The 45,146-nt window shown below is 46.1% G+C and carries 37 protein-coding genes, 3 pseudogenes and 1 CRISPR repeat array; of the genes and pseudogenes, 19 read left to right on the top strand and 21 right to left on the bottom strand.

Annotation, left to right across the window (positions count from 1 at the left end; genetic code table 11):
* Together ACE1CM_RS30150 and ACE1CM_RS30145 are read right to left on the bottom strand one after the other, a co-directional pair.
* A pseudogene (locus ACE1CM_RS30150) lies at positions 1-198 on the bottom strand (Uma2 family endonuclease); the annotation flags it as partial.
* Positions 199-338: 140 nt separating this feature from the next.
* Positions 339-2,546, bottom strand: a complete 2,208-nt coding sequence (locus ACE1CM_RS30145) for an NACHT domain-containing protein (RefSeq protein ID WP_374882538.1) — start codon at positions 2,544-2,546, stop codon at positions 339-341.
* A gap of 627 nt (positions 2,547-3,173) precedes the next feature.
* Between ACE1CM_RS30145 and ACE1CM_RS30140 the strand changes: the two genes are divergently transcribed.
* Positions 3,174-3,425 (top strand): hypothetical protein, encoded by a 252-nt coding sequence (locus ACE1CM_RS30140; protein WP_374882537.1) that lies wholly within the window; start codon positions 3,174-3,176, stop codon positions 3,423-3,425.
* Positions 3,426-3,731: 306 nt separating this feature from the next.
* Here the strand turns inward: ACE1CM_RS30140 and ACE1CM_RS30135 are convergent, their stop codons facing one another.
* Positions 3,732-4,742: a glycosyltransferase family 2 protein gene (locus ACE1CM_RS30135; RefSeq protein WP_374882536.1), complete on the bottom strand. Its 1,011-nt coding sequence runs from the start codon at positions 4,740-4,742 to the stop codon at positions 3,732-3,734.
* Positions 4,743-4,911: 169 nt separating this feature from the next.
* Here ACE1CM_RS30135 and ACE1CM_RS30130 point away from each other — a divergent pair, with 169 nt between their 5' ends.
* A complete protein-coding gene (locus ACE1CM_RS30130; protein ID WP_374882535.1) occupies positions 4,912-5,943 on the top strand; it encodes a glycosyltransferase in 1,032 nt (343 codons plus the stop codon).
* Between the two features lie 492 nt (positions 5,944-6,435).
* On the top strand, positions 6,436-7,050 hold the full coding sequence (locus ACE1CM_RS30125; RefSeq protein ID WP_226586087.1) for a TMEM165/GDT1 family protein: 615 nt from the start codon (positions 6,436-6,438) through the stop codon (positions 7,048-7,050).
* Positions 7,051-7,336: 286 nt separating this feature from the next.
* On the opposite strand, the gene ACE1CM_RS30120 is transcribed toward ACE1CM_RS30125, so the two are convergent.
* From ACE1CM_RS30120 to ACE1CM_RS30110, 3 genes are all read right to left on the bottom strand, one after another.
* The gene (locus ACE1CM_RS30120) at positions 7,337-10,201 is read right to left on the bottom strand and encodes a Calx-beta domain-containing protein (protein WP_374882534.1); all 2,865 of its coding nucleotides are present in this window, start codon (positions 10,199-10,201) and stop codon (positions 7,337-7,339) included.
* A 972-nt stretch (positions 10,202-11,173) separates the two neighbouring features.
* A complete protein-coding gene (locus ACE1CM_RS30115) occupies positions 11,174-12,112 on the bottom strand; it encodes a tetratricopeptide repeat protein (protein ID WP_374882533.1) in 939 nt (312 codons plus the stop codon).
* A 210-nt stretch (positions 12,113-12,322) separates the two neighbouring features.
* A complete protein-coding gene (locus ACE1CM_RS30110) occupies positions 12,323-13,228 on the bottom strand; it encodes a tetratricopeptide repeat protein (RefSeq protein ID WP_374882532.1) in 906 nt (301 codons plus the stop codon).
* Between the two features lie 362 nt (positions 13,229-13,590).
* Here ACE1CM_RS30110 and ACE1CM_RS30105 point away from each other — a divergent pair, with 362 nt between their 5' ends.
* The 3 genes and pseudogenes from ACE1CM_RS30105 to ACE1CM_RS30095 all read left to right on the top strand — a co-directional run.
* On the top strand, positions 13,591-14,667 hold the full coding sequence (locus tag ACE1CM_RS30105; protein WP_374882531.1) for a hypothetical protein: 1,077 nt from the start codon (positions 13,591-13,593) through the stop codon (positions 14,665-14,667).
* Positions 14,668-14,766: 99 nt separating this feature from the next.
* Positions 14,767-15,165: a hypothetical protein gene (locus tag ACE1CM_RS30100; protein ID WP_374882530.1), complete on the top strand. Its 399-nt coding sequence runs from the start codon at positions 14,767-14,769 to the stop codon at positions 15,163-15,165.
* 105 nt (positions 15,166-15,270) lie between these two features.
* Positions 15,271-15,468, top strand: a pseudogene (locus ACE1CM_RS30095) (transposase); the annotation flags it as partial.
* A 444-nt stretch (positions 15,469-15,912) separates the two neighbouring features.
* On the opposite strand, the pseudogene ACE1CM_RS30090 reads toward ACE1CM_RS30095, so the two are convergent.
* Positions 15,913-16,017 (bottom strand): annotated as a pseudogene (locus ACE1CM_RS30090) (transposase); the annotation flags it as partial.
* Between the two features lie 193 nt (positions 16,018-16,210).
* On the opposite strand from ACE1CM_RS30090, the gene ACE1CM_RS30085 reads away from it, so the two are divergent.
* Entirely contained in the window at positions 16,211-19,333 is a 3,123-nt protein-coding gene (locus ACE1CM_RS30085; protein ID WP_374882528.1) for an EF-hand domain-containing protein, read from the top strand.
* 1,148 nt (positions 19,334-20,481) lie between these two features.
* Here the strand turns inward: ACE1CM_RS30085 and ACE1CM_RS30080 are convergent.
* On the bottom strand, positions 20,482-21,681 hold the full coding sequence (locus tag ACE1CM_RS30080; protein WP_374882526.1) for a homocysteine biosynthesis protein: 1,200 nt from the start codon (positions 21,679-21,681) through the stop codon (positions 20,482-20,484).
* 135 nt (positions 21,682-21,816) lie between these two features.
* Entirely contained in the window at positions 21,817-23,007 is a 1,191-nt protein-coding gene (locus ACE1CM_RS30075; RefSeq protein ID WP_374882525.1) for an AI-2E family transporter, read from the bottom strand.
* A 346-nt stretch (positions 23,008-23,353) separates the two neighbouring features.
* Between ACE1CM_RS30075 and ACE1CM_RS30070 the strand changes: the two genes are divergently transcribed.
* Positions 23,354-24,268, top strand: a complete 915-nt coding sequence (locus ACE1CM_RS30070) for an ion transporter (protein WP_374882524.1) — start codon at positions 23,354-23,356, stop codon at positions 24,266-24,268.
* 239 nt (positions 24,269-24,507) lie between these two features.
* Here ACE1CM_RS30070 and ACE1CM_RS30065 read toward each other — a convergent pair whose 3' ends face one another.
* From ACE1CM_RS30065 to cysS, 7 genes are all read right to left on the bottom strand, one after another.
* Positions 24,508-26,412: a hypothetical protein gene (locus ACE1CM_RS30065; protein WP_374882523.1), complete on the bottom strand. Its 1,905-nt coding sequence runs from the start codon at positions 26,410-26,412 to the stop codon at positions 24,508-24,510.
* A gap of 348 nt (positions 26,413-26,760) precedes the next feature.
* On the bottom strand, positions 26,761-26,955 hold the full coding sequence (locus tag ACE1CM_RS30060; protein ID WP_374882522.1) for a hypothetical protein: 195 nt from the start codon (positions 26,953-26,955) through the stop codon (positions 26,761-26,763).
* Positions 26,956-26,979: 24 nt separating this feature from the next.
* Positions 26,980-27,411 (bottom strand): bestrophin family ion channel, encoded by a 432-nt coding sequence (locus ACE1CM_RS30055; protein WP_374882521.1) that lies wholly within the window; start codon positions 27,409-27,411, stop codon positions 26,980-26,982.
* A gap of 26 nt (positions 27,412-27,437) precedes the next feature.
* Complete coding sequence (locus ACE1CM_RS30050; RefSeq protein ID WP_374882520.1) at positions 27,438-27,677, bottom strand: hypothetical protein; 240 nt, start codon at positions 27,675-27,677, stop codon at positions 27,438-27,440.
* Positions 27,632-27,880, bottom strand: a complete 249-nt coding sequence (locus ACE1CM_RS30045; RefSeq protein ID WP_374882519.1) for a bestrophin family ion channel — start codon at positions 27,878-27,880, stop codon at positions 27,632-27,634. Before ACE1CM_RS30045 ends, ACE1CM_RS30050 begins: the two co-directional genes overlap by 46 nt.
* A gap of 494 nt (positions 27,881-28,374) precedes the next feature.
* A complete protein-coding gene (locus tag ACE1CM_RS30040) occupies positions 28,375-28,701 on the bottom strand; it encodes a hypothetical protein (RefSeq protein WP_374882518.1) in 327 nt (108 codons plus the stop codon).
* Between the two features lie 941 nt (positions 28,702-29,642).
* Entirely contained in the window at positions 29,643-31,145 is a 1,503-nt protein-coding gene (cysS, locus tag ACE1CM_RS30035) for a cysteine--tRNA ligase (RefSeq protein WP_374882517.1), read from the bottom strand.
* 175 nt (positions 31,146-31,320) lie between these two features.
* Here cysS and ACE1CM_RS30030 point away from each other — a divergent pair, with 175 nt between their 5' ends.
* From ACE1CM_RS30030 to ACE1CM_RS30005, 6 genes are all read left to right on the top strand, one after another.
* Entirely contained in the window at positions 31,321-32,475 is a 1,155-nt protein-coding gene (locus tag ACE1CM_RS30030; protein WP_374882516.1) for a CobW family GTP-binding protein, read from the top strand.
* Between the two features lie 196 nt (positions 32,476-32,671).
* Positions 32,672-33,127, top strand: coding sequence for a D-aminoacyl-tRNA deacylase (gene dtd, locus ACE1CM_RS30025; protein WP_374882515.1), 456 nt, complete (start codon positions 32,672-32,674; stop codon positions 33,125-33,127).
* Between the two features lie 278 nt (positions 33,128-33,405).
* Entirely contained in the window at positions 33,406-34,077 is a 672-nt protein-coding gene (locus ACE1CM_RS30020; RefSeq protein WP_374882514.1) for an A/G-specific adenine glycosylase, read from the top strand.
* Positions 34,078-34,110: 33 nt separating this feature from the next.
* Entirely contained in the window at positions 34,111-34,449 is a 339-nt protein-coding gene (gene psb28 / locus ACE1CM_RS30015; RefSeq protein ID WP_374882513.1) for a photosystem II reaction center protein Psb28, read from the top strand.
* 165 nt (positions 34,450-34,614) lie between these two features.
* Positions 34,615-35,127 carry a molybdenum cofactor biosynthesis protein B gene (locus tag ACE1CM_RS30010; protein WP_374882512.1) on the top strand — a complete coding sequence of 171 codons (513 nt, stop codon included), beginning with the start codon at positions 34,615-34,617 and terminating at the stop codon, positions 35,125-35,127.
* Positions 35,128-35,317: 190 nt separating this feature from the next.
* Positions 35,318-35,971 carry a YdcF family protein gene (locus ACE1CM_RS30005; RefSeq protein ID WP_374882511.1) on the top strand — a complete coding sequence of 218 codons (654 nt, stop codon included), beginning with the start codon at positions 35,318-35,320 and terminating at the stop codon, positions 35,969-35,971.
* 259 nt (positions 35,972-36,230) lie between these two features.
* A CRISPR array of direct repeats spans positions 36,231-36,773; the repeat unit is 37 nt; unit sequence GTTGCAACATACTTAAATCCCTATTAGGGATTGAAAC.
* 509 nt (positions 36,774-37,282) lie between these two features.
* On the opposite strand, the gene ACE1CM_RS30000 is transcribed toward ACE1CM_RS30005, so the two are convergent.
* The gene (locus ACE1CM_RS30000) at positions 37,283-37,432 is read right to left on the bottom strand and encodes a hypothetical protein (protein WP_374882510.1); all 150 of its coding nucleotides are present in this window, start codon (positions 37,430-37,432) and stop codon (positions 37,283-37,285) included.
* 514 nt (positions 37,433-37,946) lie between these two features.
* Entirely contained in the window at positions 37,947-38,612 is a 666-nt protein-coding gene (locus ACE1CM_RS29995) for a GNAT family N-acetyltransferase (RefSeq protein ID WP_374882509.1), read from the bottom strand.
* Between the two features lie 308 nt (positions 38,613-38,920).
* Here ACE1CM_RS29995 and ACE1CM_RS29990 point away from each other — a divergent pair, with 308 nt between their 5' ends.
* Positions 38,921-39,490: a Uma2 family endonuclease gene (locus ACE1CM_RS29990; RefSeq protein WP_374882508.1), complete on the top strand. Its 570-nt coding sequence runs from the start codon at positions 38,921-38,923 to the stop codon at positions 39,488-39,490.
* A 262-nt stretch (positions 39,491-39,752) separates the two neighbouring features.
* Here the strand turns inward: ACE1CM_RS29990 and ACE1CM_RS29985 are convergent, their stop codons facing one another.
* From ACE1CM_RS29985 to ACE1CM_RS29975, 3 genes are all read right to left on the bottom strand, one after another.
* Complete coding sequence (locus tag ACE1CM_RS29985; RefSeq protein WP_374882507.1) at positions 39,753-40,598, bottom strand: calcium-binding protein; 846 nt, start codon at positions 40,596-40,598, stop codon at positions 39,753-39,755.
* A 102-nt stretch (positions 40,599-40,700) separates the two neighbouring features.
* Entirely contained in the window at positions 40,701-40,874 is a 174-nt protein-coding gene (locus ACE1CM_RS29980; RefSeq protein WP_374882539.1) for a PD-(D/E)XK nuclease family protein, read from the bottom strand.
* A gap of 204 nt (positions 40,875-41,078) precedes the next feature.
* Positions 41,079-41,663, bottom strand: coding sequence for a PAP/fibrillin family protein (locus ACE1CM_RS29975; protein WP_374882506.1), 585 nt, complete (start codon positions 41,661-41,663; stop codon positions 41,079-41,081).
* 627 nt (positions 41,664-42,290) lie between these two features.
* Here ACE1CM_RS29975 and ACE1CM_RS29970 point away from each other — a divergent pair.
* The 4 genes from ACE1CM_RS29970 to ACE1CM_RS29955 form a co-directional block, all read left to right on the top strand.
* On the top strand, positions 42,291-42,539 hold the full coding sequence (locus ACE1CM_RS29970) for a DUF3134 domain-containing protein (protein WP_374882505.1): 249 nt from the start codon (positions 42,291-42,293) through the stop codon (positions 42,537-42,539).
* Positions 42,540-42,614: 75 nt separating this feature from the next.
* Positions 42,615-43,727 (top strand): phospho-N-acetylmuramoyl-pentapeptide-transferase, encoded by a 1,113-nt coding sequence (gene mraY, locus ACE1CM_RS29965; protein ID WP_374882504.1) that lies wholly within the window; start codon positions 42,615-42,617, stop codon positions 43,725-43,727.
* Between the two features lie 488 nt (positions 43,728-44,215).
* Complete coding sequence (locus tag ACE1CM_RS29960) at positions 44,216-44,800, top strand: hypothetical protein (RefSeq protein WP_374882503.1); 585 nt, start codon at positions 44,216-44,218, stop codon at positions 44,798-44,800.
* A gap of 66 nt (positions 44,801-44,866) precedes the next feature.
* On the top strand, positions 44,867-45,146 hold a 280-nt coding region (locus ACE1CM_RS29955), incomplete at its 3' end, for a transposase (RefSeq protein WP_374882502.1).

Here is a 45,146-nt window from a genome sequence, read left to right as displayed (position 1 = left end):
TTTGTTATTTCCTTCAACGGGATACCAGAGCAAATCACCTGCGACAAAGACATTATCCACGTTGGCAAACAAGATTTCTAGATTCTCTTTAATCGTGACAATCCAGCGAAATTGTTTTGTATTGTCTGACATTGGTTGTCCATCGCTGTCGGGGTAGATGATTTCTTTTGCTGTTTGGACGGGGAGTTGTTGTACCATTGCCGTTTGTGGCTTTGAGGGGATGATTTTAATCGTAGCTGTTGGGGATGGGACGAGATGCGATCGATGGTAGGGGCACGGCATCAACAAAATGGTTGGATTAGCAACAGGATCTAGGATGCCTTGCCCCAAAAGCGCCTTCAACCCCGCCACGGCAACAGCAAAGTATCCTCAATCGACTGTCGCACTTCCCGGCTGACATAACAATCGCTGTTGAGGCAGTCAACCAGCAACTTATTTGCGCCCTGGTATTGCTTTTGCAGTTTTTTCTGAGAGTCGCTGAACTGCCAGTCGTGACCGATGTTGCGGTGTTGAATCATTACGGATCTCAGTTCCTCAGTCCAGACTTGACCATTTGCCTGCCACCACCGCTGGCAATTTTCCCAGTCTCTTGTATCCGGTAGCTGGTGTTTGAGCTGTTTCAGCTGTCGCTGCAATTCAGGGTCGAGGGCGAGGTGGAGGGCGCGGTCGAGGGCGCGGTCGAGGACGGGGTCAAGGGCGCGGTCGAGGGCGCGGATGAGGGCGCGGTCGAGGGCGCGGACGAGGGCACGGTCGAGGGCGCGGTCGAGGGCGCGGTCGAGGGTGCGGTCGAGGGTGAAGTAAAAAGCTCGAACAGCAGCGGGTTTATCCGCTGCTTCTACAGAACGAGACTTTTCCTCAACCCAGACAAGGAACTGCTGCAATTTTTCATCACCTGCCAAGAGACTATCAATCTGGTGTTTCATTAACTGCAACAGATAGTCTGCACTGGGCAACATCCCCACCGTTAGCAAAAAAACTTCTCGCCAGCGCTTTTCAGTGATGTGACCGACTAAACTTTGCAGTGCTTGTTCCAAAGCTTGGGGGTTTGGACTTTCGACAATTTTTCTAGCCGTGAAATACTCGTGAAAACTTAGGTGCGAGAAAGAATAGATACATCTTGCCCGTTCTACCAACAATCCATGCTGCGCTTCAATTGATTTCAGCACCGCTTCGCTGTCCAACTGCAATGCCTCTGTGTCAGTGTTGGCATCGGGCAAGTTGCGGATGTAATCGGTGATATATCGTTCGACTTCTTTTTGTTTGAAAAAGTAATCGCCCCGTTCAAAGGTATCCAGGGCAATTTGGCTGAGTAAGTCTTCCTTTCTTTTCAGAGATAGCTTTTTATATACCTGGTCCCGCTCAATATTTCGCTTCGCGTCCCACTTTTTGAGCAGCACATCCAACCCTTCTTTATAAAGCTCGGAGCGATTCGACGGAAAGCTGCCGGATTCTTCAAACACCAAGCACAACAAGGTCAACAAAAGCGGGTTCGTTGCCAGTTCTCGGATTGGCTTGTCTTTTTTTAGTTTCTGGATAAATCGCTCTGCTTTAACCCGATCGTCTTTCCCTGAAAACCACCGATTAGCAAAGTAGGCAATTTGTTGAGCGTCAAAGTCAGCAATTTCAACTTCAGTAAACTGCTCAAAAGTATATTCCCGTGCGGCAATGCGACAAGTGATTACAAATTGGTTCCCGTCAAACTGCTTGGCAAAGTGATGGATTTGCTGCAAAACTCGACTACTATCAGATTCCCGCACTTCATCTAAACCATCGAGAAGAATCAGCAAGTTACCTTGTTTGAGTAACTGCTCTACAGAAGTATCATTTGATGCAAAGCCATAGCTACTAAATAGCTGAATCAAATAGTCCAATAAATCAGGCTGTTTCGGCATTTCCGCAAAGTCCTTGAGCGTAATAAATAGAGGAATTCGCTCTGCCTGAAACATCCCGCCAATACACTCGATTGCCAGATGCTTGAGAAACGTTGTCTTGCCAGCTCCCGGTTTACCCAAAATCATCAGTTTGGGATATTTCTTAACAGCATCTGGCCCTGGCACTCGTTTTTCAGTAATTCCGCTTAGTCCAAAGCGGTCAAAGTTATCAAAATCACACTCTTGCAGTAATTCAGGAATCTCTTTGCGCCTGCGTCCGGTAATTTTTTCCAGGATATTGACGTGGGTGTAGATGTGATTTAACCCGATAGGCGCAGTCATATCTAGCACCCGCATCGTGCCGCACTGCTTCTGAATCTTGTCGCGGATGGTTTCTCGTACTGTCTGCACCAAATCATCGATACTAGAAGGTTGTGGTTGCCCTACTGGTTCCAATTCTGCAATATCGCCCCACTCCAACCCCAATTCCGTGCAAATGGCTAGGAATAAACGCTTTTCAACAGCTTTTCCGCCAAAGAATTGACCGACAACTTGCCGGGTACAGCGAACGCACCCTGCCAGGTAGTCCTGTGTCCAACCTTTGCGTTCAAACGCTGCTTTAGCCTGTTCTCGTCCCGTTTGCGATACCCGAAGTGACCTTTCTGACCTTGCCATTACCTACTGCCGCTTGTACCTAATTTCCATCTTGCATTAGTAGCCTTGACCCGCCAGGGATTAAAATCGCCCTCTAATAGCGAACGTCGGTTAAAACGGACGGAAAACATTGTGAGAACTTACGCAAAGAAACTAAGGTGATATGAAAAATCGTCGGTGTGGGAACCAGAGATTGACCCATCACCTTAGTTTCTTTTCTCGTCTATGAAAAATCGTCGGTTTGGGAACCAGAGATTGACCCATCACCTTAGTTTCTGTTCTCGTCTATGAAAAATCGTCGGTGTGGGAACCAGAGATTGACCCATCACCTTAGTTTCTGTTCTCGTCGTGGGTCAGTCGCGATCGCAATCAGTCGGTTTTAACCGACTTCAGCTAAAAGCCCTTGGATTTTAATCCCTGGCGGGTGATGTTGGCGCGCAATGCTGGCGCGCGATACTGGCGCGCGATGCTGGCGGGTGCGAGAGGCAAACATAACTCTTACATAACCCCAACACCTTATTCTGACCACGTTGCGGGAATTATTAAAGATGCTGGAACAGTAGGGGCACGGCACCTTTAAGTTATCTCTATCTGCCAAAATATTTTGCTTGCCGTGCCCCTACATCCCTTAACCAAAAGAAAACCAGTATGCACAAAGTTAACCTGTCTCCCGCCTTCCTGCTAGTCTTCTCCACCGTCCTGTTCCTGACCATGCTTTCTGGCGGTACATCGGTTTGGCTGTCATCTCAACCCATCCTATCCGAGTATCAGGTGCGAATCTTGGAAAACAGCATCGCCAGCTGGCAAACAGGAATTGGCGGCATTGTTGGACTTTTGGGAACCCTGGCGGCTGAACTTTTGCAGGCGGAGGAAGACAAGGACGCTGAGAAACCGAAGTAGGGAACATCTTTAAGTTATCTATTTCTGCCACAATATTTTGAATGCCGTGCCCCGAAAGCCCCGCCATTGTGTAGGGGCACGGCAGCTTTAAGTTATCTCTCTCTGCCACAATATTTCGCCTGCCGTGCCCCTACATCAAACGCACCTGCGCTTTCTTGTTCTTGTGAGGTGGGCATCTTGCCCGCCCTCGTAAATTTATAGAACAGCAGGGGAAAACCCTGTGTCTAAAGACCAGGGTAACCGCTTTGATGTCGCATTTTTCGCTCCAGGGATTGCTAGCAATCTTGGAATTAGAGCGCTCGCGTGCTAACCCTTGAGGAAATTAGAGGTTAATCCATTTCCTCGAAATACACTATTACGCAGAAAATCTTGTAATAAATACGGCGGATCGTTATCCGGTTTACCTTGCACAACCCGACGCAAAAGCCATAAAAGATATCCCAAAATCCAGGCTGTATCGGCAAGAAATGCGCTCAACCAACCATAGTTTTTCAGAAAATACCTGCGCCTGGAATCAAACCAATATTGCGGCAAACGCTTAGGTGCAATATTCGGAGCGTGTACCCCCGAACTTTGTCCAACAAAATGGATAATGCGACTTTGAGGCACATACCAGCAACTCCAACCCGCTGTTAAAGCTCGCCAACAAAAATCTGTTTCCTCATAATACATAAAATATTCTTCATCCAACAAACCCACCTGCTCAAACACTTCCCGACGGACAATTATGCTAGCTCCAGATACCCAATCAGTCTGCGTTGATGCTTCGGGAACAGGTGGCGCAACCACCCATTTTTCTAATAGCTTCGAGACGATACCCAAACGCAAGCCACCGTCCAATTCACTTAACACTGTATGAAAGCGAAAAGCCGACCTTTGCGGCGTACCATCTGGGTTTTCCAAGCGACTACCCGCAATTCCCACCCTGGGATGAGAGTCCATAAATTCTACCAGCGCACCGATAGCCCCAGGATGAACAATTGTGTCTGGGTTGAGTAACAAAATATAACGGGGGGGATTAGTTGACCCCAGTGCCTTGCGGACGGGTGCATTATTGCCGAAAGCAAATCCACCATTGCGTTCCAACGGCATCAGCGATACCCACTCATGCCAACCTTCGGTTTTAATCGCCCTGTCAATCTGCTCGACCGATCCGTCCCCAGAAGCATTATCAGAAACTACAACGCGGATACCTGGTCGCCATTGCACCTCATCTACTAGAGAGCGCAAACAGTCGATAGTTAGATTGGGCGTTCGGTAGTTCAGAACCACAATTAGTAGCGTTAAAGATGTATTTGGCTCAATTTCGTGGGACATGATATAATTATCCTCCTGTAGAGTAGTATATTCCTCGGTTTGGTCGATCGTTAGTTAGCGATATGCCAAAGGCACGCACTCGCGTTCGCGATCGCCTCAACCCCTCCCCTTATTTTCTGAATCTTCTATCATAAGGACAATCAAACTGAGGCAAATTTAGATGATCAGCTTGTCCAACAAAATCGGAGTCGTCGTTATCGGACGAAACGAAGGCTCGCGCTTAGTCCGCAGCCTCAACTCGGTTGTAGGTGAATCGCGACCAGTCGTATACGTAGACTCCGGTTCCACTGATTCTAGCTGCGCTTTTGCACGCTCGATTGGTGTAGAAGTTGTTGAGCTAGACATGTCGATCCCTTTCACTGCTGCTAGAGCGCGCAATGCTGGCTTTGAGCGCCTGCGCCAGTTGCATCCGACAGTAGAGTACGTTCAGTTTATCGATGGAGACTGCGAGGTGATTGAGGGGTGGCTGATAGCTGGTGCCGAAACACTCGAGGCTAAACCCGACGTAGTCGCTGTGTGCGGGTGGACATGCGAGCGTCACCCAGAACGCAATATCTACACTCGGATCTGTAACATTGAGTGGCATATGGGGCCAGTCGGAGAGATATCCAACTTTGGCGGTAACGTGATGATTCGCGCCGACGCACTGGCAGCAGTCGGCGGCTTTAACCCCAGCGTCATCGCCGCCGAGGATGACGAATTGGGCGTACGCTTGCGTCAAGCTGGGGGTAAACTGCTACGCCTTGACCGAGACAGCGTTCTGCACGAGGTTGACATGGACCGACTGTGGCAGTGGTGGCAACGAGCCAAACGCTGCGGCTATGCATTTGCCCAGGTTTCCCAGCTGCACGGAGCGCCTCCTGAGCGCAAATTTGTCAAGGATATTCGGCAAACTTGGCTGTGGGGGTTTATTATGCCCTTGGTCGCATTGATCCTGATGCTTCCGACTGGTGGACTCTCGTTAATTATCTTCGCTCGCTATCCCCTGACGGCTCTCAAGGTGGCTTACAAGACAAAAAAACGAGGATTTTCTTGGGCTGACGGTTTTGCTTGGGGTGTATCTTGTGCCATGTCAGCATTTCCCCAGGTACTCGGTGTTGTCCAGTACCTCCGTGTCAGCCTGATTACTAAACAGCATCAAATTATTGAGTACAAAGCTCCTCAAGCACCCGCAACTAAACCTACAGCGAGCGTGTCGTGAGGAGTTGGGGAGACGCTTCGGAGGACGCAAAGAAGGGGAGACGCTCCTGACGCGGAGAATGTTTCTACACAACTCTCCGCATCGGGGCATCTTCTTCCTTCCCCGTGTCACCGCGTCAGGAGCGTCACCGCGTCCTCTTCAAATCCTCATCAGTCCAACCCAAAAAATGAATAAATAATGATAAAAATAAACGGTCTTAAAGTCTTGTCATCCAGCACAAGATAGATGTATAATTACCTATAAAAGAAGGGGAGTAGCTGCTAGTTAAAAATTTAACTTAAAAATTTAACTAGCCCATCTGAATCAACATGCTGGCAATGAGCCTGGTTCAGGTGACAAGTTTTAAACCTTAAACACTTGGAAGCGAGACCTTCACTAAGTTCACATTGATGTTTGACATCAATCTGATGTGAGCTTGGTGAAGTTTTGCCGCTTTCATCAAGCTTCACTCAGATAAGAAGTTCACGAGAAAATTCTGAGGAGTTTGAGAAAGTGTTAACAGCTTTTACCGCCGGTTTATTACTGATTACAGTTTCAGAATTAGGCGATAAAACCTTTTTTATTGCCGTTGTTTTATCGATGCGCCACTCGCGGCGATTGGTATTTACAGGCGCGATCGCAGCATTGGCAGCGATGACAATTCTATCTGTTTTAGTCGGAAAAGCCGCATCGTTGCTACCTCAGCACTATATCAATTACGCCGAAATAGCTTTGTTTATTGGCTTTGGCTTGAAGTTATTGTACGACGCAAGCCTTATGCCTGCTGATTCCGGGTGTCATGAAGCAAAAGAAGCACTAGCAACAGTTGATCAAGCTGAGGCGAAACTGGGGCGGAAAATCACCCCGCTGGCGGTATTAGTGCAAACATTTCTCATGACCTTTATGGCAGAATGGGGCGATCGGACGCAATTTGCCACCATCACCCTCGCCGCTGGGAATAATCCGATTGGAGTGACCACGGGGGCAATTTTAGGACATGGTATTTGCGCTGCGATCGCAGTCATCTGCGGACGCCTAATTGCCCAACGCATCTCAGAAAGAACGATGACGGCATTAGGAGGATTGCTGTTTTTAATTTTCGCCCTCGTCGCCGCAATTGGTAAATAACGCAAGTTGCTAGTTATATCATGTCCGGTTGCATCGCTATCCCATAAAGCCGAGGCGGATTGATCTATCTCGGTTCAGCTCTCTTGGGCCCCCCTTAGCATCCCCCTCTTCCCTTCAAAAGGGGGATGTGAGGGGGATCGCTTTTTTTCTCTGGGGTTTGGGGGGATCGGTTTTATCACTAGCAACTTGGGCTAATAGGTAATGGGTAATTGTCAAGAGTAGACTGAGTCAAGAATCCAATTACCAATTACCAATGTCACAACTTATAACTAGCAACTTGAGTTAGTTATAAGACCGAAGTAGCAAATGGGTTGGCGGTGACCAAGCTAGCACCCACCCCAGCAATGCGATTCGGGCCAGTGCCGCCGACGACTGGCCCTGTGGCTGAATCCCACCAGTTCTCGGTGGCATCGACTGGTACAGTACGGTCGTTTAACAAACCAGCACGGGAGTTGCCAACTAAGTCATTGTAATTAATCCTGACGTTAGGGGCGCCTATTCCGCTAGCGATCGCCACCCCGTTGACAGAGTTGGTGATAACATTGCTCAGCACATCCACTGTTCCCAGCGTCGGACCACCAAACAAGCTGGAATTTTGTAGCCGGATACCACCCCTGGTCAGGGCACCGCTGGTATTAGCGTTGGTGATATCGTTGTTGTCAATCTCGCCATTGCCACCTTGCAAGCGAATCCCATCTTGCCTGACATTGGTGACTTTGTTGTTGATCGCACTGGCAACGTTAGTAATTGCATCAGCAACAACACCTGCTCCGGTTAAGTTAGCGATCTGATTGTCTGTAATCCTGACAGTATCGAACTGAGATGCCTGGATGCCGCTGGTGTTACTGCCAACACTCGTAGTCACGCTGTTGATTAAGTTATCTATGACCTGCGCCGATCCGAATCCAGTTGTACCAGAATTCAAGGAGATGACGCTGCCAGAATTAGGTCCAGTGCCGGTAAAAGTATTTTGACGAATGACGACATCAGTACCTGCGCCTAACTGTTGGATAGCGTTGCCGCGATTCATCTGAATCGTAAATCCCTCAATTGTGACATCATCACTGTTGATCCGGAAAACTGGCTGACCCAGAGTAGTCCGAACAACCGCTTCCGGAAGTCGCGTACCACTGGGGCTAAGACCCGCATTCGGCCCGCGCAGGGTTAACGGCTGGTTGATCAGAATAGGGCCCGGTTCATTATACGTCCCTGGTTGTGCAACGATGATGTCGTTAGGGATAGCGACTGCAACAGCATCTGTGATGTTGGAGAAACCATTGATGAAAACTCCACTGGAGTTATACAGGAGGACGGGACTAGGACCAGTCACCGTCAATGGATTGTCGTCCAAGATGCTCACCGAGGCGGTGTCGGCTGAACCCACCCGGTTCACCTGGTAAGCCGGATCTTCAGCCACCTTCACAATCACCGATTCAGTTGGTTCATTCAGGACATCGGGCAAGGTAGTCACTGCGACAGGATCGGAAGCAAATTCACCAGCAGCGATAGTGACCGTACCGAGCAATGCTGCGTAGTCCACGTCAGGAGTAGCTGTACCCGTGACGGTGTAACGGATGGTGAGTGGCTGGCTGAGATCGCCCCCGGTGCGAGTGAACTGAAATAGACCCTCCCCTTCCGGATTAAAAGGTTCGCCAGCGATTGGGTCAAGAAGAGAATTAACGGAAACGAGTGGTTTTGAACCAGCAAGATCATCGTCCACAATGGTCAAAGTGGCAGCATTCTGCGTCCCAATCGTTGCACCCCCTGTAGGGCTGCCCAAACTTAAGTTGACAGTTTCGTTACCCTCGATCAGGAAGTCGTTAACGATGGGAATGGTGACAGTTTTGGGTGCGGTGTCCCCATTGGCAAAATTGACCGCGATGGGAGCATTGTTATAGTCAGTGAGGGCTGTAGCAGTACCATCGCTCAAGTTCACCGTGGCTGACACAGCACCAACGCTGCCACCCGTGCGCGTAACCGTTACGGCTGCAATCGGTGTCCCATCTTCGTTGACGCTAAAGGTGGGGGAACTAAATTGCAGGGTGCCAGCAGGGAGAGTGTCATTGTCCACAATGGTCAAAGTGGCGCTGCTTTGCGTTCCCAAGGTGACATGGCTGGTGCCGGTGGGGTTGGTCAAGCTTAAGTTAACTGTTTCGTTACCCTCAACCAAAGTGTCATCGATAATGGGAATGGTGATGGTCTTAGCTGCGGTGTCCCCATTGGCAAAATTGACACCGATGGGAGTACCGATGTAGTCACCAGAGGCAATAGCAGTTCCATTACTGAGGTTAACGGTAGCTGAGGCGGTGCCGACGCTGCTGCCAATGCGAGTGACTGTCACGGCGGCAATCGGCGTACCATTTTCGTTAACGCTGAAGGTCGGGTTACTAAACTGAAGGCTAATCGGATCTTCAGTCCCTTGATATTCAATGTTCCGCAGCAGGTAGTCGGAACCATCTACTTTGAAGGGTTGGGCGAGGTAGGCAGCGGTGGGGCTATCGTAGGGTTTGGCAGAGAACCGCAGTTCGTCAAAAGTAATGCCACTGAGGGGGTTTGCTTCTATTGTGAATTTGAAACTGCCATCGGTGCGATCGCCAATGAAAGTCACTCCATCTGAAGACAAGGTGATGGGTTTTGCAGCGCTCGGAGCGTTGACGCGAGTGATAGTAAAATTGCTGGTCGGTACCAAAACCCCATTATTGAAGATTTGTAGGAAACCAACTTCATTGCCTTGATCGCCCAGTCCCGGACTTGTTTTGGGACTCAATGCACTTAGGTCAATCGTTGCGCTACTGATGTCTTGGTTATCTGCCCATTTGAGCTTCAGCACCTGGGACTGATTGGTATTGGGATTATGGTTGATTTCCGCCCGCACTTTAGTTGGATCGGTGAACCAACCATCATAAGAAGATGGGACACCAATACCAGCGCTACTGCCGTAACTCAACCAGCTTTTAGGGTTTTGGTTCGTTGCTAAGGTGAGGTTGCTGATGACTGTAGGGTTAAGGTAGTCAGTTTCTACGCCATCAAAAGCTATCCCAAACAGTTTAATGCCTTGGTTCTGGGCAGCCGTAGGCCATTTTGTTATTAGGTCATTGACGCTGCTGTAATTATTGGTTTGACCCAAAAAACCAAACAGGGAAGTAGCCATAGCTTCTCCTTTTGAGGATTAGTAATTGAGGATTAAAAGTGATTGAAAACCTGTGGTTTGGCTTTCCTTATAGCGATCAATCACTCCACGACAAATTTCGTCAGTTTCAGGACTTCCGCAGAATCTCTATATGTAGGGTGAGCAATGCCCACTTTACCCTTACAGGTAATTTAGGGTGAGCAATGCCCACCCTACCCCTACAGGTAGTGGAAACAGCCAAATTTTGCTTAAGCCCTAAGTTTTACAGTCAATTTCCCAGCTTCGCTGCATCCCAGATCAGAATTGCACCTGATACAAGTCCTCTGGTGTTGCTTTTATACCAAATCCACCTCGTATACCTCTTTTATTCGTTGCATCTGCCTTTAAACTTCTTATGCACGAGCAAGGGGGTTGTCAAACTGGATTCGGTATCACAACAAAATGATTCAGGATCGGACTTGATAATCGAGATGTCTACCCCTACTTTCATCCGAATCAAATTTCATCCGGAACATTTCCCGCTATTTTTCCAGATATAGCAAAAGCTATCAAGCCGGATGGATATTCGGTTAACTGAGCGTCAATAATTATTAAGATGGGTGAAATTAGCGTCAATAATTATTACAGCGGATTGCAGCCCAAAGAGGTACACCTGAGTTTGTCAAGCGCGCTGCCATTTTTGCTGCGCGCTTGACAAACGAGCGCGATAACGCTTTCCCTAGACGAGCTTGCAATCCGCTATAAGATATGGGAAATTATCACTATGCCCGGCGATCAACTAACTTGTTTACTTGTCGGGCAATATAAATAAACAGCGAGTACCTTTGGACCCTGGGGAAGCAAAACGCCTATGCAGTCGATCTGTCGGGCAGCTTCGTCATGGGGCAGCTCTAGATAACTGGCGAAAAACCAGAAATGGAAGTAACTAGGAATGCCTAATCGCGAGGTTAGGAAGCCAGCGCTGTACACGCAGGTGTCAGCGCCTCGAGCATGTCACGGAGAAGCAGATTCGCCATCATCCGGTGAAGATTCCTTAGCAGAATTATCCGGTGGTGGCGTTTCCGCTTCTAGCTGTTTAATTCTCGCCTTAATTTGATCTTTATACTTAGCAGGCGCTAACTCAGTAGCAGCATTAAACAAAGACTTTGCTTCGTCGGTTTTGTCCTGCAATTGCAGCACAGCGGCCTTACCCCACAGCGGGCGAAAATCATCTTTATTAGTTTTGATTGTATCGTCGTAGATAGCGATCGCTTCTTTATAGCGCTGCTGATCGGCGTAAACGCTAGCCAACAGCAATTTTACAGAAGTTTCATCCACCGTCTTTGGCTGAATTTTATTCAGCTTGGGGGCAGTATCCAGGGTATCTTGCAACAAACCAATTGCAGCTTCCGGGCGTTTTTGTGCCATCAGCAAGGTTACGAGTCCTTCCATCGCCTCCATATTGCCCGGTTTAGCCTCTAACATTGAACGATAAACCGTTGCTGCACCCTCCAAATCTCCAGTATGCTGCTTAGTTTGGGCTAACAGAATCGAGTAGCGATTGTCCTCAGGATTGAGCTGAGCCAGTTTTTCCAGCGGTTCTATCGTATCCCGAAGGCTACCCGCACCGATGCGAGCCAGTTCTACCCTAGTATTTACCAGTTCTGTCAGTGCGGTTCGATCTTCTGGTTGGCGTTGCAAAACCGCAAGGAAACCTTTAGCCTGGGTTTCCAGTTCGGTTTGCTTAGCTGCGGTGGTTGAGTCTACCACAGGCGTTGCTGCATTCTGTCCGGCGGGTTGCTGTTGCTTGAAGATACTACCAAACAGGGGAGATAAGGTTGACCTCCCCAGGAAAAATCCACCAACGGCGATGCAGACGAGGATCAACCCTGTAGTAATTCTCCGGCGTTGCTTAGCTGCGCCAAACCTTTTGCGATCGCGTTTTCGGGACACAGGACTACTTTGAACTCTCACGACATTCATTATGAATGCTAATGGCGAAAACCGAGCAGGTGAGATGGCGAGCAGGTGTGCGGGTGAGCAGGGGAGATGGGGAGATGGGGAGATGGGGAGATGGGGAGATGGGGAGAATGTACATTCAAATTCCTTTGGAGCCCCTTTTGCCCCTTTTGCCCCTCTGCACACCTGCCCACCTGCACGCTCTTATGGACTCTGCGTTGCTTCTGGCTGGTTTATTTTATCACCATTATTCGGATTTGTCAAGTTATTTTCAGGAGTTGTTGCGGGAGCGGGTGCAACGGGTTGGGTTTGGGGGTCGCTCTTGGGCGCAGCAGCTGGTGCAACGGGTTGGGTTTGGGCGTCGCTCTTGGGCAAAGTAGCGGGAGCGGGTGCAACGGGTTGGGTTTGGGGGTCGCTGTTAGGAGCAGCGGGAGCGGGTGCAACGGGTTGTCCTGGGGCGGGAGAACCCTGGGGTGCGGAGGTGAGGATTTCGATTTGCTGGATTTGAGCCTGAACTTGCTGTTTGAAAGCTGCTGGGGCGATTTCGGTGGCGCGGTTAAATAAAGGCTTAGCTTCTTCCTTTTTGCCTTGCAATTGCAGCACGATACCTTTAGCTAAAAGGGGTCGATAGTCTTGCGGGTCGAGTTTGGTCGCATTATCGTAGATAGCGATCGCCTGATCGAAGCGCTGCTGTTGGGCGTAAATGCTGCCCAACTCTAACTGCAACACGATATCGTTCGGATTGAGCCGGATCAGTGTTTCTAAAGGTTCAATCGTCTGCTTAATATCCGCCGCACCTAACTGCACCAGTTCTTTGCGCGTCTCGAACAGTGCCAGCAAAGCCGTCTGATTTTCTGGTTCGGTCTGCAAAATGGCTTCGTAACCCCGCACTTGACCTAAGAGCCTTTGTTTGAGTTCTTCTTGCCTAGCCTCCGGGGACACTTGCACGGGTTGAGTTGTAGAGGTTGGTGTCGGTGTTGCCGTTTCCTGGGCAGAAGTTTGCCCCGTCTCGAAACTACCCAAAAGAGGCACAATCGAAGTCCACACAAAGGGGATGATGCCTAAAACCATTACCCCAGCAATTAACCAGCGACGCAGCTTTTCAGACACGGGATTACATTGAACGCCGATCCTATTATCGGCTACCTTTGCACCGCACCCAAGACGTGAAAACCGACAAAACTTTACGGATAAGAGCCGGATCTAGCTGCATAAATGACAAGAGGCTGGCTGATATAGCCATCAGTCTGCTATCACTAACAGGAGTAACCTTTGGCAATAGGGGCTTTTTGCTGAAGCGACCAGCCGCCGTTTGAGCAAATCCCCTATCAACTCCAAAGCGAATAGAGTAGTAGATACAGGGCAAGGCTTGGTGACTGGTATGGGCGATCGCAAAAATATCCCGGCTCGATAACCGGGCATTTTTAAGCCGCGCCTAAAACCTGCCAGTTTCTCCCACAAGCAAAAAAAATGTGTCTCCGCTGCAAGGAGTGTTTATGAGTCCCCCTCCCAATAAAATCCCTCAGTCTTCTGAAGCTAACAAAGCTCAAACCCCCGAACCCGTCGTTCGTCGGCCCAAGGAGCCGCCAAATGCAAAAGCCCCCGCAGCTAGCGCCCCCGAACCTACCCCCAAACCTGCCCCCGAACCTGCCCCCGAACCTACCCCCGAACCTACCCCCGAACCTGCAACTGAAACCACATCGCCCAGCTTAGAAGAAAAACAGCGCCATGGCCCAATTCCTGCTCCCTCGGAACCAATGCAGTATCGAGCCATTGGTTTAGTCCGGGGACAATACGCCCCCAGTGACGAACAATTCACGCGCGGTAACCTAATTGTCAGCGATGGACAAGCGATCGATGCCGTGTTACTCGGTCGCGTTATGAGTTTGGTGAAGAATCACTTGGATTTGGCAACCGAACACCTGTGGGTGGTCTATCCCCGGACGCGACAACTAGACAATAATTTGCACATGCAAATTGTTGGGGTTTGGGAGCCAGAAAACCTGAACAAAACTGCACAGCCTGCTGACGAAACAACCCCAGAACCAACCGTTGAGGTTTCTGAGGATGCCAAAATTGAAGATGGTTATTTTTCCATTCGCGGTGAGGTGATTTTTCAAGCTCAGGACAACGAACAGATTGTTGTCAAGATCAGGCAAACACCCAAATCCGATCAAGAAGAGGCCAAATATTTCAAGCTGACGCTCAAAGGTGTTCTGGACAAGAAAGCTGTGGGTCACTTCTGGGACTTCCAAGTGAAGCGACAAGCGGAAGCTTTAGTGATACAGCAGGCTCTTGACATCGGACTAATACGGCCCCAAAAACCGTCCAAGCCGCGGCCAAAAAAACCGGGAGCAGGTGGCGGTCGATGGCCCAGGAAACCCGGACCAGGACAAGGACAAGGACAAGGACAAGGACAAGGAAAGGGACGCTTCTCGCCTCGTCCAACCACTAAAGCGACGCCGCCGACGACGCCGACGACGACAGAAAAGCCCATCCCTCGTCCCGTCAAACGCCAGCAACCGGGCAGCGGCGAAGCTAAAAAGTAGTACCATCCTCTAAGAGGGGCGAAGCATTCGGTGAAAACCAATAATTGATCTCCCAAATGCTTCGCCCTGGCAAATCTTCGATTATTTGAGGGTAATTTAGTGGGGCAGTACGAACGTTTGATATTGATGGCAGAGGATGAACTAACCCAGTACAGCACCGATGCCCGCAAAATTGAAAAACTCAGACAAAAAATTGGTTTATCGGTCAGCGCAGCCGAACAAAAAAAGGTCAAAGAAGCGTTGTTAGCAGAAATGCCAAAAGATTGGTTAAGTCAGTTAGTCGAACAGCAGCGTCAGACTGTTTCGCTTCCCTTTTGGGGCATTGCCGGACTAGGTTTACTGTTTGGAATTTCCTTAAATCAACCCCTAGACTTTATTGCTACTTTAGGCGGCGGATTTCTAGCCATCAAAATTCAACAGTGGGGGTGGAAATTACAGGCGAAACGATTGGTATTGCAAACGCTGCAAGACATCGAAGAACGAATTCGGAATCAGTAATATCATGTCCGCTAGCAAAGGTTGTGTATAGTAGGGGCGGGTTTTACGAGATATATCTCAAGCCTACCTAAGGAATAAATAAACCCTTCCTGTGCTGACGCTAACATGGATAATGCTCCATTTCACAACCACAATAAAATCAAATAACTAATTGAAGAATCTGGGTGCGAATTACTTTTCTTACCCAGCTATTCTCCCGACTTAAACCCAATTGCTCGTTGGTGGCATAAAATCAAGACAGCTATTAGAAAAGAGCTATTGAAGTATAATTTTAATGTTCATCTTGCAGCGGATGCTGCTTGACAATATCTGTAAATACACCAGCGCGTAACGCTATAGTTTAGCCATTTCCATCAATCTTAAAAGCTGATTCGTAAAGAGAATATAAAGAAAACTGAATCGGGCTTTGTTCAGGTTATAGGCTAAATCGAATGTAATTTATGTTGTAGTCGAGCAGCCATCTACCTGCAATTGAGAATCCACACCGCAAACCCTACCCAAGTGATTTAAGCGATGCCGAATGGTTAATTCTCAAGCCTCTTCTACCGGGTATTGCTTAGTTAGTATGCTAAATTAGCAAAAAACATTTGGTAAGTGGGAACATAGCAAAGCTCTTGTTTCAAAGTTATAGCGGATTGCACTCGGTGATGGTACACCTTTGAATGCAATAGCGGCTGCCATTTTTGCTGCCGCTATTGCATTCAAAGCGATAACGCTGTACCTCACGCGGCTGCCTGCCGCTGTAATAAAATTTCTAAATCCAAATCCACAAGGTTTTAAAACTTTGAGTTTGTTATTAATTCCTTCCACTATCCCGTTTGTTGTTCTACATTCAAAATATCCGACTATCTCCGCCAACTACCGCACTATTCCCTATTCGCTCTTCCCCGTTCCCTTTTTTGGTCAAACGTCAGGTTGTTAAGTATTTATAATCAGCAAGCACGAGCTAGCAATCGCTCTCTACTGTTTTACTCGATGTGACAGTCCTTGGGTGCGGAATGTGGTATAATAATTGTCAAAAATTTCCCGCAAAATGGAGAGATTTATGAACCAGCGAATTCTCAAGCTAAAAAAGACCTTTGAAATATTTGATAGAGATGGGAATGGAACAATTAGTATCAAAGAACTCAAGCAGGTTATACAAGCAATCGGACAAAATGTTACACAAACCCAGCTACAAGAGATTATCGCCGAAATTGATATAAATCGTGATGGAGAAATCGATTTTGAGGAATTTTGTTCGAGCGGCATTGTTTCTCAAGACAATCAAAGTCCAGAACGAGACTTGATGCAAGTGTTTCAGAAATTTGATAAAAATGGCGATGGCTATATCGATGTTCAAGAAATGAGCAGCGAAGCCATGTCGATTCTGAATACAACTTTATCAGATCAAGAAATTATGGAAATGTTTCGGATTGCTGATAGTGATGGTAATGGTAAGTTAGATTACGACGAGTTTGTTAAAGTCATTATGGCGAAGAGTGCTGAAATGGCATCATCTGCTGTGGCGATTTCATCTAACTTGGACGGGTTTAAATTCGTGCATGAAATTCCAGAAGCATCGTGGAATTTTGTAGAGCAACTACAGCAAAAGGCATATTCCCATCAAGCTTTTAATCATCCCTATCTCCAACGATTAGCAGAGGGAAATCTACCGGATATAGTGGGTGCCATAAAAGACTATGCTGTGCAGTATTGTCAATATAGTAACAAGTTTAAAAATTATCTTAATCTCGTAATTAATCAAATAGAAAATCTAGAACATAAGCAATTAATGATTGATAATTATCAAGAAGAAAACGGTGATTTAGACAAGCGGCATGTACGACAGTTGGCAGATTTAGGTATCGATTTAGAGTGGGTTGAAAATGTTCCCCATACTGTACTTTTTAAGCGGTTTCAGAATGGATTGGGAGTAACTGAAACAGATTTACAACAAGTTTGTCCTGAAGCACTGCAATTTCGTGAGCGAATGCAGGAAATTTGCTCGAAAGATGTTGCTAGTGCGATCGCTGCTATTGGATTAGGGGCAGAATTGGGAGTTAAGCAAATGTATAGTTATATTCTCGAAGCTATTAAACGCTATACACCCCTTGCTCCCCGTGAGTATGTATTTTTTACACTCCATACCCAAATGGATGAGGAACATTCTCATGCCTTGAAAGCGATCGCGGCAGATTTAGCCAGCACAAATGAAAGAAAAGAGCAACTCTCCCAAGGCATGGAAATGGCACTGGCAGCTCGTAATTCATTCTGGGATGCTTTGCTGGAACGTGCTTTAAAAATGCCAGAGAAAAATAACCAATTTATCTCCCCAGCTCAGTTGTACGAAACAAGCAGTCAAAAGTGGGTGCGTAAAGAACCCTCTTGTTTATCTGATTTTACAGCTCGTCCGGCAATTTTTGAATTGTGCGAACCAGTCAAAGATGCTGTCATCCTCGATTTAGGTTGCGGTGAGGGATACTGCGCGCGGGAGTTGATGCGTCGAGGTGCTAGCAAGGTGATTGGAGTGGATATCTCAGCTAACTCCATCGCCGCAGCGCAAGCTGAGGAACAGCGCGAACCCCTTGGTATTACTTACCTAACAGGAAATTCAACCAATGTTTTAGAATTACTGCGAAACGGCAATCTTTTGACTGACCAGGAAGGGTGCTTCGATGTAATTGTAGCTGTATTCCTGTTTAACTACCTTACCCTCCATGAAATGTTGCAATGTATGACCCAAGTGCAACAGTTACTAAAACCAGGAGGACGATTTATTTTTTCAGTTCCCCACCCTAGCTTTGCTTTTTGGAGTAATCCCCAAACCAGTTTCCACTTCGATGTCCAAGGATTAGCTGGGGTTGAGGATAATTCCCGCGGTTACTTCTCAGCTCGCGATCGCCTACTACCAGGAAAAATAGCACGTCGAGATGGCACCCAGCTACAGGTGCAACTGCGACACAAAACCATGCAGGATTACTTTGATGCTTTAAGGAAGAGTGGTTTTGAAACTTTGCCGACAATGCAAGAGTTAAGAGTTACTGACGAGCATATGCAGCTAGATAGAGCATTCTTTGGCAGTTTATATGATCTCCCCCTGCATGTAGCGTTTAGCATTGAGAAACAGGCATTCCAGCAACCAAAACGGTTGGGTAAAAAAGAAAAAGCCATTATCAAAGACATTATTTGGTCGCGCATTTTCAGCGAGGAGGATTACTGCTTTCAATTCCCTTCAGAAGTCCTGGAGGAATTTTATCAAGCACACAGACATCTCCAAGCCAATCATATTACATGGGAAAATTACCAAATAGGTGATGCTGGTGAACTACCTAACTTACAAGCCTTTGCTCATAAAATGCGCGACTGCTGCTACGATACAACTGGCTTTGTCTTGATTCAAGGATTACCCCTAGAGGAGTTTGGTGATAGCTATGAAGAGCGAGAGGCAACAGCCAAACTGCTTTATTATATGATGAGTGCTGAAATTGGCATTATTTCCGAACGGCGGGGTCGTCTCTTTGATGTGCGCGATCGCAACTTAAATGTTGCTGACGATAATGTACTATTTTCCGTAACTAGGGAAGCATCTGGTTGGCACACAGACAGCAATGATAAGGATTTTAACCCAGATATTGTTGGCTTGCTCTGCTTACAAGATGGTGCAGCAGGAGGAGTGTTACAAAATACCAATGCTCTCAATGTTTATTACCGCCTGAAGCAAATTTTACCCCAGTCAATTTTTGCCGAGTTGGAAAAACCAATTATTCGCGACTTGATCGAGAAAGGTTTTGGTAAAGATTCTGGGAACACTTGGGAGCAACTCCGGCGTAGTTCTGCACTGAATTTACAAAAGCATCGCCTCAGAAAGAATCGCTTTCCCATCTTCAGTCGAGAACCCTACACAAATGAATTTTCCTGTCGCTATATGCGTTACTGGATTGAAAGTGGTCACAAGAAAGCAGAGGTTCCTCTTTCACCCCTGTTGAAAATTGCCATGAATGGTCTGGATGACGTAATAAATAACGACCCAACAATTTACCGGGTTGAACGGAAGTTACGCCCAGGAGAAATTATTTACACCAATAATCATATCTGCTTGCATAACCGGAGTGCATATGAAGACAGATCCAATCAGCCTAAAAGGCACATGGTAAGGGTTTGGATTGACTTTAATCCGACGACTTAAGTACATTCAACAGTTGACAGTTGACAGTTGACAGTTGACAGTTATCTCTGACTAAAGAGAAGAGGATTGTAACTCTGGGAAATTAATTTTTCCTTTCCCCTTTAAAGGGGGAGGCTCTAAACCGATTGTTTCTGGTAAAATTCTCAGGACTTACGCAAGGGCGTTGCCAGAAACTATGTTTCTTCATCGTTCGCTTTCCCGAGTGCGTGCGCGTTAGCGCAAACTCATACCAAAGGCATATCTCGAGTTGACAAACCAACGATTTTTCGGATCGCCCTTAGTTTCTTTGCGTAAGTCCTGATTCGGCTCTCCTGTACTTAGGGTGATAAATTTATCTAATCATTTGTAGGTTGGGTTGAGCATAGCGTTACCCAACTATCTCAAGCTAACAAGTTGGGTTTCGTTCCTCAACCCAATCTACAACCTTTATTCCGCAAGCTTTCACAATGATTGATCGGGTTTTATTATCACCTCAAATACGGGAAAGCCATTTATTTTTCCCACAATTACTATTCTTATATCTGATATCATGTCGGATTGCATCGGTTGTATATATCCGATTGTGCAAAACACTGTTTTTTCCCTCCCACCTGCTCAAAAGCTCACCTGCTCACGGGTGCTCTCAAAAGTAGTTGGTTGAGATTGACCCGGAAGGGGACGCTCCTGACGCGGTGAAATTTTTTCCATATCACCAACGGGTTTTGACCACACCCCTTGCTCACCCTCAGCCTAACGCTACCGAAGCCAGCGGACATGATATGATTCAGCTTAAGATTCCATTAGCTTGACCATCAGACGAATCAATCAGCCATAAATCATATTCTTTACTTAAACGCCGAAATCGATCGATCCACCCAAATATCCGTTCCACAATCCATGGTTTCGGCAATCGCTCAAATGTTTTAGATATCCCAACTCTTCACCAAAGTTTCTTTTCTCTTCTTGCGTAAGTCCTGGCTAAAATGATGGATGGCGAAAGAAACTAAATTTCCCAGGACTTACGCACACTGGGTCAAAAACAAAGGTGATGGGTCAATCTCGCTGCTCTATACCCACAACGAGAAACCTGGTTTTTATAGATGGCGAAAGAAACTAAATTTCCTGAAGCAGCTTTCATCATTAAGTCGCGAAGAGTGTAGGAGTGTCACTCATTCTAGTGCAATCGTCGCGCCCCAGCGATCTTGGGGTAAAAAAGCCCGATCCATTGGAATGGAAGCAACTCGTTCGGTGAGGGTAAATTTCCCTTCCTCGATCCATTGTTTTAACTCCAAAGCAACTTGCCGAGATAGATAAATGCTAGCAAGGGGAGCAACCCTCACCGATTTGCCTTCTATTGTCATCCGACCAGATTTTAATTGAGCGTAACTAACTAATCCAAACGTGGGACGGACGCGGCGAGGAATGGAAAAATCTACTACTGGTGCGACTAAATCCTTGTCTTGCACCGCACATTTGGCAACTACTTCTTCGTGCAAAACTGGGATGGGAATGCCGACACCCAGCATGATTGAAGCGCCATAATTTTTAAAGTAACAACCCCGTACCCACCGCCTATCCATTTGTTTGGCATCTCCAATCAAGGCGAGGGTAGCAGCAGGACCAATCGGCGTGCGATTCGGTAGGCGCTTTTGTAAGGGGAAGTGTTGGGTACCTTCCCAGGCGACGTAACCAATACCGCCGCCTAGAAAAATGCGGGTACCGATGCCGATAATTTCTAAATCTGGGTCGTTGAGTAAGGGAGCGATCGCACCCGGATTAGAATATACTGCGTTTCCCAGACGCGGTTGTAGCGTACCCAGATAGGTGAACAGCGCGCGATCGCCGCCGTTGACCCCCACAATAAAATTCTGATACAGGTTACGAGGATTATATAAATAAAACTGGTTAATCGTATCGCGGGTAATCGTGGTTTCAAATGTCGTTCTGGGGTAGCAGTCCGTCGCCTGTCCGATCGCTCGCAATTGTACGGGTTTACCCGCAATTAAATCTTCGATTACATGACCGCCGCCTCGTTCTTTAGATTCTTCCCCATCGCTTACCTCACCCGTGCTAGGGTAATCTACCCCTTGAGCGGCTCCTAAAAACAAATCTACCGCACCAAACCCAGAATAAGCTAACACCCCATCTATCCAGCAAGAGCGAATTTTAATCGGCGGATCGGTATGCCCCAAATTAATAATTGCCCCCGTTGATTCCATCGGCTCAAACGTGCCGGTGGTAATGACATCTACTTGCTTAGCTGCTTCAGCAACGCCAATTTCTGCCACCCGCGCTTTTAATTCTTCGACTGTCCAAACTACCGCATATTTTTGGTTTATTTTGTCGTTAATTTCAGCAATAGTACGCATATTTTTTTTCAGATTTTAGATTTACTTATTTCAGATTTTAAACTAAAATTATAACATTTTTTTATCTTAAATATTAAATTTGCCATCGGCAATTATTGCTAAATCTGCAATCTTAAATCTGCAATCTGCAATTGCCTATTCTCCATTACCAGGCTCGTCACTTAAAGAGTCTGGAGTTTTTGGGGTTTTGTCGGGCAAGATGGGAGCGTTTTGATCGACTTGGGCGACTTTTTGGGATTCGGCTTCGCCAGCTGCGTTAAACTCGGCTTCGCGATCGCTGTGCCACAGATCCAACACATCTTTAATCAACACTTCTGTGAGCCAAACTTTAAGGACGACTGTGAGAGGCAGCGCCAAAATCAGCCCCAAGAATCCAAAAAACGTAGCGAAAAATACTTGGGACATTAACGTGATCGCTGGTAACAACGATACCTGTTGCGCCATCACGTAAGGTGTCAAAAAGTTACTTTCAAACTGCTGAATCACGAAATACAGAATTAACACGGCAACCGATTTCCACCAAACCCCATCTAACAGGGCGATCATCATCGGTAACACGACGCTCAAAGTGGGGCCAATATTGGGAATCAAGTTGAGCAATCCTGCTAGAATTCCTTGAGCCAGCGCTAGCCTTACCCGTAAAATCGACAACCCAATCAGCGACAGCATCGCCACCACGCTCATGCTAATCAGCGCGCCGATAATCCACCTACCAAGTGCTACCTCGCATTCATCTAAAATTCCTTCTACCCGCCGCCGATAAAAAGAGGGAAACAGTCTGACAAATACTTTGCGGTAAGGTCTGGGCTGAGCTAACATCATCAGCGTCAAAACCAGCACCAGCAGAAAGCTCAAAAGCCCTCCTAGCGTGTTCGAGACAAACGCACCCGCACCGCCCAATAGCTGACTGAGGAACGGCTGCAATTGTTGCTGGAGTTGTTGGCTAAGGGTATTTTCCCCACCAGGTTTCTGGGGCACCAGATAGGGAGCCAACTGGCTGGGAATGTTTGATTGTACCTGCTTTATCCAAGGATTCAACTGATCGATCGCTTTGGGCAACAATTCTGCCAGTTGTCGAAACTCGGAGGCAAACGGCGGTACGATCAGCCAGAAGAAGCCGATCAGGACGGTGAGTAAAATCCCAACCGAAAGCGTTACAGACCATCCGCGCGCCAACCCTGATTGTTGCAGGCGTCTTGCCAGTCGGTTTAAGGCGGTTGCCAAAACGACTGCGGCAAATACCAGCAACAGCACTTCCCGGATTTGCCACAAAATATACAAACATATCCCTAGGACTAATAGGCCGATGAGTTGACCCAGATTCACGGTACTGACTCCCTGTTTGGCTAACTAGAGGGGAGATGCCCATTATAGCCAGGAGCGGGGTCTATCTTAGCTTTACAGTTTTGCTAGAACCGCAGGCAACTAGGAAAAGTAAGAAAACTATGAGATTATAACGCCAAGATAACTTTAATCACCATCACGTTAGTCATCTTTTGTCGCTCTGCCAGTTTACTCCTGAGTGGTTGCTAATTTGCACGTGGTAGCTGGAAATCAAGCTAATCTTGATTCAAGGCTGAAAACCAATGATGGCAAATCGATAAACTGCGAACGGAGAAGCATCTTTTGACTTATTATTCAGATTAGTCAGATCGAGCTAGGGGATTGTTGAATGCAAGCACCACACAGAATGATTGTGAAAACTGTGAATTCCACCACTTTTCAGATCATAATTATGGTAGCGATTGTGATGTCGGGGGTTTTGGTTGGTATAGAAACCTATCCCGAATTCGCAGCCAAACACACTCCGCTACTGAAAATTATTGATAGCATTATCATCTGGATTTTTATCGGCGAATTTTTGTTGAAAATTACAGCGGAATATCCCCGGTGGTGGCGCTACTTTTTTGATGGTTGGAATATATTTGATTTCTTGATTATTGTGGCGTTCTTTTTGCCAGTTGATGTTGACTACATCCTAGTCATGCGGATGGTTAGAATTCTGCGCCTGCTCAAATTGTTACGCGCTGTACCGCGATTGCAGATTCTGGTATCGGCGCTGCTGAAAAGTCTCCCTTCAATTGGTTACGTTTGTTTATTGCTAATGCTGCTGTTCTATATGTATGGAGTAGTGGCAACGTTCATATTTGCCAAAAACGATCCGATTCATTTTGGTACTTTGCCTCGTTCAATGCTGTCTTTGTTTCAAGTTGCCACGCTAGAAGGTTGGTCAGATATTATGTACACCCAAATTTACGGGTGCGATCGGTATGGATATGGTGGCATGGAAGAATTGTGTAAGAATCCTTCTGCTCAACCCTTAAGTCCTTTATTCTTTGTCAGTTTTGTGATGTTGGGAGCAATGATTGTTATCAATTTATTGGTTGGTGTCATGATCGCAAGCTTGGAAGAAGCACATCAGGAACAACTGCAAGAAAAGGATGAAGTAATCACCCATCAAATTGAAGAAAACGAAAAAACCCTGGAAAAGAAGCTGGAACAAATTCAAAACCAGTTGTATCAGATGCAAACAAGTCTAGAGAAAATTAGTCATAATAATGGACACAAGGAAGCTGAGAATAGGTAGAAAGATCAACTACCGCGCCCTACTGGGTTGAGGAAAACAGGACTGATATCGTGTCCGTCTGAATACCCATAGTTAGGACGCTCCGCGGAGAGGGGGAGACGGGGAGACGCGGAGAGATTTAATTAAGGGCTATTTGCCGGACATCATATGACGCAAGAAGAGAAAAGAAACCCGGTTTCTTTTCTCTTCTTTGATTTTGCCAGCGACAACCCGCAAATTTAAATTGAGTTCGCGCGCTTTTATGTTTCATCCTCGGCTAAAGTAATCAGCGCATCATTCACCGTCAGATTTAGCTGCTTATCCAAACTCGGTACTAAGTCAATGCCAAAGTTGTTGTTTTTATCCTGCGCCAGAGCGTTAATTTTTACTCCGATGCACAATTCATCGCGGTTTTGTGCAGCAAGTACGCAATCAGCAAACGTTAGCTTGCCAATCTTTTCCGGTGGGAAGTAAAGCCAGATTGGCTTGATATAAAGTTCGCTCCCTGCCGACGAAAACAGATCGTCATAGATTGACATTACATCAGGTTCTTGGGAAACCTGGGCTAAAATTTTCGACACAAATTGATTGGTGAGGAGAAAGTCTTTCACACCAGCTTTGATCGCCAAATCCGTCTCTTGCGAGTCAATTATCTCTGCAATCAATTCGGTGCTGACTTCGTTTCCTGTTGTAGCAGTATAGTCTTTGAAAATTTGCCGCATTTCCAACAAAATGGTGAGGGTTTTAGCATCAATTTCCTCGGCTTTTTCTCCGATACCTGCCAAAATTGAGATGCTGTCAAATTCATAGGGTTTCAGAGTCACCAGGAGATCGACTGAGGCCAAATTTACTTCTAGAGCCTCCATTTTGATATGTGGATATGCTTTGGCAATCTTGTCAAATTTAGCTTTCACCTCATCAGTTAAATTCTCTACCGCTAGGTTAACCTGCGAACCTTCGACTATGTATTTGGCATATTCTCTGAGGATAATTGGGGCTTTACTGTTCCAGCCGATAATCAGGTACTTTTCTGTTTGTCGCTCTAAGGTTTTTCGGTAGTCAGTATAGCCTTTAATTTTAGCCTGCACTGCAGGTCTAGGATCAAATTTTATGGTTGAGTCATCTTCTGCTAGGATAATAATTTCATCATCGTCAGCCAGCTTGTAATCTCTGGGTGGTTTTATTGTCAAGGTGCCATCTGGCTGACGCACGCCTAGTGGCATCCCATTAGAGAAATGAAATGGCAATTCGCCGAAAGTTAGATTGTACCAGCCTAACTTATTTCTATAGAAATAAAATTCATTGCCTTCAAAACCCACCATGTTTAAATAGACTGTCGCCAGTCCTACACTGCGGGATGTCTGAACTAAAATCCGAGCCAAAATATCGGCCTCATTTAGAGTGGTGACGGCTCCTGGAGCAATATTTTCTGCCAGTTTGCGATATTGAGCCGAGTATAACTCTACGACAATTGGTGGCAAGGATTCTTCTTCATTCGCTGCCACAACTGCCAAGATTGCCTTGACGACTCGCGCATCGGATAAAGCTTTTAATTCATCGCTATCTGAGGCTTTGGCATCATTCAAAACTATTACGGATTTTGCTACTTTTACTCCCACCATGTTGAGGTCGCTTAAATTAGCGATCGATCCGGTGCGCGTCACTACTCTAGTTGTTTTCATTTCTCCTAGATTATTCCGGAGAAAATCATCCATCTCCTCCTTATCTTTTGGCGACATAATTACAACTGCTGCGTCTGATTCTGATGCATTACCCACTACTAACTCTTGAATAATATCTGTAATTCTCTCGCTGAATCCCAAAATTAAGGTATGGTTCTTTTCTACTACCAGGCTTTTCCCCCGCCGCAGCAATTTAAGTCTTTCTTCAAATTCTTGGGTAATGAAAGCAACTAAGCTGGAAAACAAAACTAAGCCGATAAATATTGTGATTACAGCAATAAACTTTGTCGCCACATTGACATTGTCTCCCGCGTCTCTTAGCCCGATCAGCTGGACGAAGACTTCCCAGGACAAATCCGTCGGTTCTTGATTTTGATTGGGAAAAATCCACTCGGAAATGTACCGAACAATTGTCATGACGATAAAAGCGCCAAAGAACAATGACAATAATGCCAGAAAGACGGAAAATCCCCCTTTCGACATAAAATTGTCGAACTTGTAGCGCAGGCGCTTTTTCCAATATGCGACGTGATGTCGAGAATATTTCTTACTGTTGCTGCTCAAGCTTTTGTACCACCCTCTACTAGAAATTGCTAATATTCAAATTTTATAACGTTTTCCGGAGGTTAAGGATAATTCTACCTAATTCTGGGCGGTTGAAGAGAAAAAGGCGCAGCATCAGCAGTTCGCTTGCTGTTTGCCCCCAAGAATACCATCGAGACAGCATCTTAGCAGGTCATACCAGGGGTAAGAAAGTAGGGACGGGTAAAACCTGCTCTGGATCGGAGACTGGATGTATTAGCTGCGATTATGAACCAACCAAACTTGGTATCAGTTTTGCTGTGGTTGCTTTTGCGATCGCCACCACAGCGCGAGGGCTAAAATCAACGTAGGCAGAAAAACGAGCATCAGGGCGTTGATTGGCGTTGCGCCTACTGCCAAATTCGGCCCGCCATACTTAATTAATACCGATAATGCCGCTGAAATGACCAGTACCTTCAGAATGAATCCAGTTTGATTGTCCATTGGTAATTGGTAATTGGTAATTGATTAAGCGGAAAGATTAGTTGAGTGTAGATCTAAAGGTGTCGTCTTCCAATCTCTTACGTTGGGAGGGACGGCGATCGATTGTTCAGCGTAGCCCCGTATGGCGTCGCATAGTGCATCCAAAGGCAAGTCATTCGCATCGCGACCAAAGGGATTTTCGATTTCCAGACCGATGTCTTCAATTCCCAGTAATGTAAAACTAACTAACCCCACAACTGGCGCGGTTGACCATCCTAAATCTTTGACCATTTGAAAGGGTAATAACAGACAATAAATCAATAGTAATTGTTTCAAGTGAATCCCATACGCTAGGGGCATCGGTGTGTTGCGAATGCGTTCGCAAGCTGTTGTAGCAGCCACCATATCATTAAGCAACTGTTGCATAGCATTTAACTGATAGCTATTGAGGCAATTGCGTTCGTACTGCTTCTCCATGTAATTCGCAATCTTGAAGGCAATTTCTAGGGGGGATTGGTTATAGTTTTGAGTCTGTCGTACTGTGGGGGTGACACCAAGTCTTTTAATTCGTCGATCGCCTCTGACCTTAAATGCAATTTACTGGCAAGCGCCAACCCAACTAACAACCGCAGCGCGGCAATCTTTTCTTCTCTGTCTTTTGGTTCGCGTTCATCAACAGATACCCAAATCTGCCGAATTAAGTTGCGAATGCTGATGATAAAGTTCCCCAAGCTTTGCGGCATTCCCAAAATCGCTCGTCAGCCGTATTCGTCCGAAAAACCAATAACAAACCCAAGAAGATGCTGGGAATTACACTCCCCAAAATAGGTATGGATGCCGCCAATCCAAACTGGTGTAAAATTGCAATCAATCCGCCAAATAAGGCGAAAAATAATGTCTGAGGCCAAATAGAAGGAATCACTGACCCTTTCAATTGCAGAGTCATTTGAAACCACTGATTTTTTGACTTATGCATCCTGTTTCAACCTGTTAATCTTTGCTCATACTAAGTTGCGTTCCAAGACATTACACTACTCAGGGCGTGGGGACGTTCCAAAAAGTATACGTTGTCTCAAACCAACTTGGTATCGGGCGTTGAAAGTCTATCAAAAAAATAATAACTCAAGTTGCTAGTTATAAGCTTTGGCGGCAAATCAACCCGGTTTCTCTGAAAAATCGTGGGTTTGACACCGAGAAATTAACTCTGAAACCGGGTTGATGACTGGGGTAATAGGTAATTGGTAATTGGTGGTGGAATCGTGACAATTACCAATTACCTATTACCCATTACCAGCGTCGTTCGATGTAACTAGCAACTTACGTTAATACTGTATTGGTCGGTGCGGTATAGTAGAATACTGAGATTGTACCAGAGCGATCGCCGATCTAAAACGGCAGAAACCCGGTTTTTTCAAAAAACCGGGTTTCTCATCTCCCAAGCTAGTTGCTGGCGCCAGATTCGAGTTGTTTGATTTTTAAGCGCACATCCAAGTCATCGCTACCGATTATGGTTTCTAAATTAGCAAGGCGTTGTTCTATCTGCTGTAACTGAATCGGCGGTAGCGATCTCGGGGATTTTTTATCTCCTACCCAAACGACTGCCGTACCCGCAGCTGCCCCCGCCACCACTCCTAGAGGTATAATTGGGCCGCTATTTGTAACAGCTGTCAGCGGAATGCAAATCCCCAACATTCCCACCGCACAACCCCAGATCCTCGTGGTAACTTTAAGTCGGATATCTTTTTCGTTTTCTAATTGTTCTGCCATCGCTGCCTCCTCGTCGCTAAAACGGATGGCTTTCAACCATTGGATATAGTCCTCCAGATCTATTTTGACAGTTCAACATCGAACTAGGCTTCACACTACGGGGTGAGGTTTATAGGACAGGACTTACGCGCGCAGATCCAAGCAACCAGGTTTCTGGGTGAGAAACCCGGTTTCTTTGGGTAGTCCTGTCGGAGTTATCGGCGCAGATCCAAGCAACCGGGTTTCTGGGTGAGAAACCCGGTTTCTTTGGGTAGTTCTGTCGGAGTTATCGGCGCAGATCCAAGCAACCGGGTTTCTGGGTGAGAAACCCGGTTTCTTTGGGTAGTTCTGTCGGAGTTATCGGCGAAGATCCAAGCAACCGGGTTTCTGTGGGTGGTTCTGTCGGAGTTATCCGCGAAGATCCAAGAAACCGGGTTTCTGGGTGAGAGGCGAAGATGCAAGCAACCGGGTTTCTTTGGGTAGTCCTGTCGGAGTTATCGGCGAAGATCCAAGAAACCAGGTTTCTGGGTGAGAAACCCGGTTTCTTTGGGTAGTTCTGTCGGAGTTATCGGCGAAGATCCAAGAAACCAGGTTTCTGGGTGAGAAACCCGGTTTCTTTGGTTAGTCCTGGTTTAGTTGCGATGCCAGCGCGTACCTTGCGGGGTATCAATTAATGTCGGAGTTATCGGCGAAGATCCAAGAAACCCGGTTTCTGGGTGAGAAACCCGGTTTCTTTGGGTAGTTCTGTCGGAGTTATCGGCGAAGATCCAAGAAACCAGGTTTCTGGGTGAGAAACCCGGTTTCTTTGGGTAGTTCTGTCGGAGTTATCGGCGAAGATCCAAGAAACCCGGTTTCTGGGTGAGAAACCCGGTTTCTTTGGTTAGTCCTGTCGGAGTTATCGGCGCAGATCCAAGCAACTGGGTTTCTGGGTGAGAAACCCGGTTTCTTTGGGTAGTTCTGGTTTAGTTGCGATGCCAGCGCGTACCTTGCGGGGTATCAATTAACGCGATACCTTGAGCTTGTAGTTCGTTCCGGATCCGATCGCTTTCTGCAAAGTTCTTCGCTTTTCTCGCATCTTGCCGTTGTTGAATCAACGCTTCAATTTCCCCATCGCTTAAACCACCAGTTTCCTCAATTGTTTCCGCTAATGGTTCAACTTCCAATCCCAAAACAGCGGCGAGACTAACCAGTGTACCCCACTGTTGTTCTAGTTCCTGTGGCGGTGTTTCCGTCTTCCCTTGGTGTACCAGAATATTAGCTTCGCGACGCAGTTCTTTCGCTAACTCGAACAAAACTGCCAAACCACCAGGGGTATTAATATCATCATCCATTGCCTCTTGGAAACGCTCCTCGTAAGCATTTTGGATTGCCGATTCCCCCTTTTCCTCTCCCCGCGTCCCCGCCTCCTCGCGTCCCCGCGTCTCTTCTACTCTCCAGCCCAGTTTCTTACCATATTCATAGCCAAACAGCAAGCCTTCTTTGAGGGTTTCCCAGCTGTTTTTGGCGCTGGCGATCGCATCTGGCGTAAAATCAATTGGTTTGCGGTAATGGGCTTGCAGCACAAACAACCGCAACGCCATCGGTGCTAGTCCGTTGGGTGCATCGAGAAATTGACGAATTGTGGTGAAATTGCCGACAGATTTCGCCATTTTCTCGCCATCGACGTTGATAAAGCCGTTGTGCATCCAATAACGGGCTAAAGGTTTACCAGTCACCGCTTCTGATTGGGCGATTTCATTTTCGTGGTGCGGAAACTGCAAATCTTCACCGCCGCAGTGGATGTCTATGGTATCACCCAAGCGATCGCGCACCATCGCCGAACATTCGATGTGCCACCCCGGACGACCTTTACCCCAAGGCGACTCCCACGCCGGTTCCCCTGGTTTCGCCGCTTTCCACAAGGCAAAATCAAACGGGTCTTGTTTCTTTGCCGCCTCAGTATCTTGTGTATCAACTCTACCGCTTGCTCCTGCCTGCAAATCGTCTAAACGCTTGCCAGACAGTTTGCCATACTCAGGAAATTGCCGCACCGTGTAATAAACATCACCTGCCGATGGGTAAGCATAACCTTTGTGTTCCAACTCGTGAATCAGTCGCTTAATGCCATCTAGCGAGTGAGTGGCGCGGGGATATTCATCGGCTCTCATGACATTTAGCCGATCCATATCGGTAAAATATTCTGCGATAAAACGTTCCGCGACTGCTTCCATGGTCGAACCAGTTTCCCTGGCGCGGTTGAGAATTTTATCATCAATATCGGTAAAATTTTGTACGTAGCGGACATTGTATCCCCGCCACAGCAAATACCGGCGCACCGTATCCCAGACAATATAAGCGCGAGCGTGACCCAAATGGCAATAGTCATACACCGTCACGCCGCAGCAGTACATTTTTACCTTGCCCGGTTCGAGGGTTGCAAAAGGTTCTTTGCGACGAGTGAGGGTATTGTAGAGCGTGAGGGTCATTCTGAGAAGTTAAAAAATAGAGTGCTTCTGTTTAATTATCGTACATTTGTGCTGGGTCTATCATAGCGAGCGCTTGCTTGTCTCTCTAACGGAAGCTTCTAAAACCAAGCTATTAAGCTAAATTAGAAAGATCGACCTCGATACTCATTATCTGACCTTGTTGGACAATTAGGCTATGCAAAACGTTGTTACTTCCGACTCATCCCAGACAATGGATGCCCCAAAGCCCGGTATGCCGGTGACAATTATTACCGGCTTTCTCGGTAGCGGCAAGACGACTCTGCTCAACCATATCCTGAAGAATCAGGAAGGTTTGAGAACTGCTGTTTTGGTGAATGAGTTCGGCGAAGTTGGAATCGACAACGAACTGATCGTAACGACCGGCGATGATATGGTGGAGCTAAGTAACGGTTGTATTTGCTGCACCATTAATAACGATCTGGTGAATGCAGTCTACAAAGTTTTAGAACGCCAAGATAAAGTAGACTATCTGGTAGTAGAGACGACGGGAATTGCCGATCCGCTGCCGGTAGCCCTAACATTTTTGGGAACCGAACTGCGAGATATGACTCGCTTGGATTCGATTATCACTGTAGTAGATGCGGAGAATTTCAGCCTAGATTTATTTAATTCTCAAGCAGCTTACAGTCAGATCGCTTACGGCGATGTGATTTTGCTCAATAAAGCCGATTTGGTGGACGAAGCGGATCTCGATAGATTGGAAATCCGGATTCGCGATATCAAACAAGGAGCGAGAATTTTAAGAACTACGCGATCGCAAGTTCCACTGCCTTTAATTCTCAGCGTCGGTTTATTCGAGTCGGATCGGTATTTCGACACCGAAGAACACGAACACCACGACCACGACCACGACCACGACCACGCGCATGACCACGCAAACGACCATTCAGAGTGGGACCACGACCATGGTAAATGCGTCCACGACCACGACCACGACCACGATCATCACCACGATCATCACCACCATCACCATCATTCCGATCACTTGGAAAATGATGGATTTACCTCGATATCTTTCCAAAGCGACAAACCGCTTTCGATCAAAAAGTTTCAGTATTTCTTAGATAATCAACTACCAGAAAATGTCTTTAGGGCAAAAGGCATTATGTGGTTTGATGAAAGTCCCAAGCGCCATATTTTCCACTTGTGCGGCAAGCGGTTTAGCCTGGAAGATGAAGAATGGCAAGGTCAGCCGAAAAACCAAGTGGTACTGATCGGGCAGAATTTAGACCACGAGAAGTTGAGATCGCAGCTAGAAAACTGCATCTGTCTGCCTTCTACGAGTCGCGGTAAAGGCTTTGGCAAATAATTGTAGATTTAAGATTGCAGCCATAAGCGGATTGCAGCCATAAAAGGTACAATGTTCGTTTGTGTAGCGGCTGCCATTTTTGCTGCCGCTACACAAACAAAGCGATTTCGCTTTCCCTCACTCGAAAAGCAATCTGGTGTAAGATTGCAGATTAAATCTTAAATCGGCAATCGGCAATCTTAAATCTGAAATTCCCATGCGCGTAATTGTTCAAAGAGTCAAATCTTCTCAAGTTACGGTTAACGGTAACATTGTGGGCAAAATTGGGCGAGGACTGAATTTACTTGTCGGTATTGCTAACACCGATACCGAAGCAGAACTTGACTGGATGGCGCGCAAGTGTTTGGAATTGCGCTTATTTCCAGCAGATGAAAATAATGGCAGTCGCTGGGAAAAATCGGTGCAAGAAATTGGCGGCGAACTGTTAGTTATCAGTCAATTTACCCTCTATGGAGACTGTCGCAAAGGTCGCCGTCCCTCTTTTGATAACTCAGCCGCACCAGAAGCGGCAAAAAACTTGTACGATCGCTTTGTAGATCGGTTGCGCCAAACCGGATTAAAAGTCCAAACCGGCGAATTTGGCGCGATGATGCAAGTCTCGATTGAAAATGATGGCCCGGTTACCCTACTATTGGAGCGAGATGCATTTTAACTGGGGATGAGATTGTTTGCATAAACTGTAGGGGCAGGACGTAGAATAATTGTCGTTTAGACAGGACTTTCGCAAAGAAACCCAGTTTCTCCGAAAAATCGTTGGTTTGCCAGAGATTAACTCTTCACCTTTGTTTCTTTTCTTGTCTTGCATAAGTCCCGTTAGATTCAAAGACTGTCTCATGTTCCCTAGATGCAATAACCCTGGCAAAGATTGTTAGCGCGTCCGTTGGGTTTCCTTGCCTCAACCCAACCTACAATCATCTTGGAGGAAGCATTATGCAGCATCTCGATCAAGGTAAACTCAGATGGTTTCGCCACCAAATTAAAACTTGGGCGAAGCAACATTTGCGAAATTTCCCTTGGCGAAATACCACAGATCCTTACGCAATTTTTGTGGCAGAATTAATGCTGCAAAAGACTAATGCAGCTTTAGTCGCGCCGATTTACCAGGCGTTTATGCAAAAATATCCGACTCTGGATGCTTTAGCTGCTGCACCTTTTGAAGAAATTAGCAGCATTTTGCAGCCTTTGGGACAAAGCTTGCGCGTCGAACGGTTGCGCCGCTCAATCCGGATGATTCAATCAAAATATGGCGGAAATATCCCCAAAACCGAAGCGCAGTTGCTGGAATTACCCGGAGTTGGAAATTATACCGCCCGCGCTATCTGTACCAACGCTTTTGGACAGCCCAAAGCCGTTCTCGATACCAACGTGGCGCGGATTTTAGAGCGATTTTTTGGATTTTCTACGAGCGATCGCGTAAAAGCCCGCTCTAAGCCCCTACAACAAGCCGCAGACCAAGTAGCCCCCGATACCAACGTTGCCACCTGGAACTTAGCCTTGTTAGACTTTGGCGCCGCAGTTTGCACTGCCAGAACCAACCGCTGTACTGAGTGTCCTTTGCAACAAAAGTGCCAGAAAGCAGCATTTGATGAGAAGATAATATGATAAACGTTTACAAAATTTAACGGTTCCGGTCTCATGGCTCAAATCCAGTTTTCCAGAGGTATCGATGAAGACGCAATTCCCGATGTGCGCCTAACCCGCGCCAAGGATGGTAGCACCGGCACAGCTACGTTTTATTTTGAGAAACCCAAAGCGCTTAGCAGTACCAGTACCGACGAAATCACTGGGATGTACCTAATTGATGAAGAAGGCGAATTGCTGACGCGGGAAGTAAAAGCCAAATTTATCAACGGTCAACCTGAAGCATTAGAAGCACTTTACATCATGCGATCGCCCGCAGAATGGGATCGCTTTATGCGGTTTATGGAACGCTACGCCGAAGAAAATGGTTTAGGGTTCAGCAAGTCTAAATAGGTAATGGGTAATGGGTAATTGGTAATTGGTAATATTGGATGCCAGGATGCAAGGATTTTGGATTAAATTTTAATTGTAAATATGAAATCCTTTTCACAAATTACCCATTCCCAATTAGCTATTACCAATTAGCCATTACCAATTACCAATTACTAATTCACTGCTATGACACCCCAACCTCACCCCGATTCGACTCAAATAACCGTAAATTGCGCTGTTATTACCGTCAGCGATACGCGCACTCTGGAAACAGATAAAAGCGGTCAGATAATTAAGCAATTGCTCGTAGATGCCGGTCATGAAGTAAGAGATTATACAATTGTCAAAGATGAACCGGAACAAATTCGGGCGCAGATGGAAATATGGGGAAAACGTCCCGATTTGGATGCTTTAATTTTTAATGGGGGAACGGGGATTGCACCGCGAGATACGACTTATGATGCGATCGCATCGCTGCTAGAAAAAACTTTACCCGGTTTTGGGGAATTGTTCCGCTACATGAGTTACCAAGAAATTGGTTCGAGAGCGATCGCATCGAGAGCGATCGCGGGCGTCTATCAAGGTAAACTGGTATTCTCCCTCCCCGGTTCGAGCAACGCCGTCAAACTAGCCGTCTCTCAGTTAATTTTGCCAGAATTAGTCCATCTAGTCACGCAGTTAAAAACGGGTAATGGGTAATCGGAAATTAGGCTACCAACCTAAGACGGGACAGTTCGATACAGGGACAAGGGGGACAAGGGGGACAAGGAGGACAAGGAAGAAAATTATTCTCAGAGAGCTTGTCCCGCCTTAGACTGGTAGCCGGAAATTAAAGAAGCCAGATTCTTGCAATTAGCAATTAGCAATTAGCAATTAGCAATTAGCAATTATGAAACCTCGTCGCCAGAAATTTTTGAGATCGGGTATTCTTGGTTTCTGCCTGATAATTGGAATTTGGCTGCTTAATCTCACACTGACTTTGCAAGCAGCATCAAAAAAGCCAGTCGATGCCTTATTCGTACTGGGAGGCAGCATCACCAGAGAAATTCACGTTGCCGAGTTAGCTAAAGAATATCCTAAAATACCGATTTTGATTTCCAAAGGTTCGCAAGATCCTTGTATTTTACTCATTTTTCAAAGAGCGAAAACGTCCCTAGAAAATGTTTGGGTGGAAAAGTGTGCCAATTCCACATTTGGCAATTTCTATTACAGTCTGCCGATTTTGGAAAAGTGGCAAGCTCATAAAGTAATATTAATCACTTCACCCAGCCATTTACCCCGCGCTAAATGGATGGCTCAAATCATTTTAGGTGCGAAGGGAATTTGGGTAGAGCCAGATATCGTCAAAGAAAAGGGAATTCCTGGGAATCGGGAAAACTCTTTCGTCACTGCGTTTGATGTCACTCGCAGTTTGTTATGGGCAGTTATCGGTCAATTTTACTCGCCCCAGTGTGCCGAGGTAAGGCCGCTGTCTGAACTAAATTTGGTAGAATGGAAGGCAAAAGGGTTTAAGTGCGAGCGCCAAGGGAATCTTGGGTATTAAAGCAAAAGTTCCGAGGATCGGTAGGTGTTGGAGGATATGGGTAAAATTTTTGGGCTGGAACCTTTAGCCTACAAGCCTTTGAGGTCAATAGCAGCGAAAAACGAGCCTCGGAATGGCTAAAACCCTGACTGTGATTGGATTGGAGACTAGGTGAAAATTAATGGGGTTGACAGAGCGATCGCTGAAATGGTACTTTTAGGATCGCTCCTCGCAGTTGCACCTCGAAAACTAAATACAGTAAGCGTTTCAGCATCAAGCTGTTGCAACATACTTAAATCCCTATTAGGGATTGAAACGGAAAAAGCAAGTCTAGAAAAATCGCAGCAAGCGGGTTGCAACATACTTAAATCCCTATTAGGGATTGAAACCACTTCTTAGAGCAGCAAGTAGAGTACAAAAAAAAGTTGCAACATACTTAAATCCCTATTAGGGATTGAAACAGGCGATCTGGACATCAACTAGATGGCAAAATTGTGTTGCAACATACTTAAATCCCTATTAGGGATTGAAACGCAGAACGCAGAGATGCGAAACCATCTTGAACAAGTTGCAACATACTTAAATCCCTATTAGGGATTGAAACGCTCCTCCAATCCGGGATGTGTTAATGGGCTTAGCGTTGCAACATACTTAAATCCCTATTAGGGATTGAAACCATTGTTGATTAAGTCTGCACGCTCCAGTCTCTGGTTGCAACATACTTAAATCCCTATTAGGGATTGAAACTTTGCCCAAGAGGATTAGTCCAACACACAAAAAAGAGGTGTTGCAACATACTTAAATCCCTATTAGGGATTGAAACTATATCCTTAACCCGCCAGGGAATAAATTCCCTGGCTAACAGCTAAAATCCTCTAAAGAGGATTGCAGAATTTACGTAAATCACCTTTGTTTATCTGAAAAATATTCTACTTGGAACTAGAGATATGCCTCCCTTCCGCACTCGCGTTCGCAGTAAGAAACTTTGGTGATAGATTCGCAGTGGATAAATTTTTGATTAGATACTTACAGAATTTAGGCAAATCACCTTTGTTTCTCTGACAAATAGTTGATTTGGTTGCGAGAGATATACAAAGAAACAAAGGTGATGGCATCGTCCTGGGTAAGACATGACTTAGTAATCATGATTATAGTCGATTTTAATCGACTTGAGCTATTAGCTCGGAAATTGATTTCCGGGTGGGTTAGTGGGAAGGTGCAAGATTTAAAGCTAACCTAAATACCTACAAAAGATTGAAACTAGATCAGAGATTGAAACGCAGATTGAATAGTTGCCACAGAAACTTCAGAGAAAAATTGACGGCGGAATTGTTATTCGCGGATAGCGGCTAAAAACAGGGGAATCCCATCCGCAACACCATCTTCGATATTAGAATAACCCTCAATCCGGATACCGCCATCGGCGTTAGAAATTTGGCAACCCAAATGACTTAAAGTTCGCAACCCCACAAGTAATATCATGTCCGGTTAAACACCCATAGTTAGGAATGAAGCCCAGACAGGGTGACACGGTGACGGGTCGAGATTTTTATTAAGGGTAATTAGGCGGACATCATATAAGGTAGCATTACCAATACCCAATTTTTCAGGACTTACGCAAGGGCGTTCCTATCACCAAAGTTTCTTGCCGCGAACGCGAGTGCGTAAGGGAGACATATCTCTAGTTCTCTTGCGACGATTTTTCATAGTGCCATAAAAGTTGGGCGGCATAATTTCCGGATAAGTCCGGTGCCTGCTGTCTAACAGCTTCAATCAACCATTCTGGCGGTTTAATGGTTGCAGGACATACGCACCCTGCGCCAAAAACAAAGGTGATGCGTCAATCTCGCGAGTCTACACCCACGATTTTTCGGATCGCCCTTTGTTTTTTTGCGTAAGTCCTAGGTTGGAGAAAGTATCCACTGGGATTGTTGATTCAACATATGATGTTTGCTGTTAAACACCCCCCTTGACAAGGGGGGCAGGGGGGGATCTATCAGGAAATTGGCGGTATATTCGAGTTTTCAGATGCGGTATCGGTGCCGATGACTTTAGTAGCAGCTTCGCTGACAATTTCTTGGGGTTTATTGGCTGAGGGACGACGACGCGATCGCTTATAAGCCGCCCTTTCAGCTTTCTCCCTTTCGTAAGCAATTAGTCTACCATAATACTCGTGCTTGCTCAAATTCATCGACAAGAAAATATGCTGGCGAGTATTGCCAAATCCCTTGCGAGTAAAAAACTTTACCGCTGGAGTATTCGCCGGATCGGTATCAGCCATCATGAAACGCACCCCATCTTCAATCATGCGTTCTACTAGCTTATCTACCAATTTATCACCAACTCCTCGACGCTGAAAGTTAGGATTGACACCTAACCACATAATATAGCCATAAGTCCAGTTTCCTTTGGTGATAACGGTTCCCAAAATAAATCCTGCCAGTTGATTGTCTATTTCGGCAACCAGACAATATTCCGGATCTGTATTATAAAGTCCAATTACCTCCCACTCATCCCAAGTGCGATAGATATAAGGATACAAATCGCTGGTAAATACATCTTCTCCCAAGTGATAGACATGGGCAAGGTCATCAATATCCATTTCACGGACGTCGATATATACGTTTGTGGGGACATCCCCGTCATTAGTATCGTTCGTCATCACAATTAAACAAATACTTCCTTTCTTAGGATATCTGGTTTTTGGAGGAGGTTGTTACGCAAACACCAAAGTTTCTCTGAAAAATCGTTGATCAAGGAAACTATAAATCTACTCATAAACCCGGTTTCTCGCCCGCCAATCACCTTTGTTTATCTGAAAAATTCTGGATTGGAAAACTAGAAATCTACTCATAAACCCGGTTTCTGGCATCTCTTGTATTTGATGCGATCGCACTCTCAACACTACGCACAGTCGCAGCAAAAAGCGCCTAAAATAAAAAGCAATAGACTATAGCGGAAGTCGAGACAATGACAACAGTAGTGTTAAATTTGGAAAGTGTAGGTTTGACCGACGAACAGTTTTACCATCTGTGTCAGGTAAACCGAGATTGGCAATTTGAACGTACAGCTAAAGGAGAACTAATTATTATGTCACCCGTAGGAGGAGTCAGCGGCAATCGAGAAGCCGATTTAATTAGCTTAGTCTGGTTGTGGAATAATCAAACACAACTGGGAAGAGTATTTAGTTCTTCGACAATTTTTCGCTTACCAAATGGCGGAGATCGCTCTCCCGATGTTGCTTGGGTTAGCTTAGAAAAATGGGAAGCTTTAACCGAGCAACAAAAAGAAGAATTTCCCCCAATTTCTCCCGATTTTGTCATTGAATTGCGCTCTCGCACAGACGCACTGAAACCGCTTCAAGAAAAGATGCAAGAATATCTTAATAGTGGGTTGCGCTTGGGTTGGTTAATTAACCCACAAGCGCAACAGGTGGAAATTTATCGCCCGGATCGCCAGGTAGAAATTCTACAGTTTCCGGTTAGTTTATCGGGAGAAGATGTATTACCTGGATTTGTTTTAAATTTACCGCTGGGCTGAATCAAATTATGTGCGACGGGCATCTCGCTTTTGCAGTTTGTGGAGGTAACATGGTATGCGATCTTTTTTCTCTAGCCCAGGACTTACGCACGACGAACCCATCACCTTTGTTTCTTGCTACGATATCTAATTCCAAAGCGACGATTTTTCAGAGAAACTTTGGTGTTTGTGTAAGTCCTGTAGCGATTAACTCCTAGCTAACAAAACTATTATCTTCATCGCTCAAAGATTCATGTTTCTCTCCACAAACATGACTATATTGCTAGACATAGACGAAGTAGTTGCTGCTCAGACTCAGACTTGTATTCCCTTGAACAATGGCGATTAATTCGTCGTTCTGACTATAGCCTGCAATCCCATCATTGTCGAGAACTATTCTGGTATCCAGACCAGATCTAGCCAGGCTATAGTTTGTTGCAGATCCTTTTAGCTGCATTTTATCTTCGATGCCGTTGAAGTCAACAATTAAAGCATAGTCGTCATTACCAGGATTTGCCGACTTGCCATCATCATAGTAAAAATTTTTGCTATCACCCAGAATGAATTGATCTGCGCCCAAACCTCCAATCAGAGTATCAATTTCTCCGCGCCCCGGAGTACCGAAACTCATAATCTCAACCAGGGAATTTTTCTTGATGATGTTAGCATCAGCACCAACTACAATGTCGTTACCAGCAGCACCACCTACAAGATCGCTGCCAGATCCACCCGTAAGAAAGTCATCGCCATCGCCGCCATCTAGATTATCGTTTCCGGAACCGCCATTGACTATATCAAAGTCGGAACCACCGCTGAGAAAGTCGTTTCCTGAACCGCCATTGAGAATGTCATTTCCAGCGCCACCTTCTACAACGTCGTTTCCTGAACCGCCATTGAGAATGTCATTTCCAGCGCCACCATTTACAGTATCGTTTCCCGTACCGCTATTAACAATGTCATTTCCAGCGCCACCATTTACAGTATCGTTTCCTGAACCGCTATTAAGAATGTCATTGCCGTCAAAGCCATTAATAATGTCATTTCCGGAGCCACTATTGATAATATCGTCGCTATTGCTGCCGTTGAGAGTGTTGTTACCGCTAGTGCGATTGAGGATTAGTCCGCTCATATTAACACCCACATTAACTCGCTAAAACTTATTAAACAGCAACCCAACCTAGCTATGTTGCCAATTTGGCAGCTTTGTTGAATTGCTCATAATAATAAAACCTCACCGCGTCGTTGTGTAGGGAACATTATTGCCCTTGATATGAAACAGACTCCCACAAGCAAGTCGTTCCTGCTGTTTTGGAGTTGTAGGCGAACCAAGTTGATCGATAAACCTGTGTTGATATTTGCGGGGACAGGTGGCGAGTAGGTTTAAGTGTCCTTGAGATCGTCTCAGATTTTGTCAGTTGTGCAGGACTTACGCCAGGGCGTTGACATCACCTTTGTTTCGACCTATATCTCTAGTTTACAAATCAACAATTTTTCCGAGAAACAAAGGTGATTTTGTCAAAAATTATCCAGTATCACATTTTTATCCTTCATCCTTCCCATCACTAATCACCAATTACCAATTACCAATTACCAATTACCAATTACCAATTTAGACTTTAGTCAAAACAAACACACTACCCTCATTCCCCCGCCCGATTCGCAAGTCTTCATCCAGATAGGTGATATCCAGCCAACCTCGTTGCTCGCGACTGTCGATGGTAAAATCGAGGGCGGTAAATTTTTTACCAGATTCGATCTGCTCGATAAAATTACTAGGGGATTGATAATCGATTAAGCGTTGCAAACCGGAGAGCGAGCGCTTAAATATAACCTTGACCCGGCGTTCTGAAACTGCCTCGAACTCGGCAGCAACGCTCACAAGTCCTTCTAAATAGGGCAGTCCGTAAATTTCGGCAATGTTGTAAACCTGGCGTTCTTTAGTACGGATGCATTGATAAACTTGACCGAGTTTGAATAACGGCAGTTGGTCGATGCCTAAAATACCGCGACTTGTAGTGTAGAGCAATCGCCAGTCACCTTCTAATAAATCCGCAGCTTCAGTAGGACGTGGAGTAGGGTTGCGGTCTTCTAATTGGGCGATAAGAGACAAGATTGCTTGTTTATCAGCAGCTGTTGCCAATAAGCCGCGATTTTTGCCCGAGATCGCTTCCAATAACTCACTTTTGCCAATCATGACCAATCACCTCTTTACAAAAGCGGCCCAATTCCAGGATAATCCTTGCCAGCATGACCTAAAAGTCAACAACCCGTCAGCAAGTCTCTGACTATGCTGAGGGCTTGAAAGATAGCCCACGTTGACCAGCCTAAGTCCTACGCGGACTACGTTAACGGCAAGTGTTCACGTTCACACCTACGGATGCGTGCCAGTCTGTAGCTCTGTAACCGAACGGTTAAACAGGTGCGTTGGGTCAGTGTCAGTGCTGTTCGGAAAGTACCGACCGTTAACATTGGCGAGGCAAACCTTACTCCCTTTTGGGAAGTGTGCAGCTAATAGCTGTTGCCCATATCCGTAAATGTTGAAAACACGAGTCTGTAACTGTCCAGACAAAAGGCAAATGCTCTCGTGTCGAACCTCGTCAGTAAATCCAAGGCGGTAGGGGTTTTCAAACCTCCAAGGAAAGCGACATCCCGCAGAGCTTTCCTCTCCCGCTAAAAATAGCGTTTATAGCAAGAGTCAAGAGCGGGTTTTCATGATGGATAACTCTACTTTATACCTACTGCGATCGCCAACAGTTTTGGTACACTTCTAGTGATAGATAAATATGCGGCGGAAACGATCAGCTGCAACGCTACTTAAAGTATGTACAATCCTTCCTTACGGGAACAACCCCTAGATCAGCCAGCTGCCGTGATTCCCCAGAAACACGAATCATCGATTCTCGACTGGTTAGAATCCACAGGTCGCCTCTTGGCTCGCGATGAAGCTCATCTTGAGGCAGGATATCTCGATGAAGCCGATGAGGAAATCTCAGACCTGATGGGAGGTGACGATGTTGGCTTCGACGACGACGATGACTTCGATGACGATGCGGGGGTGGATGACGACTAATTCCAGCCAGCGTTAATTTTATACCGATGCCGTCATCGGTGACGTGAAAAGTGGTGTGTGGAGTGGAATATTACCGTGGATGCAAAATTATCGCCTGGTAGGTCTTTTAACCTGACAGGAGCCGGATTAGCCCTATTGCTCTGTGTAGCACTCAGTGTAGTCGCTCTGGTTCTCGATTTGATAGCAGGCCGCTCTTTGTGGCAAGATGCTTCCCTCACCTTACCCTTGCTGGTTTCCGCCGTGACAACCGCCTGGTTGGGTTATCGAGTGGTGCCCGTCTTGCGGAGGCTCAAAGCCGAACAAATTATTCGCGAAGATGGCCCCCAATCCCACTTAAAAAAGGGAGGCACTCCCACAATGGGGGGTGTCTTTTTTATCCCAACTGCGGTAGCAATCGCCCTGGTGTGGTCTGCTTTCACCCTCGGCATCACTAACATCGCCCCCGTAGTGGGTGTATCGGTTTTGACGTTAAGTTATGGATTCATCGGCTGGCTAGATGACTGGCAAATCCTACGCCGCAAATCGAACAAAGGAATTTCGCCTCGCACCAAACTGGCATTGCAAATAGGGTTTGGCGCGCTATTTTGTTTGTGGCTGCTAGTTAGCCAACCCCCAACGATCGCAAACATCGACTTACCATTTGGAATCGTTTTACCATTGGGGCTACTGTTTTGGCCTTTAGCTGCATTTGTCCTAGTAGCAGAAAGTAATGCCACCAACCTCACCGACGGCGTCGATGGACTCGCAGGAGGAACCTGCGCCATCGCTCTTTTAGGACTCGGTGCGATCGTCGCTCCCACCAACCCCGGATTAACGATATTCTGCGCTAGCATGAGCGGTGCTTGCTTGGGTTTCCTCGCCCATAACCGCAACCCGGCTAGAGTATTTATGGGCGATACCGGATCTTTAGCACTGGGAGGCGCATTAGCATCCGTCGCCTTAGTCAGCAACAGCCTTTGGAGCTTATTCCTCCTCAGCGGTATCTTCTTTGTAGAAACCTTGTCCGTCATGGCACAGGTGAGTTACTACAAAGCCACCAAACGCCGCAACGGCATCGGTAAGCGACTGTTTAAAATGGCACCGCTCCACCACCATCTCGAACTGAGCGGCTGGTCAGAAATTAAAGTCGTTGCTACCTTTTACGCCATCAACGGACTGCTGGCGCTCCTCAGTTTTGTTCTGCGTTGAAAGCAGCAATTGGTATAAAATAAAACTACAATAACCCATAGTAGGGTCACGGCGTAGAAGAATTTTCATTGACCAGAAACCCGGTTTTTCTAAAAAACCGGGTTTCTTGAAACTAGAATGCCGTGCCCCAAAAGCTGCAAAATTAATTTATATTATGTCCGTTGAATCACCCGTAATAAAACCTGACCACGTTGCCACCCAGATGATGGGGATGTAGGGAACATCCGAGATATCTTGCCAGAACAGATAACCTTACTGGTGCCGTGCCCAATCGCTCAATCGCGGGTAATCGACCGGACATGGTATTGAAACAAGTCACTTAAAACATTAGCAATTATTTACAAACATTAGCATTTATAACTGGGTCCCTGGGGCGATTCTTGGGGGCGGCGGAGAATCTTTGTCAAACTTAAATAAAGTTCTGCCAACGCTGTAACTAAAACCTGTAAAATTATAAGTGTTTTGGTTTACCAGCTTTTAGGTTTTCCATGCAACTGGTTGAAAGACACATTATCAAATCAACCCATCCCCTATTTTCAGAAATAGACGACCTCAGTTTTAAGTCAAAAAATATTTACAATGCAGCGATCTATATCCTGAGAAAAAATTATTTTTACGGCTGGGGATATCTCAATTACAATGCCCTGCAAAAACTGATGCAAGGCCAGCCGCAATACGCGTTGCCAGCTAAAGTAAGTCAGCAAATTTTAATGGTAATCGACAAGAATTGGCAGTCGTTTTGGGCAGCAATATCTGCATATTACCTAGAGCGAGAAAAGTTTTTAGGCCGCCCAAAAATGCCCAAGTATAAAGATAAAAAAGCCGGGAGAAATCTGCTAATTTATACAGGAAAAGCTATCAGCCAAGTCAAACTACGCCAGGGGATTATTAGTCTATCAATGACTAACATAACAGTTAAAACAAAAGTGCCAACGGCTGCTATTCGTCAGGTAAGGATAGTACCACAATGCGATTGCTACATAATTGAGGTAGTTTATGAACAACAAGAGTCCACCCCGTCACCTGTTCAGAGTAATGCCATCGCAGCGATTGATTTAGGAGTGAATAACTAGGCGACGTTAACATCAAATCAGTTGGGATTTGTCCCTCTACTGATTAACGGACGACCGCTCAAGTCGATGAATTATTTTTACAACAAGCATCGCGCAAAAATGCAGTCATTACTCCGGGGTAATCGCCAGACATCTTCGAGGATTAAAAGTCTCACACGCAAGCGCAACCAAAAAGTAGATAATTATTTGCACCATGCTAGTTCCTTGGTGGTGGAAACTTTGGTGGCTCATCGTATAGGTACGCTAGTAATTGGTTTGAATCCTTTGTGGAAACAAGCAGTTTGTCTGGGAAAAGTCAATAATCAACATTTTGTTTCTATTCCCCACAAGCGGTTTGTGGATATGC

Origin of the sequence: Microseira sp. BLCC-F43, assembly GCF_041929235.1 — a bacterium.
Classification (GTDB): Bacteria; Cyanobacteriota; Cyanobacteriia; order Cyanobacteriales; family Aerosakkonemataceae; genus Microseira.
This window is presented reverse-complemented; position numbering and strand designations above follow the sequence as displayed.

Excerpts from the sequence above, each read along its gene's own strand:
- ACE1CM_RS30145 (WP_374882538.1), bottom strand. The coding sequence starts at position 2,546 with ATGGCAAGGTCAGAAAGGTCACTTCGGGTATCGCAAACGGGACGAGAA.
- ACE1CM_RS30140 (WP_374882537.1), top strand. The coding sequence starts at position 3,174 with ATGCACAAAGTTAACCTGTCTCCCGCCTTCCTGCTAGTCTTCTCCACC.
- ACE1CM_RS30135 (WP_374882536.1), bottom strand. The coding sequence starts at position 4,742 with ATGTCCCACGAAATTGAGCCAAATACATCTTTAACGCTACTAATTGTG.
- ACE1CM_RS30120 (WP_374882534.1), bottom strand. The coding sequence starts at position 10,201 with ATGGCTACTTCCCTGTTTGGTTTTTTGGGTCAAACCAATAATTACAGC.
- ACE1CM_RS30085 (WP_374882528.1), top strand. The coding sequence starts at position 16,211 with ATGAACCAGCGAATTCTCAAGCTAAAAAAGACCTTTGAAATATTTGAT.
- ACE1CM_RS30080 (WP_374882526.1), bottom strand. The coding sequence starts at position 21,681 with ATGCGTACTATTGCTGAAATTAACGACAAAATAAACCAAAAATATGCG.
- ACE1CM_RS30070 (WP_374882524.1), top strand. The coding sequence starts at position 23,354 with ATGCAAGCACCACACAGAATGATTGTGAAAACTGTGAATTCCACCACT.
- ACE1CM_RS30065 (WP_374882523.1), bottom strand. The coding sequence starts at position 26,412 with ATGTCGAAAGGGGGATTTTCCGTCTTTCTGGCATTATTGTCATTGTTC.
- ACE1CM_RS30060 (WP_374882522.1), bottom strand. The coding sequence starts at position 26,955 with ATGGACAATCAAACTGGATTCATTCTGAAGGTACTGGTCATTTCAGCG.
- ACE1CM_RS30055 (WP_374882521.1), bottom strand. The coding sequence starts at position 27,411 with ATGGAGAAGCAGTACGAACGCAATTGCCTCAATAGCTATCAGTTAAAT.
- ACE1CM_RS30050 (WP_374882520.1), bottom strand. The coding sequence starts at position 27,677 with ATGCCGCAAAGCTTGGGGAACTTTATCATCAGCATTCGCAACTTAATT.
- ACE1CM_RS30045 (WP_374882519.1), bottom strand. The coding sequence starts at position 27,880 with ATGACTCTGCAATTGAAAGGGTCAGTGATTCCTTCTATTTGGCCTCAG.
- ACE1CM_RS30040 (WP_374882518.1), bottom strand. The coding sequence starts at position 28,701 with ATGGCAGAACAATTAGAAAACGAAAAAGATATCCGACTTAAAGTTACC.
- cysS (WP_374882517.1), bottom strand. The coding sequence starts at position 31,145 with ATGACCCTCACGCTCTACAATACCCTCACTCGTCGCAAAGAACCTTTT.
- ACE1CM_RS30030 (WP_374882516.1), top strand. The coding sequence starts at position 31,321 with ATGCAAAACGTTGTTACTTCCGACTCATCCCAGACAATGGATGCCCCA.
- dtd (WP_374882515.1), top strand. The coding sequence starts at position 32,672 with ATGCGCGTAATTGTTCAAAGAGTCAAATCTTCTCAAGTTACGGTTAAC.
- ACE1CM_RS30020 (WP_374882514.1), top strand. The coding sequence starts at position 33,406 with ATGCAGCATCTCGATCAAGGTAAACTCAGATGGTTTCGCCACCAAATT.
- psb28 (WP_374882513.1), top strand. The coding sequence starts at position 34,111 with ATGGCTCAAATCCAGTTTTCCAGAGGTATCGATGAAGACGCAATTCCC.
- ACE1CM_RS30010 (WP_374882512.1), top strand. The coding sequence starts at position 34,615 with ATGACACCCCAACCTCACCCCGATTCGACTCAAATAACCGTAAATTGC.
- ACE1CM_RS30005 (WP_374882511.1), top strand. The coding sequence starts at position 35,318 with ATGAAACCTCGTCGCCAGAAATTTTTGAGATCGGGTATTCTTGGTTTC.
- ACE1CM_RS30000 (WP_374882510.1), bottom strand. The coding sequence starts at position 37,432 with ATGATATTACTTGTGGGGTTGCGAACTTTAAGTCATTTGGGTTGCCAA.
- ACE1CM_RS29995 (WP_374882509.1), bottom strand. The coding sequence starts at position 38,612 with ATGACGAACGATACTAATGACGGGGATGTCCCCACAAACGTATATATC.
- ACE1CM_RS29990 (WP_374882508.1), top strand. The coding sequence starts at position 38,921 with ATGACAACAGTAGTGTTAAATTTGGAAAGTGTAGGTTTGACCGACGAA.
- ACE1CM_RS29985 (WP_374882507.1), bottom strand. The coding sequence starts at position 40,598 with ATGAGCGGACTAATCCTCAATCGCACTAGCGGTAACAACACTCTCAAC.
- ACE1CM_RS29975 (WP_374882506.1), bottom strand. The coding sequence starts at position 41,663 with ATGATTGGCAAAAGTGAGTTATTGGAAGCGATCTCGGGCAAAAATCGC.
- ACE1CM_RS29970 (WP_374882505.1), top strand. The coding sequence starts at position 42,291 with ATGTACAATCCTTCCTTACGGGAACAACCCCTAGATCAGCCAGCTGCC.
- ACE1CM_RS29960 (WP_374882503.1), top strand. The coding sequence starts at position 44,216 with ATGCAACTGGTTGAAAGACACATTATCAAATCAACCCATCCCCTATTT.